Consider the following 57,671-nt stretch of genomic DNA (forward strand, 5'->3'; position numbering starts at 1 on the left):
CCCAGCCGCCGTGCCTGCTCCAGCAGGGCTTCACGCAGGGGGCCCTCGCCCAGGATCACCAGCCGCACCGCACGCCGTTCGTGCACCCGGGCGAAGGCCTCCAGCAGCGTGGCAAAGTCCTTCTGCGGTGTCAGACGACCGGCCCCGACAATGACCGGCGGTCCGTCACCGGCGAACCAGGGATGATCCACCGGCGCCTTCACGCGCTCGGGGATGTCCGGGGTTACGGTCGGGTTGTAGATCACCTCGATCCGTTCGGGATCCACGTCAAAATGCTCGACCAGGTCATCCCGGACGCCTTCGGAGATCGCGATGACCCGGTCGGCATGCCGGTACAGCCAGCGCGCCGAACGGCGCTTAAATGGGCGGCGCAACGTCTGGCTCGGAGTATTGGTCACCTTCACGAACACCGGCGACGGCACCCACCCCAGCATGCGCCCCAGCACCGCCACCTTGGCCGAATGGTCCTTGGCGGTCAGCACGGCCCCGGGCGGATCCTGCCGCAGCAGACGCCGCAGCTTGAACAGGCTGTCGAATTTACCCCTGCTCTGAAGATCCACTACCTCCACGGCCGCCGGGAGTTCCTCCGGGTAGGGCACCTGTCCGCCGCGGGTCAGCACAAGCCGGGGCCGGATGCCCAGTTGCAGGAACTCCCGACTCAGGATCAGCATCTTGCGCTCGATCCCGCCCCAGGCCTTGAAGGGTGCAAAAATCACCAATTGCGAGTTCAATGCTGTCGCCCCCGTTAACCGGCCGGAATGAAGGCGCGCACGCACCATACTCGATCTCGTGTACACATATGATACATCCTGCGAAATTCCACACCCGGCTTAACCGTGTCAGGCTCAAGTGAGCCGCTCACCTGGTCGGCCCTGCTCGGTTTGTGGTGTAATAAGACCGATATTCTCGCCAAACACCGGGGGCCCCGCCGGATGATCGTTTGCCACCGGCACCGCTTCGTCTTCATCAAGACCCGCAAAACCGCCGGCAGCAGCATCGAGATCGCGCTCTCCCGCCTGTGCGGCCCCGGAGACATCGTCACGCGCCTGAGCTCGGAGCGGGGCGAAGAAAGACTCCGACAGGAAGAGGGCGGCTATGGCCCCACCGGTGACCGGAAGCCCGTTCGTGCACACCGCGGGTTCCGGGAGTGGCGCCGGCTGCTGACGCAGGGACAACGCGCACGCTGGAGGCAGCACACTACTGCACGAACTCTTCGCGCGCTGCTTCCTCGCCATGTATGGGACAGCTATCTCAAGGTCACGGTCGAGCGTAACCCATGGGACCGTGCCCTGTCGCGGTACTGGTGGATGAAGGGCCGACGCGAAGAACAGGGGCAGACGGATTTCCCCAGCGTGTCCGAGTACCTGGTCTGGATGGAGAAAAACAAGCCTCAGTGGATCTCCAACTGGGCACACTACGCCATCGACGATGACCTCCTCGTCGACCGGGTTCTTCTTTACGAACGGCTCGAGTCGGATCTGGCGGAACTCGCGCAAACGCTCCGGGTCGACGCGACGCAATTACAACTACCTGAACAAAAAGCCAAAGGCGGATTCCGGAAGGACACGCGCTCATACCGGGATGTACTCGGCCAATCAGACAGGACCCTGATCGAACGGGTCTGCGAACCCGAGATCCGAGCCTTCGGATATCAATTTTAAGCGCCGCGATGATCATGATGGAATCAACCGCTGAGCCCGGCACCGAGGGCAAACAAGGCCTCGGGCCACTCAGGCACTGGGCCATTGGCTCGGCATACGGCTTCGCCTTCTTCGGGTCCATCAGCATATCGCTGGGCCAGCTGTTCCAGGCAATCATGCTGGTGCTGGCCATCATTATCGTCATCCAGCACTGGGCGGCTCTGCGCAGTTCCCCGATGCTTTGGGTAACGGTGGGGTTCATCCTCTACGTCATAGGGCGGGGGGCAGCAGCGGCGCTTTTAGAACGCCCCGACATGGCTGCCGAACAATGGGAGGGAACCGGTGACTGGGTCCGAACCGGGCCACTCCCCATCCTGCTGGTGGGCCTGATGCTGGCAGCGAGCGGCAACTGGATCCGTCATTCGCTCGGGGTCGTGGTCACCTGGGCGCTGGGCTTCCTGCTGATGCTGGCCAGCGGCTTTTCCTTATCGGAGCTGCATGCCGCCATTTTCGAAGGACATCGCTACATGGAGGGTGTCAACCCCTGGATCGATGGCCTCAAACTCGCGACCCTGGTTCTAGCGGCTCTCGCCCTGGCACCCGCCCTGCTGGGGCAGACACGGGGGTGGGGACTGGTATGGCGCATCACCCTCTGGGTCTGCGCAACGACCGTGGCGTTGGTCGGCATCGTCGTCTTTCAGGCCCGGACCATCTGGCTTGCCGGTCTGGTCGGTCTCGTATTCCTGGTGCCGGCCATGCTCTGGTTCGGCCGCCGGGAACTCTCGGCGAAACATTCTCGCACGGTCGGCGTCACCATTCTGCTCGGCCTAATGACGGCGGCAGGGGTACTCGCCGCATCATGGGACAATATTCAGGACCGGTGGGCCGCGGGCGACCAGGGTGAATTTCTCCGGGCTATGATCACCACGCCACCGAGCAACTGGATCGAAGAGCTGCCCTCGGACGGGCAGGCCATCCGGGCCGCTTATCTAGTGACAGGGTTCGGATATCTCATGGAACGCCCGATGATGGGATACGGGCCAGCTGATCCGCGATATCTCCGATTCGAGGACCCTGATCTTCCCGAGGTCCTTGAAGGCCGACAGGGGCATTTCCATAACGGCCACCTTGAGATAATGCTCCGGTTTGGAAGCATCGGATATGCATTCATCATCATGACAATCCTGCTCTCCATCAATGAAATACGGATTCAGCTGAGACGAAACCATGCAGCGCGCTTCCTCGCACTTGCGGCAGCTGCGTTCCTGATAACGTTCCTCGTCGCATCACTGGCCAGTGCAAACCTCAACCGTTTCCGGGTGGAACACCTGTATGCGATCATGCTCGGGGTAATGTGGGCCGCCGCATTCGCCCGAAAACTCGGATGGGACCACATCCGGCCAACTGTTCCCCCCACTCGATCCAACGAACCGAGCTAACCGTGCGGATTGTCGTCTTTTCCTACAACCGGGGCCGTTACCTCCACAATTGCCTCGACTCGCTGTTTCGGCATGCACCCCATTATCCCGTTACGGTGATGGATGACGGCAGCACCGACCCCGCAGTGGACATCGCACTGGAAGCGTTTGGCGAGAGGATCCGAGTCATAAGGAACGACCGCGCAAGCACTGCATATCTGGGCGGTCTCTACGCCAACATGCAACAGGCCCTGGATGATCGCGACAGTGACGACCTGGCCCTGTTCATCCAGGACGACCAGCAGATCGTGCGGGATCTGGACGATCGGGACGAGCAACACTGGAAGCGCTTTTTCGCAGTCCATCCGGAAGCCGTGGAACTCGCCACCACGTTCCTCAAGGCCAACCGGCGCCCCGGTTCGCTCAACTTCCACATCGACCCGGAAGTGCCAGTTTATTTCCGCGATGACTCAGTCAGCCGCCGCGCCCACTTTGCTGCCACCGGATTGTTTCACACCGCTCGCCTGCGTGAAGTCAACTGGGGCTTCATGCCCACCGAAGGCGAAAACAACCAGCAGGCTCGCGAACTCGGCGTCAGAATGGGGTTTACACCGTATCCATTCATGATGTGGCTCCCCAATGCCGAGAGTTCAAAATTCCGGCGCAAGAGCCTCCTTCACCGCTTCGCCGAATGGTATCGGGAAGTCGGATTCTATCCGTACGAACCCATGACCCCGTCCGAAGTGAAGTGGCTTTACGAACGCGACCTGAGCAGATTGCCGCTTGCCCAGGAGGTGCTCCGGCCGACCGGCATGAAGGAAGACCAACAATGGCTCTTCGAAGATGCGACGAAATCCATTCGCTTCATTCATCGACGTCTGAAACGCAAGAAAAAGAAGGAGGCCGCTCGCGCAAGGAACAAGGGCCGCAGCCATGAAGAGCGCTCCGGTGAATGAGCTCCTCATCCACGTCGGGATACCAGGGACTGAATCACATCCAACTGCGGACAAAACGCATGGACTGCCGATGGAGCTGCATAGGAAACAGAAATACCGGGAGCGGCTAACCGAATTCCCGATTCTGGTTTTGTGGGCACGAGTAAACGAAACGGTTCATGGCGGCAATACAAGGTTGCCCCAATCGCTTGAGACCGATCTTTCCGAGACGGGCTATTGACATGCTGATCTCTCATGAATACAAGTTTATCTTCATCAAGACCGGAAAGGTCGGCGGGACATCGGTGGAAATGGCCCTTTCAAGGTTCATGGGCCCCGAAGACATCATCACTCCACTTACCTGGGGTGATGAGAAGGAACGCTACCAACGCGGCTATCCTACAGCACAGAACTTCGAACAGGCATTGCGCACCCTGACGCCCCGACAATGGCCACGCTGGCTTCGTTCATCTGTCGGCACTCGATCAGGCAACCCGGAAAAGGCCCTGCGAGCGACAACCCGCGCCCCCAAGCGCTACTGGGATCACATGCCCGCCAGGGCGATACGTGAGCGCGTGGGCGAAGAAATCTGGAACTCGTACTACAAATTTTCCATTGAAAGAAACCCTTGGGATAAAATGGTGTCTCGGTACTTCTGGGATCCCAAGAAGCGGAAGACGGGGCTTTCATTCCGGGACTTCATTCTGTCCGGGAACGGACTGAAGAGCAATTTCGACTGCTACACCGTCAACGGCATCCTTGGCGTAGATCGATTGATCCGCTATGACCGGCTGAACGAAGAGCTGGGCGACGTGTCCCGTGAGCTTGGACTACCGGAGGATGTAGGTGAAACTCTGCGGGGCCTTTCTGCCAAGGGGGGGTATCGCAAAGCCCGGGATGTGGTAAGCCTTTATGATGACGAGACGCGAAGGATTGTCGAGGTCTTCTTCGCAAGGGAGATCCAGTTGCTGGGTTTCGAGTTCGAGGAGTGCCCGTGACGAAAAGCAAGATTTTTGTGATCTCCCTGCACCGCACGATGACTCGCAGCACGGACATCCTTCTGTCCAGCCTGGGGTACACCACACTCCATTTCCCCAAATTCTTCAATGGCGAGAATCTGATGGAGGCAGTACGTGGGCTGGAGGATAACCCTGAACGGGTACTACAACGGCTGACCCCACTCATTGAGTCGCGTGACGCCTTCAGCGACGTCCCGTTTCCAGGCCTTTACCCGCAGCTCGCCGAGCGCTGGCCAGATAGTCGCTTCATACTTGTCCATCGCGACCCTGACCACTGGGAACGTAGCGCCCGCGGACATATGAAGGACCGGAAACTGTCACCCTACAACCGGATTCAGTACCGTCTCTACGTGGATGCAAACATCCAGCGATTGCCTGAGATTCCGAAGGGAAGGCTTGCAGAAATCCACGAACAACACACGCATCAGGTACGGGAGTATTTTGAGAAACATCTGGGCGAGGCAGATCGGCTCTGTACTGTGGACATCGCAGACGGCAACGCCGGGGAACAAATCTGCGCATTTCTGGGACACGATCCGATACCCCTCCCCCGGCTTTCGGGACGCCCGTCCCCCGAGGATATGAAGACAAGCCGCGAGTGGGTGGAGGCTTGCCCATACAAATCTGATGCCCGGTATTTCCTGGCTACCAACCTCCTGAATGTCGGAAGGGTTGGGGAAGCCCGGGAGCATCTGCGCTGCGCGATCCAGCACGAGCCGGACCAGCCGAAACCCTATGCCATGTTGTCCGAGATTCTTGAACGGGATAACGACCGCGAAGCCGAGGTGATGGCTCATCACGCTGTCCGGTGCGGGCTGATACGCCCGAGGCTCTGCTCCCGCGCAGCCCGTGGGCGAGCGCGAGCGGGCCACTGGAAAGAGGCTTTTTCGCTCTGGATGACCGGTCTCACCCATCGCGTGCGACGCCACTGAAACGTCGTGTGTCTCTCAAGAGAGCTTCGGTGACGAGTGCCAACGGAACATGGACCCTCATCCTGCCATTCCCCGGCTGGAATACCAGTGATCCTCATGGACAATCCACGACAGGTCGACGAGCCCGCACTTGAACACTGGCGCTCCCATCCGCGGAGGCGACAGTGCCGTATCCTGTCCGACCCCGGAATGCTCCGGGAGTGCAATAACGACCTGTTCGACCCCGAGTCATTGCGGGCACGAGGTCAGTGGACCGGCAGCAGCAGCGGTCGGCGTGCGACCCACTTCCTGCGTCACGAGGGGCGCGACTGGGTCCTGCGCCATTACTGGCGGGGCGGACTGATGGCCCGGGTTGCCACGGATACCTACCTGTGGACCGGGCTGGAACGCAGCCGTCCTGTGCGCGAGTGGCGCCTGATGGCGCGACTGCACGAACTGGGGCTGCCGGTCCCGCGTCCGGGGGCCGCACGGGTCTGCCGCCACGGGCCGGTGTATCGTGGCGATCTGCTGAGCGAACGCATCCCGGACAGCCACCCGCTGGACGAATGGATCGGGGACGGAAAGGACACGCCCGAACTGTGGGATGCGGTCGGGCGCGTGATCGCCCGGTTCCACGCCCATGGCGCCTGGCATGCGGATCTCAACGCCCGCAACATCCTGATCCAGGGCAACGGGCAGGTCTGGCTGATCGACTGGGACCGGGGCCGGATCGGCTACTATCGGGGGCTTCAGGACAACCTGTCGCGTCTGCGGCGTTCGCTGGACAAATGGCCGGCGACCCGCGAACGCGGCGCCCTCGGATGGCCGCACCTGCTTCAGGCCTACAACGAGGAACGGAAACCGGCATGACAACCCCGCGGCTGGCCGTACTCGTTTCCTACACCGGGGATGGCGGCGTCGAAAAGATGATGAACCATCTGCTGCGCGGGTTCGTGGATGCCGGCGTGCAGGTGGATCTGCTGCTGCTGAAGGCCCGCGGCGGCCATGTGGAAGGCATTCCGGCAGAGGTCAATGTGATCCGGCTGGATGCGCGCACCTCCCTGCTGGCACTGCCCGCGGTCACCCGCTACGTGCGTCGCCAGCGCCCCGACGCGTTGCTGGCAGCCAAGGATCGCGCCGGCCGCGTGGCCCTGCGCGCGCGCCGGCTGGCACGGGTCCCGACGCGGATCGTTCTGCGGATGGGGATGCACCTCAGCGGCTCGCTGGCCGACAAGACCGCCCTGCAGCGATGGCTGCGTTACCGCCCCGTCCGGCGACTGTACCCGCTGGCGGATGCCATCGTTGCCGTGGCGCCGCCGGTGGCCGACGACCTCGCCCGCATCGGGGGCATCCCGTCGGAGCGTTTCCGCGTGATCGCCAACCCGGTGATCTCGCCATCCCTGAGTGCCAGGGCCGAAGAAGCCGCGGAGCATCCGTGGCTGGAAGCGGCCACACGGAGCGAAACACCGGTGATCCTGGCGGTAGGCCGACTGCGACCGCAAAAGGATTTCGCTACCCTCCTGCGGGCCTTCGCGCTGCTGCATGCCCGGCGACCCTGCCGGCTCATCATCCTGGGGGAAGGACCGGAGCGGGACCGCCTGCAGGGCCTGACGCGCGAACTGGGCATCGCCGACCATGTGGATCTGGCGGGCTTCCGCTCCAATCCGTATCCGCTGATGCGCGCTGCCAGCCTGTTCGTGCTGTCATCCCGCTTCGAGGGATCGCCCAATGTCCTGGTCGAAGCCATGGCGCTCGGGACACCGGTGGTGGCCACCGACTGCCCGAGCGGTCCGCGCGACATCCTCGCCGGGGGCCGCCTCGGCCCGCTCGTCCCGATGGGCGATACCTCCGCGCTGGCCGAAGGGATGGCCCGCGGGCTGGAGGCACCCATCGAACCGGGGCTGCTGCAACAGGCCGTCGCCAACTACACCGTCGAAACGAGCGCCCGCGCCTATCTGGAGGCGCTGGGCATCGCGCCAACGACCAATCCGGAAACACACACCCCATGAAACCGCCCGTCCTCGTCGACCTGCCCACCCGGGAACTCCGGCGCTACCTCGCCAAGCGCGATCCGGCATCCAAGGCCCGGTTTTTCCTGGACGGGCTGTTCCTGCCCCGCCGCGTGCGTCGCGGGCAGTGGCACCGGCGGACCGAACCCTTCGACCTGCACCCGATCTACGCCCTGCTGGAACATCTACTGGACGAAGAACGCAGCCGCTCCGAACACATCGAGGCGCTGCATCGCTACTATCGGGCCCGTGGAAAAACCGAGGACCAGGCCGAAGAGAAGATCGCGCGCTCACTGGACAAGTACCTCGAGCGGTACCGTGGCCTCGCCCGCAACATGGCGGAGAACGGATACGTCGCCGGTCTGGGCAAGGACGAGATCGGCGTGGCCATCGGCCCGGAGGGCGAATTCATCAAGGTGGCGAACGGCAACCATCGGCTGGCGGTGGCCCGTCTGGCCGGGGTATCGCAGGTCGTCGGAGAGATCCAGTTCGTGCACCGCGACTGGCTGCGCCGCCAGTCCTCGCGGCGGGACGCCGACGAGGCCGTACTCCATGCCCTGCGCTCACTGAACGCGCGGCGCAACCCCGCGGACTCCTGAAGCGCCCGCGGTTACAATACCGCGACCGTTCGCAGCCGAACCCCGATTTATGCTGATTTCCTATCGCAAGAATTTCCTGTTCGTGCACATCGCCAAGACGGGCGGGACCAGCATCCGGGCGGCGCTGCGGCCGTATCGCTGGGGCGGCTGGTACAGCATTCCGCTGTGGGCGGCCAGCCAGGTCAGTCAGCTGACCCGGCCGCGGCACAAGCTGGGGCTGAAGTTTCCGCGGCACGCGAAGGCGATCGCGGCGAAGGAGATGCTGCCGGAGCCGGTCTACCGCGAGCTGTTCAAGTGCGCGATCGTGCGCAATCCCTGGGATCTGCAGGTGAGCTCCTGGCACCACATCCAGCGGGAGAAGCCCCAAGTACTGGAGGGCACAAGCACCTTCGGCGATTTCCTGCGGCTGAAATTCGACCCCGAACGGCCGTACGACTACATGCTGGACACCTCGGCGGAGCTGCAGCACGAATACATCGTGGATCTGCAGGGGCGGGTGATCGTGGATTTCATCGGCCGCTACGAGAACCTGCACGAGGATTTCGCCACGATCTGTCAGCGCATCGGGATCCCGACGCCCGAGCTTCCGCATCTGCGCCGCGCCAGCGGACGCGACGACTACCGCAGCTACTACGACGACACCCTGGCGGAGATGGTGGCGCAGCATTACCGCCGCGACCTGGACCTGCTGGGCTACGAATTCGATGGCCCCAACGCCGCAAACGGGTGACCGCCCGGAAATCGCCGGGCTCGGCCCCCTCGCGCTGGAGGACTGCCTCCACGAGTACCCGGGCAAGCGGCGGATCTTTCGCGCCCGGCTGGCGGACGGCCGTGTGGTGGTCGCCAAGTTCTATCTCGGGCGCATCGCGCAGTGGGCCGAATGGCGCCGTGGCACCCGCGGGGCACGCCGGCTGGAGGCGGCCGGCGTGCCGGCGCCGGCGCTGCACCACGCCGGCTACTGCCCGCAATACCGCGCGTGGCTGCTGGTTCTGGATCTGGTCGAGGCGGATACCCCCTGGCCACCGCCCGGCGGCGACCCCGGCCACGAGGCCCATGCCCGGCTGCTGGCCACCCTGGCCGAACACCACCGCGCCGGCGTCGTGCAGAACGATCTCAACTGGCTGAACTTCATCCCCCGCGACGGAAAGCTGTACGCGATCGACGGGGACCGGGTACGCCAGCGTGGAGCCGCCCTCGGACGGCGAGCCGCCCTGCGCCACCTGCAGCGGCTGTACGCGTCCAAGACCCGCGTGCCCGAGGCGCGCATCCGCGAGGGCTTCCGGCTCTACCACGAGCTGCGCGGCTGGGACCCGAGCGAGGCCGAACTGGAACGTTTCCTGCGGGCACTGCGCCACGCCCGCGTCCGCCACGCCCGCCGGGTGGCGCACCGCGCGGCACGGGGCTGGAAACACTATCCGCGCTTTCGCAACGACGACCTCGGGATCATCCACGACCGGCGCAGCCTCACGCGCGAGCAGGCCGGCGAGATCGCCCGGCAGCTGTACGCGACCGGCGAACTGCCCGAGACCCCGGCGAACAACGAGCTGCGGGCCCGGCGGATTGATGCACCCTGGCAGACCCTGCCCGCCCTGCTGCGACCGGCCCTCACCCGCCGGGCCGCACGTCGGGTCTGGAGCCATGCGCTCACCCTCCGGCGGCTGGGGTTGGCGGTGCCGCGGCCGGTGGCGGTGGTCGCCGCGGATTGCGGCATGATCTGGCTGGTCCAGGAGGCGATCCCGGACATGCACCCGCTGACGGACGGCGGCCCTCCGCCCGGTCCGGAAGCAGCCGAGACGCTGTGGGCGGGTCTGCGGGACTACGGGATCCGGTTCCGCGGGCGGGACCCGCGCATGCTGGGCAGCGACGGCCATGCGTTGTGGATCCTCGATCCGCTGCCGCTGGCCTTTGCCCGGCCGGGGGCGCGCGGTCTTCTGCGCGCCGCGCCGCGCGACCGGGAGTGGCTGCGGCAGGTCAGCGAGGCGCGCTGACCCGGCGCTGACGACGCGGGTGCGTCAGTCCAGACCCCAGCGACGCTCCTTGGCGTCGTTGGCCACGCGTCCGGGCCAGGCGATCACGTTCTGGATGCGCTGCATGTACGGTGGGATCACCTGCTTCCAGGCATCGTCCGGCCAGATCACGCTGCCCTCGGTCTTGCGAAAGACATCCGCCGAACCGATATTGTGATGCGCCATCTCCGCCCAGGAATCCAGCTGCGGGCGCTCGAACTCCAGCCCCAGGCGCTCCATCAGCTTCGGCAGCTGGTCCTCGGGGTCGTAGGCCAGCTTCTCGTAATTCACCACGATGTGCGGCTCGTTGCGCAGCAGGTAGTACAGCCGCAGCGAGCGATGGGAATAGGAGAAGGTGGGGATATAGTTCTGCTGCTTGCGCTTGCGCAGCGACTGCGCCCGCCCGCGCGGGTCGCGCAGCACGTGGATGGGCACCACGTCGATGTCGGGCGCGGCCATCAGCCGGCGCAGGCGCTGCACCGACTTGGAATTGTCGGTCACGAACGGCACCCCGCTGACCTCGGAGACCACCTCGAACAGCGTGCGGTTGTGCTCGTTGAAGCGCGCCGGGTCGCGCGCATGCACGTCCAGGGTCTCCAGATTGCAGCCCAGGCGCTCCTCCAGCCGGGCGTTGACCGCCGACCAGAACTCGCATGCCCGGAAGCTGGGCGCGCCGCAGGGGCAGGGATGCTTGCGTGCATAATGTGCCAGGCGCCGGACCCCGCCCAGCGCACGCACCTGGCTGTGCGCGTCCAGCAGGATGTCCAGCAGGGTCGAGCCGCTGCGGCCCATGCCCACGAGATAGAGTACTTTCATGTGTCGGTGTTGCCTCAGTAATGGCCCTGTCGGATACGCTCCATCACCGCGCTGGTCGAACAACCGTCGACGAAGTCCAGCACCTCGACCCGGCCGCCGGCCGCGGTGACAGCATCATAACCCGCGATGTCTTCCGGCCTGTAGTCGCCGCCCTTCACCAGCACGTCGGGCAGCACCTCGCCGATCAGCTCCGCAGGGGTGTCCTCGGCGAACGGCACTACCCAGTCCACCGCCGCCAGCCCGGCGAGTACGGCCATGCGGCCCTCCAGCGGGGTCACCGGTCGTCCGGGGCCCTTCAGGCGCTGCACCGAGGCGTCATCGTTGACCGCCACCACCAGCCGGTCGCCGCGAGCCCGGGCCTGCTCCAGATAAGCCACGTGCCCGGCATGCAGCAGGTCGAAACAGCCGTTGGTCATCACGATGCGCTCGCCGGCAGCCCGCGCGCGCTGCAGCGCGGCCATCAGCCCGGCACGGGACAGCACGCCGCGACCGGCGCCCTCCGGCTCGTGCCGCGCCACGCGCAGTTCGTCCGGCGAGACCGTCGCGGTGCCCAGCTTGCCGACCACGATCCCGGCGGCGAGGTTGGCCAGATGCATCGCATCCTCCAGCGTCTCGCCGGCCGCCACCGCGGCCGCCAGGGTCGCGATCACGGTGTCGCCGGCACCGGTCACGTCGAACACCTCGCGGGCGCGCGCCGGCTGATGCACCGGCGGCCGGTCGGGACGGAACAGGGTCATGCCCTCCGCCCCGCGCGTGACCAGCAACGCCTCGATACCATGCTCGCGGAGCAGACCGGTGGCCGCGCGCTCCAGCGCCGCCGTGTCCGGACAGGGACCGGCCACGGCCTCCAGTTCCGCGAGATTGGGCGTGACCAGACTGGCGCCGCGGTAGGCGGAGAAATCGGTGCCCTTGGGGTCCACCAGCACCGGGCGGCCGGCGGCCCGCGCCGCGCGGATCAGCGGCTGCGGGTCGCGCAGCGCGCCCTTGGCGTAATCGGACAGCACCACCACCTGGCAGTCGCTCAGCAACGGTTCGAAATCCGCCATCAGGTCACCGGCCGTGGCGCCGGGGAAACCGTCCTCGAAATCCAGCCGGATCAGCTGCTGATGACGACTGATGACCCGCAGCTTGGTGATGGTCGCGGCCCCCGACCGGCGCCGGAAGTGGCAGCGAACGCCCGCCTCCTCCAGCAATGCGGACAGATCGGACGCGGCCGTGTCGTCCCCGGTCACCCCCACCAGGTCGGGACGACCGCCCAGCGCGGCCAGGTTCAGGGCGACGTTACCGGCCCCGCCCGGACGCTGCTCGATGTCGCGCACGTGCACCACAGGCACCGGCGCCTCCGGCGAGATGCGGTCGGTCGCGCCGTGCCAGTAGCGATCCAGCATCAGATCGCCGGCGACCAGCACGCGGGCCTGATCCAGGGGGGGCAGGGTCATGGTCGTACCTGCGCCCGGGTCCGGGATCGTGCCGGGCCCGGGCGGGGGGATCAGTCGGCGGCGTCTTCGAGGATGTAGATCGTGCCGCAATAGGGACACTGGTAGCGCCCGTCCTCGGTCTCGTCGATCGGGATGAACACCCGCGGATGGGAAGCCCACAGGGCCGTGCCGGGCGTCGGGCAGTGCAGCGGGAGATCCCGCTGGGTCACGCGTACCGTCGTCTCGGCATTGGCGGTCGTGTACTGGTCCTGATGGCTGGCGGTATCGGGATTCACCATGGTTCGGGTCTCGCTCCGGGTCGGGGTCGCGCCGTTCAGACGTAGGTCAGCCAGTCCTGATGCCGCGAGTCACGGCCGTGGACCACGTCGAAATAGCGCGACTGCAGCAGTTCGGTGATGGGGCCGCGGCTGCCGGTACCGATCGGCCGGTCGTCCACCTCGCGGATCGGGGTGACCTCGGCGGCGGTCCCGGTGAAGAAGGCCTCGTCGGCGATGTAAACCTCGTCGCGGGTGATGCGTTTCTCCACCACGCGGAAGCCCTCCTCGGCCGCCAGTTCGATCACGGTGCGGCGGGTAATGCCGTCCAGCGCCGAAGTCAGGTCCGGCGTGTAGATCACGCCGCCGCTGATGATGAAGATGTTCTCGCCGCTGCCCTCGGCCACGTAGCCCTCCGTGTCCAGCAGCATGGCCTCGTCATATCCGCAGCGGGTGGCCTCCTGCAGGGCCATCATCGAGTTCATGTAATTGCCGTTGGCCTTGGCCTTGCACATGGTCACGTTCACGTGGTGCCGACTGAACGACGAGGTACGGATGCGGATGCCGTTCTCGATGCCGTCGTCGCCGAGGTAGCTGCCCCAGCTCCAGGCCGCCACCATCACGTGCACCTCGAGATTGTCGGCGCGCAGGCCCATGCCTTCGGAACCGAAGAAGGCCATCGGCCGAAGATAGGCGCTCTCGAGATTGTTCTCGGTGATCGCCGCCTGTTGTGCACGGTTCAGACGCTCGGCGGTGAACGGCAGGGTCATGCCGAGGATCTTGGCGGAGTTGAACAGGCGCCGCGTGTGATCCTCGAGACGAAAGATGGCCGGCCCGTGATCGGTGGGATAGGCCCGGACACCCTCGAACACCCCCATCCCGTAGTGCAGGGTGTGGGTCAGAACATGGGTCTTCGCATCCCGCCAGGGCACCATCTCGCCATCCAGCCAGATCACCCCGTCCCGGTCGGCCATCGACATCGCTTGCGTCCTCGGTTTCGTGTTGTTCCGTCGGGTCAGCCGCGGGAAGCAGCATCAACATCGGCATCGCCGAATACGCTCTCCCAGGCACGCATCACCCGCGCGCGCACCGCCTCCAGCTCCGCATCCGGCTGTTCCACGCGGGCGTCGCGCCCGGCAAGGGTCAAACGGTGGATGCGGTTGCGCAGATCGCGGTAGGCATCGGCCAGTTCGCTGCTGAACCCGGCGTCGATCACGCCACTGGCGCCCAGGGCCTCCAGGGTGCGGATCTTGTCCGGGTATTCGCACACTGCCGGATACTCGTGCGCGGCAACCAGAACCCAGTATTGAACCATGAATTCGATATCGGTGATACCGCCACGGTCGCGCTTGAGGTGGAAGCCATCGCCCGGTTTCGACGCGTGCTCGGTCAACATGCGCTGGCGCATCTCCACCACCTCGCGGCGCAGGGCATCGGCATCGCGCGGACGGGTCAGAACCTCCCGGCGCAGGGCGGCGAAGTCCTCGCCGAGCAACCGATCTCCGGCCACGAAGCGCGCCCGCACCAGTGCCTGGTGTTCCCAGGTCCAGGCCGACTCGTCCTGGTAGCGACGGAACGCCTCCAGCCCGGAAACCAGCAAACCGGCCGTACCCGAGGGGCGCAGCCGCGTGTCTACTTCGTACAGCCGCCCGGAGGCGGTGAACGCCCCCAGCAGATGCACCACCCGCTGGGCGACCCGGGCAAAGAACTCGCTGTTGTCGATCACCTTCGGCCCGGCGGTGCGCGCACTGGCGCTGTCATCGCTGTCGTGCAGGAACACCACATCGAGATCCGAACCGTAGCCCAGCTCGAAGCCACCCAGCTTGCCGTAGCCGATGACCGCGAAACGCGCCGGACGGCAGGCGCTGGCATCCTCGCCGCACTGCGGCGCGCCGAAACGCTGCACCATGTGCTCCCAGGCCAGGTGCAGCACCTGTTCCAGCAGCACCTCCGCCAGCCAGGTCAGATGATCCGAGACCTTCATCAGCGGCAGGAACCCGGTAATGTCGGCCGCCGCCACGCGCAGGGTCTGCACCTGCTTGAACTGGCGCAGACGATCCAGCATCTGCTCGTGATCCTGCCCCGGGAAGCGGGCCAGTTCGTCCTCCAGTTCCGCCTGCAGGCCCTCGCGGTCCGGCGGAGCGTACAGCGCGCGCGGATCCAGCAGTTCGTCCAGCAGCAGGGGATGATGGGTCAGCTGGTCGCTGATCCACGGACTCGCGCCCACCAGGCGCACCAGCTGGGACAGCGCCAGCGGGTTTTCCACCAACAGCGACAGATACACCGAGCGCCGCGCGATGGTGCGAATCAGCTGCAGCGCCCGCGGCAGGACATCGTCGGGCGCGTCCTGCTCGGCGATGGCCCCCAGCAGCAACGGCATCAGCCGGTCGAGACGCTGACGCCCGGTGGTGCTCATCGCCCGCACCCCGGGGCTTTCGCGCAGATCATTGATGCCGGCGAAGGCCGACCCGGGATCGTTGAAGCCGAGTCCGGCCAGCGCCTCACGGGCCTCGTCCTCGTTCAGCGTGCCCATCCACAGCCGCTGGATCTGCTGTTCGCGATCGGCCTCCGGCGAGTCCTCCATGCTTTCTTCGCCGGCCCGCTGCGGGGCAACGAAGACCTGATCGAAATGGGCATGGACCCGGTGCTGTTCGCGTACCAGCGCGGCCTCGAAACTGCCCTCGTCCTCGAACCCCATGGCCAGCGCCAGGCGCGCGCGGTCATCGCCCTCGCGCGGCAGACGATGGGTCTGCTGGTCGTTGAGCATCTGCAGGCGGTTCTCCACCCGCCGCAGGAAACGATAACCGCGCTCCAGCTGTTCCACCACGTAATCGGGCAGCAGCTCGCGCTCCCCGAGCACCGCCAGCACGCCCAGCAGGTCGCGCCGCTGCAGGGCCTGATCGCGTCCCCCGCGGATCAACTGGAAGGCCTGGCCGATGAACTCGATCTCGCGGATCCCGCCCTCGCCGTGCTTGACGTCCTCGAACCGCCCCTTGCGCGCGGACTCGTCGTTGATCATCTGCTTGAGCTGGCGCAGGTTGGCCAGCGAGCCGTAATCCAGGTAGCGGCGATAGATGAACGGCCGCAGCCGACGCATCAGGCGTGCCCCGGCCTCGGCGTCGCCGGCGATCACCCGCGCCTTGATCAGCGCGTAGCGTTCCCACTCGCGGCCGTGGGCCTGGTAGTAGTCCTCCATCGCGTCGAAATGCATCACCAGCGGCCCGCTGTCGCCGAACGGCCGCAGGCGCATGTCCACGCGATAACAGAAGCCGTCCGCGGTCACCTCGGACAGCGCGGCGATCAGCGCCCGGCCGAGGCGCTGGAAATAGGTCGGGTTGTCCAGCGGCTTCGCGCCATCGGTCTCGCCGTTGTCCTCGAAGGCGAAGATCAGATCGATGTCCGAGGAGAAATTGAGCTCGCCCCCACCCAGCTTGCCCAGCCCCAGCACCACCAGCGACTGCGGCGCACCGTCCTCGGCGCTGCGTGGCTGGCCGTGGCGCGCGCGGTAACGCACATCCAGCCATTCCAGCGCCGCGCCGATCAGGCCGTCCGCCAGGCGGCTGAGGTCGTGCATGACCTCTTCCAGATCCGCCGCGCCGGCCAGGTCGCGCCAGCCAATCCGCAGCAGCTCGCGGTGGCGCGTCTCGCGCAGAGCCCGGCGCAGGCCCTCCTCGTCCTCCGCGGCGTCCACCCGGGCCTGCAGGGCCGCATGAAAGTCCGCGTCGGTGCAGGCCGGCATGCGGCCCTCGGCATCCAGCGCCTCCAGCAGGTAGGCCGGATGGCGCCGCACCGTCTGCGCCAGGTAGTGGCTGAAGGCCAGCGGCCGGTGCTCGGCGGGGGGCGAGTCCGGCACTGCGCCTTCCGCGGGTTCCAACTCCTCCCACAGGCACCGGATCTCGTCCTCCAGCGCGGCGGGCAGCGGGGCGGGGGTCTGCGGCAGTGGCTTGTCCATGGGTCTCAGATTAGGGAAACACCGATCGATGTGCACGTCCGGGGCGGGCCGCCGCGACAAACAATCCGGATGATGGGACTTGACCACGGAAGATAATACAAATAACAATCGTTCTCGCTTTTATGGCGAATCAACTACAAAAACCAACCGTCTGAGGACCAACGGCCATGCAGACCCGCCCCCTGAACTGGATCATCGGTGCCGCCGCCACGGTGGCCGTCACTCTGCCGCTTGCCGGCTGTGGCCCCGACGCCGATAACGGCGCCGCGGGCGCCGGAGAGGTCAACCTCTATTCCGCACGCCAGGAACAGCTCATCCAGCCGTTGCTGGAAGACTTCACCGACGAGACCGGGATCGAGGTCAATCTGGTGACCGGGGGTGCCGACGCTCTGCTCCAGCGGCTGCGGCAGGAAGGCCGCAATTCGCCCGCCGACGTGTTCATCACCACGGACGCCGGACGTCTGCACCAGGCTCACGCGGCCGGGGTTCTCCAGGGCATCGAGAGCACGACCCTCGAGAACAACGTCCCCGAGCGCTACCGCGACCCGGATGGCGAGTGGTTCGGCCTGTCCATGCGCGCCCGGCCCATCATGTACCACACCGACCGGGTCGACCCGTCCGAGCTGTCGACCTACGAGGCCCTGACCGACGAGCAGTGGGAAGGCCGGATCTGCATCCGTTCTTCCGACAATGTCTACAACCAGTCGCTGGTCGCCTCCATGATCGCCAGCGAGGGCGAAGATGCCGCCCAGCAATGGGTGGAAGGCATCGTGGCCAACATGGCCCGGCGCCCGCAGGGTGGTGACCGCGACCAGATCCGCGCGGTGGCCGACGGCGTGTGCGACATCGCCATCGCCAACACCTACTACCTCGGCATGATGCTGGAAGGCGAAGGGCGTGATCGCGAAGTGGCCGAACAGATCGGGGTCTTCTGGCCCAATCAGGACGACCGCGGCACCCACGTGAACATCTCCGGCGCCGGGGTCACCGCCCACGCGCCCAACCAGGAGAACGCAGTGCGGCTGATCGAGTACCTGACATCGGAATCCGCTCAGGAGTGGTATGCCGAAGCCAACCAGGAATACCCGATCCGTGACGATGTTCCGACCAGCGACATCCTCGCCGGCTTTGGCGATTTCGTCTCCGACGACATCGAGCTGTACATCCTGGGCGAGAACAACGCCGAGGCCGTGCGCATCATGGACCGCGGCGGCTGGCGCTGATCCCGCCTGAGCCGGAGCCCCGGGCAACGCCCCGGCCACCCCGTGGTCGGGGCGCTTGCGTGTGGACCCCCGGAGCACAGCAGTGGCCGTACTCCCCGCAGACTACGGGGGCACCCATGGAATTCGAAACAAGAACCTTTACTATTTGCACTCCATGACCCAAGCCACCACCAGCACCGGGGCCCGCATGCCCGCCTTTCGCCGCCCGCGGCTGCCGCTCAGCCCGTGGTCGCTGGTGGCGGTGGTCACCGCGCTGGTCCTCGCCCTGCCGGTGCTGGTGATTTTCGGACACGTGTTCATCCCCGCCGGGGAAGTCTGGGAACACCTGCGCCAGACGGTGCTGGCCGACTACGTCACCAACTCCCTGGTACTCCTGGTCGGGGTGGGGATCGGCGTACTGCTGATCGGCGTGCCGGTGGCCTGGCTGATCAGCATGTGCGAGTTCCCGGGCCGCTCGGTCTTCCAGTGGGCCCTGATGCTGCCGCTGGCCATGCCGGCCTACATCATCGCCTACACCTACACCGGCATGCTCGACTTTTCCGGGCCGGTGCAGGGGCTGATCCGCGAGCTCACGGGGCTGGGCTACGGTGAGTACTGGTTCCCCGAGATCCGCTCGCTGGGCGGCGCCATGGTCATGCTGCTGCTGGTGCTCTACCCCTACGTCTACCTGCTCAGCCGGGCGGCCTTCCTGGAACAGTCGGTCTGCGTGCTGGAGGTCTCGCGCACTCTGGGCGCCGGCCCCTGGGAGGGCTTTCGGCGGGTCGCCCTGCCCCTGGCCCGTCCGGCGATCATCGCCGGGCTGACCCTGGCACTGATGGAGGTACTGGCCGACTACGGCACCGTGGCCTATTTCGGCGTCAGCACGTTCACCACGGGCATCTTCCGCACCTGGTACGGGCTCGGCGACCCGGCCGCAGCCGCCCAGCTGGCGGCCGTGCTGCTGAGCTTCGTGTTCGTGCTGATCCTGCTGGAGCGCTGGTCGCGCGCAAAGGCCCGCTTCCACCACACCAGTCGCCGCTATTCCACGCTGCCGCGCTACCGCCTGCGCGGCTGGAAGGCCTCCGGCGCCTTCCTCGCCTGCCTGCTGCCGGTTCTGTTCGGCTTCCTGATCCCCACGGTGCAGCTGGCCATCTGGGCGTTCCAGACCACCGACCAGTGGATGAATCCGCGTTTCGCCGGACTGGTGTTCAACACCTTCTGGCTGGCCATCGCCGCCGCGATCATCGCGGTCGCGCTGGCCCTCGTGCTCGCCTACGCCCAGCGCATGGAGGGGGGGCGGATCACCCACGTGGCGGTCCGCATCGCCGGCATGGGCTACGCGGTACCGGGCACCGTGATCGCGATCGGCATCATGATCCCGTTCGCGGCCTTCGACAACGCGCTGGACAGTTTCATGCGCGACACCTTCGGCGTCAGCACCGGGCTGCTGCTGTCCGGCACGGTGTTCGCGCTGCTGTTCGCCTACGCCGTGCGCTTCCTCGCGGTGTCGCTGCAGACCGTCGAGGCCGGCCTGGGCAAGATCCAGCCGAGCATGGACGACGCCGCGCGTTCGCTCGGGCTGCACCCGGTCAAGACCCTGTGGCGGGTCCATATGCCGATCATGCGCGGCACGCTGCTGACCGCCCTGCTGCTGGTGTTCGTCGACGTCCTCAAGGAACTGCCGGCGACGCTGATCCTGCGTCCGTTCGACTTCAACACCCTGGCGGTGCGGGCCTTCGAGCTGGCCGGGGACGAGCGCCTGCGGGAGTCCTCCAGCGCGGCGCTCGCCATCGTGCTGGTCGGGCTGGTTCCGGTTATCCTCCTGTCGACGACCATCGGGCGCTCGCGCCCCGGCCAGGGCGCGCCGGCAGACGAACCTGCCGAGGACCCCGGCCGCCGGCCACGTTCGCGAGCACTGGCAGCGCCCGCCGGCGCCACCATGAATCCGTCCGCCGACGAAGCACAGGACCGCTGATGCAGGTACCCCATACACCGCTTCTGGATCTCGACCACATCGACATCGGCTACGACGGACAGCCCGTCGTCCACGACGCGTCACTGCAGCTTCCCGAAGGCCAGATCGGCTGCCTCCTCGGGCCCTCGGGCTGCGGCAAGACGACCCTGCTGCGCGCGATCGCCGGCTTCGAGCCGGTGATGCGCGGTGAGGTCCGCATGAACGGTCGAACGATGAGCGACCCCGGTTTCACCGTGCCTCCGGAAAAGCGCGGCGTGGGCATGGTGTTCCAGGATTTCGCCCTGTTCCCGCATCTGACGGTAGGCGACAACCTGCGCTTCGGCATCCGCCACTGGAGCCGCGCGAAGCAGGACGAACGGGTGCGACAGCTCCTGCGGCTGGTCGGCCTGATCGGCTATGAACCAGGCTATCCACACGCGCTGTCGGGGGGGCAGCAACAGCGCGTCGCCCTGGCCCGTGCCCTGGCACCACGCCCGGGCCTGCTGCTTCTGGACGAACCCTTTTCCAGCATGGACGTCGAGCTGCGCGGCGAACTGGCGCGCGAGGTGCGCGAGATCCTGCGCGCGGAGAACACCACGGCGATCCTGGTAACCCACGATCAGAACGAAGCGTTCGCCTTCGCCGACCGCATCGCCGTCATCCACGAGGGGCGCATCGCCCAGCTGGACAGCGCCTACAACCTCTATCACCGGCCGGCCAACCGCTTCGTCGCGGATTTCATCGGCGAAGGCACCCTGATCCCCGGCATGGTGGAACCCGGCAATCAGGTCGACACTGCCCTGGGCCACCTGCAGGGCCCGCTGTCGGAGGCACTGCCCCCGGGGACCGCGGTGGACGTGCTGGTACGTCCGGACGACATCGCCATCGACAACGAGCACGGGGAGGTCCGCACCGAGGTGCTGGACAAGGCCTTCCGCGGCGCGGATTTCCTCTACACCCTGCGCCTGCCCGATGGCCTCAGCGTACAGTGCATGGCACCGTCGCACGACAACTTCGTGATCGGGGAGCATGTCCGCCTGCGCCTGGATTTCTCCCATCTGGTGGTATTCTCGCGGGAAAGCGGCGTCGACTGCCCGAGCGGCTGACCCTCGCAGGAAACGAGCGAGCGCGGAACCCGCAGCCCGTGTCGGGACTCGGAAGAGAGATCCTCAGGCCTGTCGACACCCATTCGGCCCTTGCCCCGTGATCGCGTGACCCGCCATCGATGACTTCCATCCCCGTTCCCGCCCGGTTGTGCCGTCCCTGCCTCGCGGCCCTGCTCGCGCTGCAGCTCCTGCTGGCCGCACCGGCGGCGGGGGACGAACGCCCTCGCCTGGCGCTGGATGGTGGCACCGCCGAACAGCGCGACAACATCGAGGCGACCCTCAACATCGCGCGCCAGCGCTGCGAGCTGCCCGAATTCCGCGAAAGCCGGGTGCTGCGCGACAGCGAACAGCGCGCCCGGGAGGCCCTGCGCGCCATCGGTTACTACCATCCGGAGCTGGAACTGTCGCTGGACCGAGATGCCGGCCCCTGCTGGACCCTGAACCTGGACTTCGACCCCGGCCCGCCGACCACGGTGGAGTGGCTGGACCTGCAGGTGACCGGCGAGGGGCGCATGGACCCGGCGTTCGAAGCCATCCTGATGCAGACACAGATCGCCACCGGCGACGTGCTGCGCCATGACCGCTACGAGGCCCTGCGTTCGCGCCTCACCCGGGTGGCCGCCGAACGCGGTTATTTCGATGCCGAGCTCACCATGCGCCGCCTGGAGGTGGACACCGAAGAGCGTACCGCTTCCATCCGCCTGCACATGGATACCGGCCCGCGCTACCAGCTGGGCGAGATCCGCATCGAGCAGGACATCCTGCGCGGGCGTTTCATGCAGCGTCTGCTGCCGTTCGAACCCGGGGAGCCCTATGCCTCGGCGCGGATCATCGAACTGCAGCGCAATCTCAACAACAGCGGCTATTTCGAATCGGTGCGCGTGCGCCCGCTGCGTGACGAGGCCGAGGAGCGCCGCGTACCGGTGATGGTCGAACTGGAACCGCGCAACCGCCTGGCCTTCGAGGCCGGCATCGGCTATTCCACCGACATCGGCCCGCGCACCCGCTTCGGCATGGAAAACCGCTATGCCAACCGCCGCGGTCACCGCTATACCGGCGAGGTGGAGGCCTCGCCCGTGCGTTCCGGCGTGGCCTTCAACTACGAGATCCCGCTGCGCGATCCGCTGCGCGAACGCCTGAACCTGTTCACCTCCTGGCGCACCGAGGACACCGGCACCCAGCAGTTCGACCGCTTCCAGCTGGGCACCAGCCGCGTACTGCAGCGCGACTCCGGCTGGCAGACCACCGAGATGGTGCGCTACGAGTACGAGGACTACACCGTCGGCGACCAGACCGACACCTCCCGACTGCTGATCCCCTCCTACCGCGTCAGCCGGACCGAGGCCGACGACCCGATGACCCCGCGCCGGGGCTACCGTCTGGAGGGCACGGTCCAGGGGGCCGCGGAGGAACTCGTCTCCACCACCAGCTTCGCCCAGGTGCGCGGCAACGCCCGCTACATCCGCGGTCTGGGACCGGGACGCGCGCTGCTGCGCGCCGATGCCGGCTATACCGAGGTCGATTCGGTACGCGAGCTGCCCAGTTCCCTGCGTTTCTACGCCGGCGGCGACGGCTCCATCCGCGGCTACGGCTACCAGCGGCTGGGGCCGAAGAACGAGGACGGCGACGTGATCGGCGGGCGGCACCGGCTGGTAGGCAGCGCCGAATACGAGATCCCGGTGTTCGGGGACTGGAGCGCCGCGGTCTTCGTGGACGCCGGCAACGCCTTCGACGATTTCTCCGACTTCGACACGGTCTACGGCGCGGGTGTTGGCGTACGCTGGCGCTCGCCGGTCGGTCCGATCCGTCTGGATATCGCCCACGGACCGGACTCCGACGATGACTTCCGCATCCACTTCTCCATGGGGCCAGATCTGTGAAGCGCTGGCTGCGCATCGGGGTCCGCGGCCTGGGGGTGCTGCTGGTCCTGCTTGCGGGGCTGGTGGCCGCCGTGGTCACCCTGCTGGCCACCGAATCCGGCACCCGCTGGCTGGCCGAACAGGGCGAACGCCATGCCCCGGTGGATCTCGCCATCACGGAGGTGGAAGGCACGCTGTTCCGCGGCCTGTCCGTGCGCGGACTGACCCTGGATCTGCCCGAGGGCCCGAACATCACGGTGGACGAGGCCCGCGCGGCCCTGGACATCGCCGGGCTGCTGGCCCTGGATGTGCGAATGGCCGAGCTGGGCGCGCGCGGCCTGCGCGTGGATCTGCCGGAGGCACCGGACGAGGTGCCCGAGCCCGAGGAGATGGAAGATCCGCCGGCCTTCGAGCTGCCCGAGCGCATCGCCATCCCGCTGCTGGGCCTCCATGTCGACCGCCTGTGGCTGACCGATCTGCGCGTGACCCGGACCGGCGAGGATCTGTTCGCCCTCACGCACCTGGAGGCCCGCGCCAGCGCCCGCGATACGCAACTGCACCTGCATCATCTGGACGTGGCCCTGCCGGATCCGGACCTGCGGCTGCACCTGCACGCCCGACTGCAGGCCGACGGCGAATTCCCGCTGGAGGCCGGCGGACGCTGGCGGCTGGGGCTGCCCGAGGCGGCCGGCGAATGGCTGGAACGCGAGGACGTCGCCGGGGTGCTGGAGCTGGAAGGTGATCTACTGCGCAGCCTGCGCCTGAACCACCGGGTGGAGGCCGGCCCGTCAATGGAGACCCGCGCCACCCTGCACGACCCGTTCGACGCCCCCGCGCTGGAGCTGGAACACGCCTGGGAGGCGTTCGCGCTGGCGCTGCAACCCGACACCCGGCTGACGCTGCACGCCGGACGACTGCAGGCGGATGCCACCCCGGACGACTGGGATCTGGCACTGGCCACCGGTGCACGGCTGGACCCGTGGCCCGCGCTGGACCTGCAGCTGGTGGCCCACGGCGACCTGGAGTCCGCACGCGTGGAGACCCTGGATCTGCGCTCCGCGGCGGGGAACCTCGCCATCAGCGGCGAGGCGGGCTTCGCCGATGACCTCACCTGGGACCTCGGACTGGATCTGGACGATCTCGACCTCGCGGCGCTGGAGTCGGCACTGGACGACATGCCGGAGCTGGATGCCGGAATCCGGCGCCTGAGCGCGACCAGCCGGGGACGCCTGCCACTGGCGGCTGAGAATCCGCTGGCCGCGCTGGAGGCCGCCGTCACCCTCACCGAACTGGAGGGCCATTTCGAAGACCAGCCGCTGACCGGAGAACTCGACCTGCAGCTGGCCGAAGGCCGGGCCCGCTTCGAACAGGGCCAGTTCCGCCTGGGCGATGCCCGCCTGAGCCTGCAGGGGCACCTGGACGGGCTGCAGGCGGCGGCCGATGATCCCGAGACCCGCTGGCCGTTCGCCCTGGACCTCGACCTCGAGGGAGTGGATGCGGCGCAGTTCCGGCCCGATGCCGATGCCCGGCTGGACCGCCTGCGGCTTGCCCTGACCGGCGCCCTGGCACCGGCCGAGGCCGATTTCGATGCCGGCCTGGCGCTGACCGCGCTGGAGGCGAGCGCACAGGGGGTCGGGGTGCGCGGCGACGGCCGCGTGGAGCTGGATGCCCAGCGCGCCCGCATCCGTGAGCTCAACCTGCGCAGCGACCCCGGAGCGCACCTGGGCCTGAGCGGCGAGGTGGGCTACGGCGCCGGCCTGGACTGGGACCTCGACCTGCGCGCGCGCGAGCTCGATCCCGGCCTGGCCGCCCCCGATTTCCCCGGGCGCGTCGCACTGGACCTGCACACCGCGGGCCGGCTGGACCCGGAAGACGGACCGACGGTGGAGGCCCGCATCCGCCGGCTCGACGGCCATCTGCGCGAGCAGCCGGTGTCCGGGAGCGGCGAACTGCGCCTGGAAGACGAGATCCTCGACATCCGCGAGCTCGTACTCGGGCTGGGGGACAACCGGGCCCGGATCGCGGGGCGCGTGGCCGACACCCTGGACCTGGACCTCGCGCTGCAGGCACCCGGGCTGGACGCCCTGATGCCGGGACTGGGTGGCGAACTCGAGCTGGATGCCCGCCTGCATGGCGAACGCGAGGCCCCGCGGATCACCGCCCGCGGCCGCGGCGCGCAACTGCGTTACGAGGACTTCGCCCTGGAACGGCTGGAACTGGAGGCGAACACCGGGCTCGCGGAGACCGCCCCGGCCGAGATCGACCTGAACCTGCACGGGGTCACCGGCGCGGAGCAGACCCTGATCGAACGCCTGCGGCTGAGCGCCGATGGCACCGCCGGCGAGCATCGGGCGCGGCTGGATCTGGAGGCCGCCGAATTCGGCCAGCTGGAGCTGGCCGTGGATGGCGGTCTGGACACCGAAGCGCTGCACTGGAGGGGTCGCATCCAGCAGCTCGCGCTCGACCAGCCGCTCGCCGGCCGCTGGTCACTGGCGAGGCCGGTGGCGGTGGAAGGCGGTCCCGAGTCGGCGCGCCTGGAACGGCTGTGCCTGCAACGCGACGGCGGCGAGATCTGCGCCGAAGGCCGCCTGGATCCCTCCGGGGAGGCGAGCTTCGCCGCCCGCCTGGGAGCCATCGACCTGGCCTGGCTGCAACCGCTGCTGCCGCCGGAGCTGGCTCTGCAGGGCACCGTGGATGCGCAGGCCGACGGGCGTCTGGATGCCGACGGCCGGCTGGATGCGGATCTCGCGGTCACCCCGAGCGATGGCGTTTTGCAGGTACGCGACGGAGACGACCTTCTGCAGGAGATCCCGTGGCGGGACACCCGGCTGACGGCCCGGGTGCGCGACCGGGACGTGGATGCCGAGCTTCGCCTGGACTTCCTCGACAACGGCATGGCCCGGGCCGATATCGCCCTGCGCGAGGAAGACGGGGTGACGGGCATTCAGGGCGACCTGGAGGCGCGGCTGGAGGATCTTGCCTGGCTCGCGGCCACCAGCCCGGAGATCGAGAACCTGCGTGGCGCGTTCGAGCTGGCGCTGGAGCTGGACGGTCCGCTGGAGGACCCGCTGGTGGAGGGCGGCCTGCGCTTCCACGACGGCGGGGTCGCGATCCCCGAGGCGGGCATCGACGTGGCGATCCCGGAGCTGCGCGCCGATGTCCTGTCCGCGCGCGAGATGACCATCAGCGGGGCACTGGAGTCCGGCGAGGGCCGGATCGACCTCGACGGCCGCGCCGATCTCGGCGAGGACGGCCCGCAGGTCCTGCTGCGGGTCGACGGGAAAGACTTCCTGGCGGTCAACCGCGCCGATGCGGAGGCCCTGATCGATCCGGCCCTGCGCATCCGCTTCCGCCCGGACGAGGGCCTGGCGATCCGTGGCGGTATCAGCGTGCCGTGGGCGCGCCTGCGCCCGCCCGACCTGCCGCCGGGCGCGGTGCGGGTATCGGGCGACCAGGTCATCGTCGGTGAGGAAGAGGAGCGTACGGCGGCGTTTCCCATCGATATCCGCGTGCGCCTGCATCTGGGCGATGACGTACGCTTCGACGGCTTCGGCCTGACGGCCCGCTTTGCCGGCGAAGTGGATGTGGAACAGGTCACCGGACGCCCGACGCAGATGTTCGGCGAGATCCGCATCCCCGAAGGCGAATACACCTCCTACGGCCAGGACCTGCAGATCGACCGCGGCATCCTGCTGTTCCAGGGGCCGCCGGAGGCGCCCGATCTCGACCTGCGCGCAGTACGCCGGGTGCCCGAATACAACGTGACCGTGGGCCTGGAGATCGGTGGCACCCCGGAGGCCCTGCGCAGCCGGATCTTTTCCGAGCCGCCGATGGACGAGACCGAGGCCCTGTCCTACCTGCTGACCGGCCGACCGCTGTCCGGGGCGTCGGAATCCGACGGCAACATGCTGGCCGCGGCCGCCGCCGGCTGGGGACTGGAACAGGGGGCGATGATCACCCAGCGCATCGGCTCGGAACTGGGCCTGGACGAGGTGGAGCTGGACACCGATGCCGGCCTCGACCAGAGCGCGCTGACCCTGGGGCTGTACCTGTCGCCACGACTGCTGCTGCGCTACACGGTCGGGCTGTTCGACAACACCTCGCGGGTGCTGCTGCGCTACGAACTCACCCGCTCGCTGAGCGTGGAGACTTCCTCGGGCAGCGCGGGCCAGACGATCGACCTGATCTACCGCCACGAGCGCTGACCTCGCTCCGGCCCGGATCTGCGGGTCACGCACCTGTTACCCCGGGATATCCCGTGCGATACTTGCGGGAGTTGCCCCGACACACCGGAGGGCCCCTTGCCGGATTCCACCGAACCGCCGCTTTTCCGCGAAGAGGATCCGCCCGCCGCCGCCACCGAAGAACGCGCCTGGCGGGTGCTGATCATCGACGACGAGCCCGAGGTACACCGCGCGACCCGGTTCGCCCTGGGCGACGTCCGTTTTCAGGGACGCCCGCTCGAGTTCCTCAGCGCCTACTCCGCCGCCGAAGGGCGGCGCGTGCTCCAGCAGCAGGACGACATCGCGCTGGTGTTCCTCGACGTGGTGATGGAAGACGACCACGCCGGGCTGGAACTGGTGCGCAGCATCCGCGAGGAGATCGGCAACCGCGACGTGCGCATCGTGCTGCGCACCGGCTACCCGGGGCTGGCACCCGAATACCAGGTCATCGCGGACTACGACATCAACGACTACCGGGTCAAGACCGAGCTCAGCGCGGAGCGGCTGTACGCGACCACGCTGGCGGCCCTGCGCGCCTACCGTGACCTGATGATGGTGCACCGCAGCGAGGAAGGCCTGCGCTTCATCGTCGATACCGTGCCGCTGCTGCTGCGCGACCGTGAACGGCGCCGCTTTGCCGAAAACATGCTGCAGCAGCTGGCCCGCGCGCTGGATGTCGCGCCGCATGGCGCGGTGGTCGAAGGCACCGACCCCCCGCGGCTGCTGGCGGTCGCCGGCATCGACGCCGCCCCGGGCGAGGCCCTGGACAGCCAGGGGTCGGGCATGCCCGTGTCGGCGATCCGCCGCTGCCTGGAACGCGGCATGGGCGATGACGGCAACGGCGATCTGTTCGTGCACATCGGCTCGGGTGAACACGAAGCCACGGCGGTCATCTGGCTGCATGTGGGGCGGCCACTGGAATCGGTCGAGCGCCAGCTGCTGCAGGTCTTCGGCATGAATCTCGGGGTGGCGCTGGACAACCTGTCGCTGTACGAGCGCACCCGTCAGCTGGCCTACTTCGACACCCTGACCGGGCTGGGCAACCGCGCACTGTTCGCCCAGCAGCTGGATGCCATGATCCAGCGCAGCACCACACCGGCGGAACCGCCGAACCTGCAGATCGCGATGGTGAACATCGTGCGCTTTCGCGAGTTCAACTCGGTGCTGGGTCGCGCCGCAGGGGATCGCCTGCTGGTGGCCCTGGGGCAGCGGCTGGTCGAGCATTTCCCCGAGGCCCGGGCAGCTGCGCGCATCAGCGGCGACACCTTCGCGCTCCTGCTGCCGGCCGACACCCCGCCGGAACGCCTGTTCCAGGCCACTGCCGACCCTTTCGATATCGTGGACACACCGCTGCGCCTGGAGATCAGTGCCGGGTTCACGCGCTACCCGGAGGACGGCACCGACGCCGAGACCCTGCTGCGCAACGCCGACGTGGCCCTGGGCCTGGCACGGCGCGACCACCCGGGCGAAATCGCGGCCTATTCGCGTGCCATCGACGAGGGGCTGGCGCGTCGCCTGAACCTGCTCCAGGACCTGCGGGGCGCGGTGGAACGCGACGAGCTCATGCCGTGGTTCCAGCCCCAGATCGACCTGGCCACCGGCGAGACCGTGGGTGCGGAGGTCCTGCTGCGCTGGCGTCGCCAGGGCGAACTGGTGTCACCTGCGGAGTTCATCCCGATCGCCGAATCCTCCGGCCTGATCCGGCCGATCGGGGAACGGGTGCTGGAACTCGCGCTGCAATACCAGCGTGCGCTGGCCCGTCGCTACGACCGCCCTTGCCGGCTGAGCGTCAACCTGTCCGCGATGCAGCTGGCGGACGAGGGATTCCCCGCCCGCCTGCGCCAGTTGCTGCGCCGCCACGAGCCGCTGGAGGCCCCGCTGGAAATGGAGATCACCGAAACCGTGCTGATGGAAGACGTGGACTCCAGCATGGCCAGCCTGGACGCCCTGCGCGAGCTGGGCCTCGAGCTGGCGATCGACGACTTCGGCACCGGCTACTCGTCCCTGGCCTATCTGCGGCGTGTGCACCCCGACCGCCTGAAGATCGACCGCGCCTTCATCACCCCGCTGGACACCAGCGAGGACGCGCGCAGCATCACCCGTGCGATCATCGAGCTGGGGCATCATCTGGGCATGCGGGTGATCGCCGAAGGGGTGGAGACCCCGGCGCAGCGCGACCTGCTGCTGAGCATGGGTTGCGACGAGGGGCAGGGCTTTCTGTGGGCCCCTGCCCTGCCGGCCGACGAATTCAGTTCGTGGCAGGCCCGCCCCGCCGGGGGAGACGCAGGATGAAGCGGGCGCCCTGACCCGGCTCGCTCTCCACACGTACGCTGCCGCCCAGGCGCCCGGTCACCTGGTTCCAGACGATGTGCAGCCCGAGCCCGCTGCCCCCCTGAGAGCGACGGGTCGTGAAGAAGGGCTCGAACACCCGGGCACACGTCGCGGCATCCATGCCCCGCCCCTCGTCGGCGCACTCGATTTCCACCCGGTCGTCGTCCAGCACCCGGCCACGCAGCCACACCCGGCACCCCTCGGGACAGGCATGCTCCTCGACGTTGATCAGCAGGTTGGTCAGGATCTGCGACAGGGAGCCCGGCCACGAATCAAGGATCACGCCTTCCGGAATCGCGTTCTCCACCTCGACCCCGGACCGTGACAGGCGCGGCGACAGCCCGTGCAGCACCTCGTCGACAAAACCGCGCAGCTCGAATTCGCGCCGTTCGTCGCGCTGGCGGTCCACCGCCACCTGCTTGAAATCGCGCACCAGACCGGCGGCGCGTTCGAGGTTCCAGGCCACGATGTCGTGGCCTTCACGCGCGCGTTCCAGCAGCCGCTCCAGATCGGAACGGGTCATCTCGCCCGTCGAGTAGCGCCGCTGCAACGTGTCCAGATCCGACTTGAGCTGCGAATCCGTGGTCATCGCCACGCCCAGCGGGGTGTTGATCTCGTGTGCCACGCCGGCCACCAGGGAACCCAGTGCCGCCATCTTCTCCGACTCGACCAGCTGCGCCTGGGCGGCCTCCAGATCGGCATAGGCCCGGCGCAGGCGGCGATTGAAATACAGCACGATGGCGAGGATCACCAGGGCGACCCCGGCGACCAGGGCGGCCAGCCGCAGGGCCCGCCCCCAGTCGATGTCCTCCTCGATGGTGATCGTGGTCCAGCGCTGCTGGATCGCCGCCGCCTCGGCCGGGGTCACGCTGTCCAGGCCCCGGTCGAGGATCTCGCGCAGGCGGTCCTCGCCGGGCTGCACCGCGAGGCGCAGGCGCTCGTCCGCGCCATCGACGGTGGAAGCGACCTCCAGCAATCCAGCGTAGCGCGCCCTGACCGGCCCCGCCACCACCAGCAGGTTGTCCAGCGCGACCTCGGCATCGCCATCGGCCACCGCCCGCAGCACCGCATCGGTGGAGGGGCGCTCGACAATCTCCGCGTCCGGCTGCTCACGCCGCAGATCGGCCAGCATCCCCGAATCGGCCAGCACCGCGACCCTCCGACCGGCCAGATCGGACAGCGACCCGACGGACGGGCCGTCCACCGTGGCCACCAGCGCCAGCGGGATCTCCAGATAAGGCCGGGTGAAGTCCATGAACTCATCACGTTCCGGGGTCCGCTGCACGCTGGTCAGCAGATCGACCTCGCCGTCCCGGAACAGGCGCACGGCCTCGCTCCAGGAGTCCACCGGTACATGCTCGAAGACCAGCCCGGTGCGTTCCGCCACGTGCCGGAGGAAGTCCGCGCTGATCCCCCGATGCTGGCCCTCGGGGCCGAGGTCGTCGAACGGCGGCCAGTCCGGGGTGGCGGCGTAGCGGATTGCGCCGTGCTCGCCCAGCCAGGCGCGCTCCTCGTCGGTCAGCTCGACCAGCCGTCCGGTGCCCCAGGCCGTCACCGCGTCCGCCATCCACGGACGCCGCAGCTCGGCGTGGGTGGTCTTGTCCATCGCCTCCAGTTCCCGGTCGAGGGTATCCCGCAGCGCCGCATCCTCCGGCCCGGTCACGAAACGCAGGGAGCCGGTGGCAAAGGGCAGTGGCCCGCGCACCTGCAGGTTGGCGAGGCCATGGCGTTCTGCGACCCAGGCCATCACCAGCAGGCTGCCGGCCCATGCCTCCGCCTCGCCAGTCGCCACGGCCTGCAGCGCGTCCTCTGCATCGGCGAAGCGCTGCAGGTCGATCTGCGGATAGGCGTCGGGGATCAGCTGATCCAGGGCGTGACCGCGCTCGACCGCGAGGCTGCGGCCCGCGAGGTCCTCCAGACGACGCAGGTCTTCGGAGTCCCGCCGAGTGACCAGAACCACGGGATTGTCGACATAGCTTTCGGTGTAGTTCAGCGCGTCGCCGCGACCCTCGACCCGCGCGAAGGAACCCGCGACGTCCGCGTCTCCGACCTCCACCGCCTCCAGAACCGCGTCCCAGTCCCGGAACACGACTGTCTCCAGCTCACGACCCTGGCGCTCGGCGATCAGGCGCAGGTAATCCGCGGTCAGCCCGGACCACTCGCCCCGATGGTCGAGATACTCGAACGGGGGCCAGCCCGTCTCCGCCACGGCCACCCGCCACGGCTCGTCCGCAGCGTGCGCGGGGACAACCGACAGCAGCAACCCGACCAGCAGCCAGGCGAGCGCGAAGAAGGCCGCGACCGACCGGAAGCAGGTGGTACGGCGCGAATTCGGACCCCGGCGGAATGCGCTTGGCATGACCCTCCCTGTCGCGGCAGTGGACAACACGCGCTCGGCGGTCATCCCGATTTCCCGGGAGCGTACACAAAAAAACCCCCGACCGCGAAAGCGGCCGGGGGTCCGGCACTCCGGTCCGGAACGGGGTCGATCAGTCGACCCGGCGCTCCACGTCGGAGGTCACTTCCACGCGACGGTTGGCCTCGCGGCCTTCGCGGGTGTCGTTGTCCGCGGCGGGACGGTCTTCGCCATGCCCCATGGACTCGATGTCGCTCTCGCGGATGCCCTCGGAAGCGAGGAAGTCCGCCACGCTCTGCGCGCGACGCTCGGACAGGCCCTGGTTGTAGTCCGCCGGACCGATCGTGCAGGTGTGGCCCTCGACCAGCACGGAGGTATAGGAGGCACCCTCGGCGGTCAGGTCGGCCACGAGGTCACGCAGCTCGGCACGGCCTTCGGAACGCAGCTCGGCGCTGTCGAATTCGAACAGCACTTCGGCGCTCAGGGTCGTGGTTTCGAATTCCGGCTCGGGGCTCGGGGCCGGAGCGGGTTCCGGATCCGGCTCGGGCGCTTCGGCGGTTTCTTCGATGTAGCCGGCGCACTGCGAATGGCGCACGTACTCGGGCGCCCAGCTCGAGGTCCGCACGCACTCGCCGGAACCGTCGATGACCACGGCACCGGAGGAGTCGGTGACATTGGCGGCGGGGTTGGAGTGGCTGCCCGCCACGGCCTGGCCGGCCGCGCCGAACATGAGCGAGGCCACCGAGGCGGCCAGCAGGTTCTTGACAAGCTTCTGGTTCATTCTTTGCCTCCTTGGAGAAACGATGACGACGGATTGCGGGAATTCAGGAAGCGACGCCTGCACACCGATCCCGGCCCTATCCGGACGGAAGGACGGCTCACGGCCCGGACCCTCCACATCGCCTTGATAGTGGCACACCATTCACGGTTTTGCACGCAATCAAACGTGGATTCTGTCTCGATGTCACAACGCTGTGCCATACATGAGACATTTTGACGTCGATTCCATCAAAAAGACCCCGCCGAAGCGGGGTCCCGGGGGCTGGCCGGTGAGGCCGGGCCGGCATTACATCATGCCGCCCATGCCTCCCATGCCGCCCATGCCGCCCATGGCGCCCATGTCGTCACCGCCGCCACCGCCGGCGTTGTCGTCGCTCTTCGGCAGATCGGCCACCATCGCCTCGGTGGTGATGATCAGGGCCGCGACCGATGCCGCGTTCTGCAGCGCCGAACGGGTCACCTTGGTCGGATCCAGGATGCCCATCTCGATCATGTCGCCGAAGTCGCCGGTTGCGGCGTTGTAGCCGTAGTTGCCCTCGCCTTCCAGCACCTGGTTGAGGACCACGGACGGCTCGTCACCGGTGTTGTAGACGATCTGGCGCAGCGGCTCTTCCATCGCGCGGCGGGCGATGTTGATGCCGGCGTTCTGCTCCTCGTTGTCGGTCTTGAGGTCGCGGATGGCGTTGCAGGCCCGCAGCAGCGCGGTACCACCGCCGGGCACCACGCCTTCCTCGACCGCCGCACGCGTGGCGTGCAGGGCGTCCTCGACGCGCGCCTTCTTCTCCTTCATCTCGACCTCGGTGGCCGCGCCGACCTTGATCACCGCAACACCGCCGGCCAGCTTGGCCACGCGTTCCTGCAGCTTTTCCTTGTCGTAGTCGGAGGTGGCTTCCTCGATCTGCTTGCGGATCTGGCTGACACGACCCTGGATGTCGTCGTTGTTGCCCATGCCGTCGATGATGGTGGTGTTTTCCTTGGACACCTGCACCTTCTTGGCACGGCCCAGATCTTCCACCGTGGCCTTCTCCAGCGACAGGCCGACCTCTTCGGAGATCACCTGGCCGCCAGTCAGCACGGCGATGTCCTGCAGCATGGCTTTGCGGCGGTCACCGAAGCCCGGGGCCTTCACCGCGGCGACCTTGACGATGCCGCGCATGGAGTTGACCACCAGCGTGGCCAGCGCCTCGCCTTCGATGTCCTCGGCGATGATCAGCAGCGGCTTGCTGTTCTGGGCCACGCCCTCCAGCACCGGCAGCAGTTCACGGATGTTGGACACCTTCTTGTCCACCAGCAGGATGTAGGCATCCTCCAGCTCGGCGCTCATGCTCTGCTGGTTGTTGACGAAGTACGGCGAGAGGTAGCCGCGATCGAACTGCATGCCTTCGACCACGTCCAGCTCGTTCTCCAGCGAGGAGCCTTCCTCGACCGTGATCACGCCTTCCTTGCCAACCTTGTCCATCGCGTCGGCGATGATCTCGCCCACGGCGGTATCCGAGTTGGCGGAGATGGAGCCCACCTGGGCCACGGCCTTGTGCTCGGTGCACGGCTTGGACAGGTTCTTCAGCTCTTCGGTGGCGGAGGTCACGGCCTTCTCGATGCCGCGCTTGAGGTCCATCGGGTTCATGCCGGCGGTCACGGCCTTCATGCCTTCGTGCACGATGGACTGGGCCAGCACGGTCGCGGTGGTGGTGCCGTCACCGGCGCTGTCGGAGGTCTGCGAGGAGACTTCCTTGACCAGCTGGGCGCCCATGTTCTCGAACTTGTCTTCCAGCTCGATTTCCTTGGCCACGGACACGCCGTCCTTGGTCACGGTCGGGGCGCCAAAGGCCTTGTCGAGCACCACGTTGCGGCCCTTGGGACCGAGGGTGACCTTCACGGCGTTGGCGAGGGTGTTCACACCCTTGGCCATGCGGGTACGGGCATCGTTGCCAAAGCGGACTTCTTTTGCACTCATGTCGGATTCTGCTCCTGAAATTGAATAAAACTACGTGACGCGAATGCGGGCTCAGCCCTCGATGACGGCCATGATGTCGTCTTCGCGCATCACCAGGACTTCTTCGCCGTCGACCTTGACCTCGGTGCCGGAGTACTTGCCGAACAGCACCTTGTCGCCGGCCTTGATGTCCAGCGCGCGCTTCTCGCCGTTGTCCAGGATCTTGCCGTTGCCCACGGCCACGACTTCACCGCGGATCGGCTTTTCGGCCGCCGAATCCGGGATCACGATGCCGCCGGGCGTGGTGCGTTCTTCTTCCATGCGCTTCACAATCACGCGATCGTGCAAAGGCCGCAGATTCATGGTGGAAACTCCTTTCTGTCTGTTCATAACAGGGGTCTGAGGGAACCGGATGGATGCCCTGTTAGCAGCCACCCGCAACGAGTGCTAATCATAGGGGCGAACGAACACGAGTCAAGAGCACGGAAACGCGTCCGGAAAGGGGTCAGCGACGCCGATCGTCGTCGCCGGAATCGTGATCGAGCACGTCGCGGCCGCCGGCCTCGTCATCGTGCCGGCGGAACTCGCCCTCGATCGGGCCGCCGGCGTCATGGCCGGATCCCTGGAACGGGCCGGTCCGGGCGCGCACCAGACCGCGGCGCAGGATGCCCGCGGCAATCAACCGGCGCAGTGGTGGCACCAGCAGTACGGCCCCGGCCGCATCGGAGAAGAATCCCGGGACCAGCAGGAGCACCGCGGCCGCCATCAGCAGCCAGCCCTCCAGCAGACCGCGCGCGGGGACCTCGCCGCGCGCCAGGCTCTGCTGCAGCCGCCGCCAGTGGTAGAAGCCCTGCACCCGGAACAGCACGATCCCGCCGGCCGCGGTCGCCACGACCAGCGCCACCGTGGCGAGCGCACCGACGGCATCCCCGACCCAGGCGAACCCGAAGATCTCGAGCAGGATGAAACCGAGAAAGACCAGAAGCGGTAACAGGGGATTGCGCATCGCGAGGAGGATTCGACAAAGAGGCGATCATTGGAGCACGTCACGGGTACGGGTGTCGATTCGGCCGGGTTCCCTTGCCGTGACCCCGGAATTTCGCGACCCTCCCCTGCGTCTCAATGACAGAAGACGCCCACCGGAGGAAGGAGGCCACATGAAACGCAGCCCGCTGTACCAACGAGTGATTCCGGTCCTGCTGCTGACCCTCGCGTTCATGCTGGCCGGAACGGCCGTCGCCCAGGAAGACCCGCGTGATCCGGAAGAACACTTCTTCCAGCCGACGTTCGGCGATTTCCAGGAAGAGCTCGATCTTGCTCGCGAGGAAGGCAAGAAGGGCATCCTGATCTTCTTCGAGATGGATGCCTGTCCTTTCTGTCACCGCATGAAGAACCAGGTGCTCAATCAGCCGCAGGTGCAGGACTACTACCGCGAGCACTTCGCCATCTTCACCGTGGACATCGAAGGCGACGTCGAGATCACCAACTTCGACGGCGAGACCCGGCGGATGGCCGATTTCGCCACGCGCGACTTCCGCGTGCGCGCCACGCCGGTCTTTCAGTTCTTCGACCTGGACGGCGAACCGATCCACCGCTTTACCGGGGCCACCCGCGATGCGGACGAATTCCTGACCCTGGGGCGCTTTGTCGCCGAGGGACACCACGAAGAAACCAACTTCAATCGCTTCCGCCGCGAGCAGCGCGGCCGCTGAACGCAAAGGAGCGGACATGACTCCTCGTCTCCCTGTCCGGGGGCGCCGTGCCGGCGCCCTCCTGACGGCGTGCCTCGTGCTGGCCGTCGGCACGGCCGGCCCCGCGGCGGCCGAGGTGGTGCCGGACATCGAGCCACTGCCCCAGCCCCTGCGTCTGCAGCATGCCATCGAGGCGGTGAATGCGATGCACCCTCGCGTGCAGCAGGCCCGCGCCCGACGCGAAGCGGCCGAAGCGGAGCTGGAAGCCACGCGCGCCGACCGTGACCTGCGCGTGGACGCGCGGCTGGAAGCCCGCTGGATCGAGCCCAACGACAACATCGCCGACGACCGCAACAACGACTCGCGTGCGACTCTGGTCGCGCGCAAGCTGCTGAGCGACTTCGGCCACTCCCGGGCGCGCGAGGAGGCCGGGGCCAGCGCGGTGGAAGCCGCACGCCAGGAGGAATGGCTGGCGTTCGCCCGGCACCGCCTGGAGGTCCTGGAGCGCTACTTCGACGTGGTCCTCGCCGATCTGGCCTTCGCCCGCGACACCGAAGCCATGGCCGCCGCATTCGTGACCCTCGAACGCATGCAGGAGCGCAACGAGCTGGGCCAGGTCTCCGACATCGACCTGTTCGAGGCGGAAGCGGAATACCAGGAACACTTCACCCAGCGGCAACGCTCGCTGTACCGCCAGCAGCGCAGTCGCGCGGAGCTGGCCGAGGCCCTGCATCACCGCGGACGCCCGCCGGCCAACGTCCTGGGTCCGCCGCTGCCGCTGGACCTGCCCGAGCTTCCGGAGCTGCGCAGCCTGCTGGCGGACCTGGAGTCCGGCAGCCCGGCCCTGGCCGCCGAGCGCCAGCGGGTCGAGGCCGCCACCGGCCGCGTGCAGGCGGCCCGCAGTGAAAGCCGCCCCCGACTGTATGCCGAGGCCGAGACCGGCTACTGGAACAAGGAGTTCGGCGGAGACCGCAACCCCTTCGCCGCCGCGCTGGTACTGGAGGTCCCGCTGTTCGAGGGGCGCCGCGGCGATGCCCGCGTCGGCCGCGCGGTGGCCCAGCGCCGGGAAGCCGAGGCCGAACGCGACCACGCCATGATCCGGGCCCGCAACCGGGTACGCGAACTCGTGCACGAAATCCGGACCCTGGAGGTACAGCGGGACGAGGCGCTGGCACGCATGGACTACCGCGACCTCTACATCAGCCGCGCGCGCTATCTCTATCAGATGGAAGACGAGGCCGATCTCGGCGACTCCATGGTCCAGCAGAGCGCAGCCGCGCATTTCAATGCCCGCACCGAATTCGAGCTGGCCCTCGCCTACGAACGCCTTGCCCTGCTGACCGGCCGCGAAGACCTGAGTCCGTTCGCCGCCGACGCCACCGCCTTTGGAGGGACCCCATGAACACCCGTATTCACCGAATCCCGCACACCACCCGGCGGGCGATCGGCGCGAGCCTCGCGCTGTTGTTGCTGAGCCCGGCCGCGGGCGCCCAGACCGTGGACGCGGAGCTCGCCTGGAGCGAGCAGTTCCGGATCACCGCACCCGTCGCGGGTCAGGTCCGGGAGATCGGGGTCCGGCCCGGCGACCGGGTGATGGAAGATGACACCCTGTTCCGCATCGACGATCGCCGGGCCCGTGCGGAACTGTCCGCGGCGCAGGCCGAGGTCGAACGCCTGGAGCTGGAAGCCTCGGAAACCGAACGCGAACTGCGCAAGGCCCGCGACCTGTACGACCAGACCCTGATCGCCGAGCGCGAACTGGAACTGGCCCGAATCGACCACACCGCGGCCGAATCGCGCCTGACGGAGGCCCGCGCCCGGGTCCGCCAGGCCCGCGCGGACGTGCACGACACCGAGATCGCCGCGCCCGGAGAGGGCCGCGTGCTGCGCCTGGACGTCACCCGCAACGAATACGTGAACCCCGCGCTGGTTCCGCCGGTTCTCGCGGTGATCGGACGCGACGATCCGATGCATGCACGCGGCCGCGTGGACGCGGATACCGCCGCACGCCTGGAACCCGGGCACCCGGTTACGGTCATCCTGAACGACACCCGCGTCGACGGCCGGGTGGTGCACGTGGACTGGGAGCGCAGCGGCGAAGAGGACGACCCCGCCTATCGTCTGCGCGTCGAGTTCACGCCCCCGGATGGCCTCGCCCCGCGGGCGGACCAGGCGGCACGGATCGAACTCGGCCTGGAATGAGCATCCGGACTGAACCAGGAGGACGCACATCACCATGAGCGAATCCGACCCCGCACCGGCCTGGCTGGTCATCACCACGCTGGACGATGCCGACGCCGCCGAACGCCTGGCCGGCCACCTGGTCGAGGCCGGCCGCGCCGCCTGCGTGCACATGCTCCCGCCCGGCCGCTCGATCTATCAGTGGCAGGGCCGCATCGAGGTCGACAGCGAAGTCACCCTGCTGATCAAGACCTCGCGCGAGGCCTGGCCCGAACTTCGGGCCACCCTGCACGATCAACATCCGTACGACACGCCCGAGATCATCGCCCTGCCGATCGAGGACGGACTGCCCGACTACCTGAACTGGATCCACGAATGCACCCGATGAACCTCCGTTACTGGCTTGCCGCCCTGTTCACCGCGCTGTTGCTGCTGCCCGGAGTGGCCGCGGCACAGTTCGGCATGGACGACGACCTGCTCGACCCGGACGACGCCTTCGCGATCAGTGCCGAGGCGGTGGATGAATCCACCATCCGCCTGACCTGGGACATCGCGGACGAGTACTACATGTACCGCGAGCAGTTCGAATTCGAACCGGAAAGCCCCGGCCTGGAACTGGGCGATCCGGCGATCCCGGACGGCGAGATCAAGGAAGACGAGTTCTTCGGGCGGGTCGAGACCTATCGCGGCGAAGTCAGCATCGAGCTGCCGGTACTGGCCGCCGAAAACGAGACCATCGAGCTGACCGCACGCTCGCAGGGCTGCGCGGATGCCGGCATCTGTTACCCGCCGCACTTCCAGACCGTATCCATCACCCTGCCGGGCCTGCCGGGTGACGCCGAGGCCGAGGCCGACACCACGGCGGCCGAGGAAGGCGCACTGGACGAGCTCGGCCAGATGTCCGGCGACCTCGCCGGGGACGAGGACCTGCTCGACCCCGAGGATGCGTTCGCCGCCTCCGCCGAGGCGATCAGCCAGAACGCCGTGGTGCTGCGCTTCGACATCGCCGACGGCTACTATCTCTACCGCGATCAGCTGGACGTGCGCGTCGCCGAAGGTGAAGGCATCGAGCTGGGCAACATCAGCCCGCCGGACGGCGAACTGCACGAAGACGAGTTCTTCGGCGAGACCCGCATCTTCCGCGACGAAGTGGAGATCCTGGTGCCGGTGCAGCGCGATGCCGACGACGTCGCCGACATCGTGCTGGCGGTGGACTACCAGGGCTGTGCGGACGCGGGTATCTGCTACCCGCCGCTGACTCAGGAAGTCGCGGTCAGCTTTGCCGCCGATCTGGCCGCGGAGGCCGACACGGCCGCCCTGCCGGACGAAGGCGAGCCCGCGCCGGAGGACGACGACGCCGTCGCCCCTCCGGCCTCGGAACAGGACCGCATCGCGGCGCAGCTGGCCGACGGGCGCGTGTGGCTGGTGGCCCTGGCGTTCTTCGGCTTCGGCCTGCTGCTGACCTTCACGCCCTGCGTGTTCCCGATGATCCCGATCCTGTCCAACATCATCCTCGGGCAGAAGGAGATGAACACCCGCAAGGCGTTCTTCATCTCACTGGTGTTCGTGCTCGCGATGGCGCTCACCTATACCGTGGCCGGGGTGCTGGCGGGCATGGCCGGGGCCAACCTGCAGGCCGCGTTCCAGAATCCGTGGATCATCGGCACCTTCGTCGCCATCTTCATCGCTCTGGCGATGTCGATGTTCGGCTTCTACGACCTGCAGATGCCCGCGGGCGTGCAGAGCAAGCTGTCGAACATCAGCAATCGCCAGGAGGGCGGCACCCTGTTCGGCGCCGGTGTCATGGGCTTCCTCTCGGCCCTGATCGTCGGGCCGTGCGTCACCGCGCCGCTGCTGGGGGCCCTGCTCTACATCAGCCAGACCGGCGACGCCGTGCTGGGCGGGATCGCCCTGTTCTCCCTGAGCATGGGCATGGGCGCCCCCCTGCTGGCGATCGGCACCTCGGCCGGACGCCTGCTGCCGAAGGCCGGCCCGTGGATGGATACCATCAAGGCGGTGTTCGGCGTGGGCCTGCTGGCCATGGGCATCTGGCTGCTGGAACGGGTCATCCCGGGCGAAGTGGCGATGTTCCTGTGGGCCACCCTGTTCATCGTGGTCGCGGTGTACATGGGGGCGCTGCAGAGCCTGCCCGAAGGCAAGTCCGGCTGGCACACCCTGTGGAAGGGGCTCGGCCTGGTGATCCTGATCTACGGCATCCTGCTGATGCTGGGGGCGGCCACCGGCGGCAAGGACATGACCCGCCCGCTGGCCACCCTCAGCCAGCCCGCCGTCACCACCGCGGACGGCGGACCGACGGAGATGGAGTTCACCTACATCGACAGCCTGGAGGACCTGGAACGCGAGGTGGACGAGGCTGCCTCGCGCGGCGAACCGGTGTTCCTCGACTTCTACGCCGACTGGTGCGTGGACTGCGTGCGTCTGGACCGCACCACCTTCCAGGACCCGGAGGTCATCCGCGCCACCGCGGATGTCCATCTGCTGAAGGCCGACGTCACCGACAACACCTCGGAGCACCGCGAACTGATGCAGCACTTCGAGCTGTTCGGCCCGCCCGCGATGGTGTTCTACGACCGCGACGGCGAACCGCTGCCGCAGTTTCGCCGTGTCGGATACCTCAACGCCGAGGCCTTCCTCGAGCACCTGGACAACGCCCTGGGGGTGCGCCCGTGAACGGGAACCGCTGGTGGCTGGCACTGGCCATCGGGCTGTGCGCCCCGGCCCTGACCGCCTGCCTGGATAACGACCGGTCCGGCGACACCGCGACCGGCGGCGACCCGGATGTCGATGCCGCCGACGTCGCGGGGCCGGAGGACACCCCGACCGGCGAGTCGCGCATCGACTTCACCCTGCCGGACCTGGAGGGCGAGGAGCAGGCCTTCAACCAGTGGGACGACGACCTGGTGGTACTCAACTTCTGGGCCACCTGGTGTCCGCCCTGCAAGAAGGAAATGCCGCTCTTTCAGGAAACCTGGGAAGAATACCGGGACGAGGACTTCAACATCGTCGCGGTCGCGGTGGACGAACAGTCGGCCACCGAGCAGTTCGTCGCCACCTACGGCATCGAATTCCCGATCCTGATCGGGCAGGACGAGGCCATGGAGGTCCAGGCCGAGTACGGCAACCGGATCGGGGCCCTGCCCTACACCGTGGTCATCGATCGTGACGGGACCGTGCGCGAGACCCACCGCGGCGAGGTTACCGAAGACGACCTGAACGGCTGGCTCGAGCAGTACCTCTGACCCCGCGCGGGCACGCTCCGGCGCACGGCAAAGATGCTGGACACCCCGCGCTCCCTGCGGCAGAATCGCGGCCATGGATTCGCCGGCATGTTCCGGCGCGTTCGCCCCCATTCACGTCCGGATCGCCGCCGATTCCCGTCATGGCCACCATCCTGCTGCTCAACGGCCCCAACCTGAACCTGCTCGGACAGCGGGAGCCGGAGCGCTATGGCCATGCCACGCTGGCGGACATCGAGGCGGATCTGGAGAACCGGGCGCACGAGGCGGGGATCCGCCTGAACTGCTTTCAGAGCAATCACGAGGGCGCCCTGATCGACCGCATCCACGCGGCGCCGGGCGAGGACGTGCGCCGTATCCTGATCAACCCGGGCGGGCTGACCCACACCAGCGTCAGCCTGCGTGACGCCCTGCTGGGGGTCGCGATCCCGTTCTACGAGATCCACATCAGCAACGTCCATGCCCGCGAGGCGTTCCGGCAGACATCGCTGCTGGCCGACGTCGCCGCCGCCACCCTGGCCGGTTTCGGCCCGCGGGGCTACCGGCTGGCGCTGGACGCGGCGATTGCAGCCATCAAGGAGTCATAGGCACCCATGGATATCCGCAAGGTCAAGAAACTGATCGACCTGCTCGAGGAGAGCGGGATCCACGAAATCGAGATCAACGAGGGCGAGGAGTCGGTGCGCATCACCCGCTCGCCCGGGGGCGTACCCCAGGCACAGCCCGCACCGATGCCGGCCGCCGCGCCGCCGCCCGCACCGCCCGCTCCCGCGGCCGCGGCCGAGGAAGCAGCGGCGGAAGAACCCGCGGAACTCGAGGGCCACCGCGTGACCGCGCCCATGGTCGGCACCTTCTACCGCGCCCCCAGCCCCGGCGCCACGCCGTTCGTCGAAGTCGGACAGCAGGTGGAGGTGGGCGACACCCTGTGCATCATCGAGGCGATGAAGATGCTCAACCCGCTGGAAGCGGACCAGGCCGGCACCGTCCGCCAGATCCTGGTGGAGAATGGCAATCCGGTGGAATACGGCCAGCCGCTGTTCATCATCGCGTGAGCCTTCACCGTCTTCGCCGAACACAGGTCCGAGCATGTTTGAAAAAATCCTGATCGCCAATCGCGGCGAAATCGCCCTGCGGGTCCTGCGCGCCTGCCGCGAGATGGGCATCGCCACCGTAGCCGTACACTCCGACGCCGACCGCGACCTCAAGCACGTGCGCCTGGCCGACGAGTCGGTCTGCATCGGCCCCGCCCCCTCGAACGAGAGCTATCTCAACATCCCGGCACTGATCGCCGCGGCCGAGGTGACCGACGCCGGCGCCCTCCATCCGGGCTACGGCTTCCTGTCGGAAAATGCCGATTTCGCCGAACGGGTCGAATCCAGCGGCTTCGCCTTCATCGGCCCGCGGGCCGAGACCATCCGCCTGATGGGGGACAAGGTCTCCGCCAAGCAGTCCATGCTCTCGGCCGGCGTTCCCTGTGTGCCCGGTTCCGGGGGAGCTCTGAGCGAGGAGCCCGAGGCCAACCTTCAGCTGGCCCGGGAGATCGGCTACCCGGTCATCGTGAAGGCCGCCGCCGGCGGCGGTGGCCGCGGGATGCGCGTGGTGCATACCGAGGGTGCGCTGCTCAACGCGATCTCCCTGACCCGCAACGAGGCCCGTCAGGGCTTCGGTGACGACACCCTGTACATGGAGAAATTCCTCGAGCGCCCGCGCCACGTGGAGTTCCAGATCCTCGCGGACACCCACGGCAACGCGGTGTGCCTGGGCGAGCGCGACTGCTCCATGCAGCGCCGCCACCAGAAGGTGATCGAGGAGGCCCCGGCCCCGGAGATCACCGACACCCAGCGCCGCGACATGAGCGAACGCCTGATCCGCGCCTGCCAGGAGATCGGCTATCGCGGCGCCGGGACCTTCGAGTTCCTGTACGAGGACGGGCAGTTCTTCTTCATCGAGATGAACACCCGGCTGCAGGTCGAGCACACGGTGACCGAGGAGGTCACCGGCATCGACCTGGTGCGCGAACAGATCCGCATCGCCGCCGGAGAACCGCTGGGCATTACTCAGGACGACGTCACCATCCACGGCCATGCGATCGAGTGCCGCATCAACGCCGAGGACCCCGCAACCTTCGTCCCGAGCCCCGGCACCATCCAGCAGTATCACGCGCCGGGCGGCCCCGGGATCCGCATGGACACGCATATCTACAACGGCTACGCGGTCCCGCCGCATTACGACTCCATGGTCGGCAAGCTGATTGCCCACGGCACCACGCGCGACATCGCCATCGCGCGCATGCGCGGCGCCCTCGGCGAAATCATCGTCGACGGCATCCGCACCAACATCAGCCTGCACTCCGATCTGATGAACGACGCCAACTTCCAGCGGGGTGCCACCGACATCCACTACCTGGAAAAGAAGCTGAAGACACACTGAGGGCCGCATGAGTCTTGCCGAACTGGAATGCCGGGCCGAACCCGGCGATGCCGAGGCCCTGGAAGAGCTGCTGTTCGAGCTGGGTGCAGTCAGCGTAGAGCTGTTCGATGCGGCCGACGAACCCCTGTTCGAGCCACCACCGGGCACCCACCCGCTGTGGTCGGACATCCGCCTGAAGGCCGTGTTTTCCGACCGCACCGCGGCGGAGCTGGCCTCGGCCTCGATGCTCCAGCGCGACCCCGCCCCGTCCGAGCTGCAGGTCACCGACATTACCGACCAGGACTGGGTACGCGCGGGCCTGGACGGGCTGGAGGCCATCCACTGCGGCGGGCCGCTGTGGATCGTGCCTTCGTGGGAGGAACAGCCGGACGTCGAGGACGGGGTTTTCGTGCACCTCGACCCCGGCCTGGCCTTCGGCACCGGCAACCACCCGACCACCGCCATGTGCCTGACCGCGCTGGCGGAGGATCCGCCGCGTGACCTCGAGGTTCTGGACTACGGCTGCGGCTCCGGGATCCTCGCGATCGCCGCGCTCAAGCTGGGGGCGCGCCACGCCCTCGGGATCGACAACGATCCCCAGGCGGTCCAGGCCACCGAATCCAACGCGGCCGCCAACGGCATCGGCGGCGACCGTCTGCAGGCCGGGCTCACCGATCACCCGCTGCCCGAGGGCGGCTCCGATCTGGTGCTGGCCAACATCCTCACCCGCCCGCTGATCGAACTGGCCCCGGAGCTCACCGCGGCCACGCGCCCGGGCGGGCGCATCCTGATGGCCGGACTGCTGGATCGTCAGGCGGAAGAGGTCATGGAGGCCTATGCCCATGCATTCGACATCGGTGTCCGCGATTCCCGCGATGGCTGGGCCCTGCTGGACGGTCGCCGCCGCACGTAACCGGCCGGCGAAGTATTCGCTCGCCGCTCGCCGGCACAACGGGCGGTCCGGATAATGCTCGCCCGCTGCCCGCATTGCAGCGTTGCCCACGTCGTGACCCGCCCTCCGGGGAACGAGAGCCACGGACACGTGCGTTGCGAAGCCTGCGGCCGGGCGTTCGCATTCTTCCCGGCGCTGGAGATCGCACCGGCCGGAGAGCCGGTCAGCGGGCCCGGAGTGCAGCCCGTCCGGAGGCTGCACGAATACCCCCGCACGCCGACCGACTCCGACTCCGACTCCGACTGCGCGGACGCGGCCCCGACCACGGCATCACGGGCCAGCGGCAACCCGGACGCCCCGACCAGGCTCTTCGCATCGACCCCGGAGTGGAACCCATCCCCGGAACCCGAGCCGGAACACCCCGCGCCCGCCGATTCGCCCGAGCGGGCTCACGCGTCAGCACCCGCCGCACCGGCCCCATCGCTCCGCACAAGATCCCGGCGCTCGCGTGCCCGCAGCCGGGGCGCAATGCTGGCCGGGCTGCTCCTGCTGGGCCTGATCTTCCAGTTACTGACTTTCCCGCCCCGCGCCATCACGCAAGAGCCCGCGCTGGAGACCCTGCGGAGCTCGCTCTGCGATCGCCTGCGCTGCCCCGAACGCGCCCATCGCGCGCCCGGGTCCGTTCGCGTCTCCAGCCCATCCCTGCACCCGGCCGGCGCCGGCAGCGGCCGCTGGCTCATCTTCGAGCTCTACAACCACGAATCACGCGCTCAGGCCTGGCCGCTGCTGGATATCGCCCTGTCGGACACTCTGGGCCGCACCCATGCCCGCGAGCGCATCCACCCGCGGGTCTATGCCCCGGACGGTGATACCCCCACGCAAATGGCTGCCCACCGACCCTGGCCCGTTGCCCTGCGCATACGCACCGAGCACCCGCGCCTGAGCGGGGTCCACGTCCGGCCCCGCTGACGCGGATTCCTGCGCCGGGCGTCCGGGCTGCTAAACTGACGGCATGCAGCTCGGCCCCCACCATTTCTCGGACCCGCCGGTCTTCCTCGCGCCCATGGCCGGGGTCAGCGACCGGCCTTTCCGCCTGCTCGCACGACGCCTGGGGGCCAGCGCGGCGGTCTCGGAGATGGTCACCTCGCAGCAGAAGCTGTGGGACAGTGCCAAGAGCCGCCACCGTCTGGACCACGCCGCGGAGCCCGCACCGCGCATCGTCCAGCTGCTGGGCAACGAGCCCGCTGCCGTGGCCGATGCCGCCCGCGAGAATGTCGCCCGCGGTGCCGACATCATCGATCTCAACCTGGGGTGCCCGGCCAAGAAGGTCTGCAGCCGCGCCGCCGGCTCGGCCCTGATGGGCGATACCGGGCTGGTCCGCGAACTACTGCAGGCCCTGACGGAAAACACCGGCGTACCGGTCACCCTGAAGATGCGTCTGGGCCTGGACACCGAGCGCATGAACGCGGAAACCATTGCCGGGATCGCCGCAGATGCCGGGATTGCGATGCTCACGGTCCATGGGCGCACCCGCGCGGCGGGCTACCGCGGTGCGGCCGATTACGACGCGATCGCCCGGGTGGTGGCCGCCACCGCCCTGCCGGTGCTGGCCAATGGCGATATCCGCGGCATGGAGGATGCCCGACGGGCCCTCGCCCGCACCGGCGCCACCGGGGTCATGATCGGACGCGGCGCCCAGGGACGCCCGTGGCTGCCGGGACGGATCCGCGCCGCACTGGCCGGTGAGCCCCTCCCGGCCGAACCCGGACCGGCGGAAATCGCGGCGCTGATGCGCGAGCACGTCGCCGCACTGCACCGGCAATATGGTCCGCATCAGGGCGTACGTATCGCCCGCAAGCACCTCGGCTGGTATCTTGAGCAGCTGGGGAGAGGCGAGGCAGCCACCCGCGCACTGCGGGCCGAGCTGTTCGCCCTGGAGGACGCCGGCGAACAGCTCCGGCGCCTCGAGGCAATCATTCCATCAGGCGATTCGCCTGCGGACGATTCTGGCAGGGCTGCATGAGCACGAACGGGTATTCCGCACGTCGCAAGGAGGGCAACGGACAGGCGTGGCCAGGGAGCGATCCGGCCGGCGAGGTGGAATCGGAAAGCGTGCTTGCGCAATCCGTACGCCAGGCCATGGAAGAATACTTCGACACCCTCGACGGCCAGTCCAGCCACGACCTCTACGCCCTGGTGATGGAGGAGGTCGAACGTCCGCTGCTGGCCAGCGTTCTGGAGCGCTGCGGCTACAACCAGAGTCGCACGGCGGCCGTGCTGGGCCTCAACCGCGCAACCCTGCGCAAGAAACTGCGCAGCCACGGGCTGCTGGAAAGCTAACTCCCGTCAGCTCCAGCCGAGGCGTTCGCGCAGGGTGGCGTGCAGCTCGGGGGTGCCCGCCGCCAGCACCGTGCCGGTGTCCAGGTCCAGCTCGCCGCCGGCGAGATCGGTGAATGTCCCGCCCGCTTCACGCACGATCACCGCCAGTGCCGCGATGTCGAGGATGTTCACGTCCGACTCCACGATGCAGTCGATGCTGCCGCTGGCCAGGAGATGATAGTGATAGAAGTCGCCGTAGCCGCGGACGCGGTTGACCTCGGCGACGATCCCGCCCAGCGCGTTCCAGCAGTCGCCGCGTGCCGCCAGCGAGCGCAGGTTGCCGGTGGAAAGGGTCGCGCGGTCCACCGCGGTGATGCCCTTCTCCACACCGATGCGCTCGCCGTTGAGGAACGCCCCCTGCCCCTTCTCGGCCCAGGCGCGCTCGCCGAACTGCGGCCCGTTCGACAGCCCCAGGACCAGCTCGCCCTTGTACATCAGCGCGATCTGGGTGGAGAAGAACGGGTACCGCCGGACGAAGCTCTTGGTGCCGTCGATCGGGTCGATCAGCCACACATAATCGGAATCCATGTCCGACTGCCCGGTCTCCTCGCCGTAGAAGCCGTGATCCGGGAAACGTTCGCGGATGACGGAGCGGATCGCCTCTTCGCTCTCCACGTCGGCACGAGTGACCGGCGTGTCATCGGCCTTGGTTTCAACGTCCACGCCGTGTTCGTAGTAGTGACGGATCACCTTCTCGGCGGCGTCGGCCGCAGCCTGCGCGGCTTCCAGGAACGGGCTTGCCTGCATGTTCTCGGTCCTCGGGGAAAAGCCGCTATCGTAGCAGGAGCGGCACGACGCGACGAACCCGCCATGATTGCGGGCGGTTGTGGCCGGACGGGGCAGCCCCGATAATGCCGCCGATTCATCCGAGGAGCCCGGCATGTCCAAGAAACTGCCCGACGTGAGCAATATCGAACGCCTCGAACTGTTTGGCGAGGACTACAACCCCACCGCCACCATCGAGAACCAGGAGGGCCAGAAGCTCTCCCTGCAGGTGTACTACCAGCTGGCGCTGGATTTCGGCGGGATCGGCCCCAAGGCGGCCAATTCCGGTCTGCTGATGTACGGCAGCCATGCCGACGACGCCCGCGCCAACCCGGGCAGGCACCCCAACATCGACCGTCTGATCGACATCCTCGAGAACGACTACTACCTGTCGGTGAAGGCGGTCCCCAGGCGCAAGCGCAACGCCGGCTGACTCAGTCCGCCACGACCCGGTTGGTGAACGCCAGCCGCCAGCCCCGCCCCGGCTGACGGTGGATACGCGTGAGGCTGGCGTAGTCGCAGTCGAGCTGGAACAGGTGGCCGTCCGGCACGGCCATCACGCCGCCGACCAGCGCGCGGATCACGCCGGCGTGGACCACCAGCAGCACGTGTTCGTCGGACCGGCCGGGCCCTTCCACGCTCTCGGCAAAGGCCGCCGCAACCCGCTGACGAAACGCATCCAGCATCTCCGCCCCCTCCGGCCGGTTGTGCTCGGGGTCGGCGTAAAAGGCGCGGTATTCCTCCGGGCGCTCCGCCTGCAGCTGGGCGCGGGTGCGCCCCTCCCAGGCACCGAAGCCGATCTCGCGCAGATCATGCACCGCGGCCAACGGCAGATCGCGTTCGTGCGCCAGATGCTCGGCGAAGGCCCGGCAGCGGACCAGCGGCGAGGTCAAAATCCGCTGCCACCCGGTCTCGGTGGCCGCGGCGCGCTGCATCTGCCACCAGCCGGTCTCGCTCAGGGGATCGTCGCAGCCGTGGCCGCGAAACCGCTGGCCGCCGGCCGGCTCTCCGTGTCGCATCAGGTCCACGATCATGTTGCTTGCTCCAGCAGGGCGTACAGGTGCGTCCAGTCGAAATACGGACCCGGATCCGTCTTGCGTTCCGGGGCGATGTCGCAGTGCCCGGCCAGGGCATCCGGGGCGATCGCCGGATAGCGGCCGCGCAGCCAGCGGACCAGGGTCGCCAGCTCACGGTACTGCACCGCGGTGAACGGGGTATCGTCATCGCCTTCCAGCTCGATCCCGATCGAAAAGTCGTTGCAGCGCTCGCGCCCGCGCCACGCCGAGACCCCGGCGTGCCAGGCGCGCCGGGCAAACGGGACAAACTGGACGGCACGACCCTCGCGGTCGATGAATACATGCGCCGACACGCGCAGGCCATGGATTTCGGCGAAATACGGATGCGCCGCCGGGTCGAGGCGGTTATGGAACAGTGCCTCCACGTGCGGGCCGCCGAATTCCCCCGGCGGCAGACTGATCGCGTGCACCACGATCAGCTCAGGCTGCACCCCGGCCGGGCGCGCATCCTGATTCGGACTTTCGCTGGGCCGCGCCAGCGGCCACCAGTCCTTCGCCACGGGCACGTCCGCCGCGCTCATGGTGCTTCCTCCGGCGGCAGACGCAGGCGCGCCTGCAGGGCTTGGCGCAGCAGCGGCACGCGCGGCGGGGTCTGCAGCGGCCCGTGGTATTCCCCGTCCACGAACACGAACAGCGCCGGCAGGTGGAAGACCTCGAATTCGCGCACCAGTGCGGTGTCGACCTCCGCGTCCACGCAGAACAGCGCCGGAGCATCACCCTCCACCTGCCAGCGCCGCAGGGCGTCGCCCATCGCGTGACAGGCGCTGCATCCTCGCCGGGTGAAGAGGACCACGGCCGCACCCGGCACCTCCTGCAGACGGTGATGGAAACCTCCTGCGTCCAGGGCCGGCAGGTCCCCGGAAGCACCCGGCTTGTCGGCACTGGACGATTGCGACACGCTGCCTCCACGACACGCCCGCGGGGAAACTCGCCGCGGGGCTTTATGATCAATGACGCGTGGGGTAGTTTACGCGCCCGCGTCCCGAGGAAGCGACCCGCCGGTGTCCGAACAGCTCAATCCCCAGCAACACGCCGCCGTCACCACCACCGACCGTCCGCTGCTGGTCCTTGCCGGCGCGGGCTCGGGCAAGACCCGCGTGATCACCGAGAAGATCGCGCACCTGGTGGAAAAGCGCGGCCTGGACGCGCGCCAGATCGTCGCGATCACCTTCACCAACAAGGCCGCGCGCGAGATGCGCGAGCGGGTGCAGGGACGCCTGTCGCGGGAACAGAGCCGCGGGCTGGGCGTGTCCACCTTCCACACCTTCGGCCTGCAGTTCCTGCGCCGCGAACTGGCGGCCACCGGCCTGCGCCCGGGCTTCTCCATCCTCGACCCCGGCGACTGCCGCCAGCTGCTGCGCGAGATCACTCACCGCGACGACACCGCAGCCGAGGTGGATGACCTGATCGGCCACATCAGCCGCTGGAAGAACGACCTGCTGACCCCCGACGAGGCGCTGGCCGAGGCCAGCCAGGCGGGCGACGAAGCCCCCGGGGCCCTGCTCGCGGCCAATCTCTACCCGCGCTACGAACAGGCCCTGCGCGCCTACAACGCGGTGGATTTCGACGACCTGATCAAGCGCCCGGTGGACTGCCTGCGCGAGGACCCCGATCTGCGCAACCGCTGGCAGGACCGCATCCGCCATCTGCTGGTGGACGAATACCAGGACACCAACTCCGCGCAGTACCAGCTGGTGCGCCTGCTGGTCGGGGTCAGCGACGGCCTGACCGTAGTCGGCGACGACGACCAGTCGATCTACGCCTGGCGCGGCGCGCGCCCGGAGAACCTCGCACGCCTGCAGCAGGACTTTCCGCGCCTGGAAGTGGTCAAGCTGGAGCAGAACTACCGCTCCACCAACCGCATCCTGGCCACCGCCAACGCGCTGATCGCCAACAACCCGCACGTATTCGAAAAGCGCCTGTGGAGCGCCCTCGGCGAAGGCGAGAAGGTCGAGGTGATCGACTGCGCGGACTCCGATGCCGAGGCCGCGCGGGTGGTCTCCGAGCTGATGCGCCGGCGCTTCCGCCTGAACGCCGGCTGGGGCGATTTCGCGATCCTCTACCGCAGCAACCACCAGTCGCGGGTATTCGAGAAGCTGCTGCGCGAGCAGGGCATCCCCTACCGCCTGAGCGGCGGTCAGTCGTTCTTCGAGAAGGCCGAGATCAAGGATCTGGTGGCCTACCTGCGCCTGCTCGCGAACCCGGACGACAACACCGCCTTTCTGCGCGTGGTCAACGTACCGCGCCGCGAGATCGGACCGGCCACCCTGGAAAAGCTCGGCCAGTACGCCAACCAGCGCGGGGTCTCGCTGCTGCAGGCCGCGCGCGGGGCGGGCCTGGCCGAATACATGGACGAGCGTGCCCGGGCGCGTCTGGAACGCTTCGTCGACTGGGTCGACGGCTTCCGCGCACGTGCGGCCGAGGAGGCCCCGGATGCCCTGCTGCGCGCGCTGGTCGAGGACATCGACTACGAATCCTGGCTGCTGGACAACAGCGCCAACCCGCGCGCCGCCACCCGGCGCATGGAACAGGTGCGCGAATTCATCGACTGGGTCGCGCGCCTGGCCGGCTCGCGCACACCCGAGGCCGAGTACGGCGACGAAACCGCCGACGACGAGAGCGGCATGGAGCTGGCCGACATCGTGAACCGCATCAGCCTGATGGACATCCTCGACCGCAACCGCGATGCCCAGGACGACACCGAGGCGGTGCAGCTGCTGACCCTGCACACCGCCAAGGGCCTGGAGTTCCCGCACGTGTGCCTGGTCGGCTTCGAGGAGGAGCTGCTGCCGCACCGCGTGAGCCTGGAGGACGACGCCATCGAAGAGGAGCGCCGCCTGGCCTACGTCGGGCTGACCCGCGCGCAGCAGACCCTGCTGATCACCTACGCGCGCAGCCGCAAGCGCTACGGCGAGACCCTCGACTGCGAACCCTCGCGCTTTCTCGACGAGCTGCCCGAAGAACACCTCGACTGGCCCGACGCGAAGCCGCCGGACCCGGAGACCCAGCAGCTCACCGCGCGCGCCCACCTCGCCGGGCTCAAGGCCATGCTGGAGAAGTGATCAGTCCTTCTTCAGCAACTTGAGGCCGACCCGGGTGATGCGCGCGCCGTCCATCTCCCGCACCACCAGGCGCGTGGGCCCGAGGTCCACATAGTCGCCCACCACCGGCTCGGTCTGCAGTTCGGCGCGCAGAAAGGCCTCCAGGGTCTCGGCCTGACGTTCGGACGGTACCGGCGCGCCGTAGGTCATGCCCACGGCCCCCAGCAGGGCATCGCCGTTGAGGGCAAACTCCCCGAACACGCTGCGCTCGGTCAGGCGTTCCGGCACCTCTTCCTGCGGCACGAACAGGCGGTCCAGGTCCGGCAGATCGGCCGGCGCGACCATGATGTAGAGATGGTCGCCGGCCTGCAGGTCCAGCAGTTCCAGGGTCTCCAGCAGCTGGCCTTCCCGCAGATGCGCGACCACGCGGGCCGAACCGGGCAGACGGAAACCGGACCAGGCCTCGCGCACCACCGGGGTGGTCTCCGCCAGCCGGTAGCCCACCAGCTCCATCTCCTGCTGCCCCGGGATATCCAGCTCGGTGCGCTGGACCCGGGCGGTGGTCGGCGGCAGCTCCAGACCCAGCCAGCGCGCCGAGGAGGCCACGGTCCAGCCCTGCACCATCAGCGAGATCAGCACCACGAAGAACACCACGTGGAAGAAGTATTCCGCCAGTTCCAGCCCCGCCAGCAGCGGGAACAGCGCGAGGATGATGGGCACCGCCCCGCGCAGTCCGACCCAGGCGATGAACAGCTGCTCGCGCCACGGGAAGCGGAACGGGTACAGGCACAGCGCGACCGCCAGCGGGCGGGCCAGCAGGATCAGCACCAGCGCCACCAGGCCCGCATCCAGCGCCACCGGGGGCAGCTCCGAGGGCGTGACGATCATCCCCAGCATCAGGAACATGCCGATCTGCGCCAGGGCCGCGATGCCATCATGGAAACGCTTGATGTTCTGCGAGGCCTCCAGCGGCCGATTGCCCAGCAGCAGCCCGGCGAGATATACCGCGAGGAAGCCCGATCCGCCCACCATGCCGGTCAGGCCGAAGATCGCCAGCGCCCCGGCCAGCGCGAACAGCGGGTAGAACCCGGCCGACATCGGCACGCGGTTGATCAGCGCCAGCAGCGCGAGTCCGCCCCCGACCCCCAGCAGGGCCCCCAGCCCCATCTGCTGCACGAACTCGACCAGCACCACCACCCCGAAGTCGGGCTGGTCCATCAGGATCAGCTCGATCAGCACGATGGTCAGGAAGATCGCCATCGGGTCGTTGGAGCCCGACTCGATCTCCAGGGTCGCCCCCACGCGGCTCTTGAGCTCCAGCCCGCGCGAGCGCAGCAGGGAAAACACCGCCGCCGCGTCGGTGGAGCCGACGATCGCCCCCAGCAGCAGCCCCTCCAGCCACGACAGCCCCAGCCACCACACCGCGAACAGCCCCGTCAGGCCGGAGGTGATCAGCACGCCCACGGTGGCCAGCCCCACCGCCGGTTTCAGTCCGATACGGAAATTGCGCGCCGGCGTGCGCATCCCGCCATCGAACAGGATGATGGCCAGGGCCGCGGAGCCGATCAGATGGGCCAGGGTGATATTCTCGAACGACACGCCGCCGGGGCCCTCCGGGCCCAGCAGCATGCCGATGCCGAGGAACACCAGCAGCAGCGGCACGCCCAGCCGCGAGGTCACCACGCTGGACAGGATGCTGCCGAGCAGGACCACGGCGACGAGAAAGATGATCTGACTGGAGAAATCCATGGCGCCATCATACCGGACTGCCACGCCCGTCCGTGGGCGAGCACGGCCGCCGGCAATGTTCGTAGCGGCCACGATCGCCGCAGTGCTCGCCGGCTCGCCGGCGGCGGCCGACCGTGGTGGCGTGGACGCCCTGCATTTCGAATTCGAGAACGACCTGTTCGGCGGCGAGGACCGCTACTACACCAACGGGGTACGGATCGGCTGGACGCGCAGCGAGGGCCAGGTGCCATCCTGGCTGAAGACCGTCGCCGATCGGATACCGCTGTTCGTCGCACGCGAGGAGCGCGGCCGGCTGAAGTCGGCCATCCATCTGGGCCAGAATATGTACACCCCGGAGGATATCGAACGCCGCATCCCGGACCCGAACGATCGCCCGTATGCCGGCTGGCTCTACCTCAACTTCAGTCTGGCCGAGGAATTCGGCGACCGACTCGATCGCCTGCAAGTCACCACCGGGGTCGTGGGTCCGGCGTCGCTGGCCGACCACACCCAGCGCGAGGTGCACAGCTGGTCTTCGGCCCCGGAACCGCGCGGCTGGGAGCACCAGATCGGCAACGAGGCCACCCTGATGGTGCGGTACGAACGCCAGCTGCGCAGCCAGTCGCACCGGGACGGACGCGGCTGGGACTGGGACCTCACCCCGCACTGGGGAGCGACTGTCGGCAGTCCGTTCACCTTCGTCAACGCCGGTGCGATCCTGCGCGCCGGGCGCAATCTGCCGCGCGACTACGGCCCGCCACGGATCAATCCGGCCCTCTCCGGGTCACATACGTTCCAGGGGATCCGGCCCCGCGGGGGATATCTGTTTGCGGGCGTGGACACCCGCCTGATGGCCTACGACCTGTTCCTCGACGGGCCGCTGTTCCGCGACGGACCCTCCGTGGACAAGCACCCGGTGGTGGGCGAATTCACGGCGGGCGTGGTGTTCCACTGGCACGGGGTGCGCCTGGGCTATACCCATGTCTGGCGCTCGCGCGAATTCAGCGGCCAGGCCACCGGCGCCGCGGAATTCGGCTCGCTGCACGCCACCTGGCAGTTCTGAACCGCCCCCGCCCCGGCGTTGTTACGATCGAGGCGTCGCCCCTTCCGGAGAACCCGCGTGCGCAAGATTTCCCGAACCTTCCTCACCGGCCTGGCCGCGATCCTGCCGGCGATGGTCACGCTGGCCCTGCTGTGGTGGCTGGGCAGCACCGCGGAACAGGTCCTGGGCGGCATGCTGCAGGCCGTCCTGCCGGATCTGCTGTACGTACCGGGCATGGGGATCGCCGCCGGTGTCGGGCTGGTGTTCGCGGCAGGCGTGCTGCTGCAGGCCTACCTGGTGCGCTGGCTGTTCAACTGGCTGGAGGGCCTGATGCAGCGGATCCCGGTGGTCAAGACCATCCACGGCACGGTGCGCGACGTCACCCGCCTGGTCTCCGGCGACATCCACCAGCAGTTCGGCCAGGCAGTGCTGGTCACGCTGCCGGAACTGGAAGCGCGGGTCATCGGCTTCGTCACGCGCGAGGACTTCGAAGGGCTGCCGGACTCCCTGGGCGGGGCGGAGACCCTCGCGGTGTACCTGCCGATGAGCTACCAGATCGGCGGCTACACGCTGATGCTGCCGCGCGACCGGGTGGAACCGCTGGAGCTGTCGCTGGAGGACGCGATGCGCTATGCCCTGACCGCCGGGGTCTCCGCGCGCAAGGACGACCCCGGGGCATGAACCGAGGCGTCAACCGGGCAGTACAGCGCGGCGGCCCGCGTCAGCCGTCCTCCAGCGGGGAGATGTCGCGCACCGCGCCGAACGCGGCCGAAGTGGTCATCAGGGCATAGGCGCGCAGGGCCTGAGTCACCGGCCGATTGCGCGACTCGGGCTTCCAGGCCTTCGCCCCGCGGGCCTCCATCGCCTCGCGCCGCGCCGCCAGGGTGGCGTCGTCCACGTCGATGCGGATCTCGCGCGCGGGGATATCGATCACGATGGTGTCGCCCTCCTCGATCAGGCCGATCGCCCCGCCCTGCGCCGCCTCCGGCGAGACATGGCCGATGGACAGCCCGGAGGTGCCACCGGAGAACCGCCCGTCGGTGATCAGCGCGCAGTCCTTGCCCAGCCCCTTCGACTTCAGATACGAGGTGGGATAGAGCATCTCCTGCATGCCGGGACCGCCCTTCGGACCCTCATAGCGGATGATCACCACGTCGCCCGCCCGGATACGGTCAGCGAGGATGGCCTCGACCGCGGCGTCCTGGCTCTCGAACACCCGCGCCGGGCCGGAGAAGGTCAGGATGCTCTCGTCGACGCCGGCGGTCTTCACGATGCAGCCGTCCGGTGCCATGTTGCCGTAGAGCACGGCCAGGCCGCCGTCCTGCGAGTAGGCATGCTCGATATCGCGGATGCAGCCGTTGGCGCGGTCGAGGTCGAGGCTGTCCCAGGCGCGATCCTGGCTGAACGCGGTCTGGGTGGGCACCCCGCCCGGCGCTGCGCTGTACAGGCGCTCGGACTCGGCGGCATGACGCATCACGTCCCACTGCTCCAGGGCGGCGCCCAGGGTCGGGGCATGCACGGTCGGGATGTCGCGGTGGATCAGCCCGCCACGGTCCAGTTCGGCGAGGATGCCGACCACGCCGCCGGCGCGGTGCACGTCCTCCATGTGGTACTGCTGCGTCGCCGGGGCCACCTTGCACAGGTTGGGCACGTGGCGCGACAGGCGGTCGATGTCAGCCATGGTGAAGTCGACCTCGCCCTCGCGCGCGGCCGCCAGCAGGTGCAGCACGGTGTTGGTGGAGCCGCCCATGGCGATGTCCAGGCTCATCGCGTTCTCGAACGCCTCGAAAGTCGCGATGGAACGCGGCAGGGCCGAGGCGTCGTCCTGCTCGTAGTAGCGCCTGGCCAGGTCGACCACGCGCCGCCCGGCCTCCTCGAACAGGGCCTGGCGCGCGGCATGCGTGGCCAGCAGCGAACCGTTGCCCGGCAGCGACAGCCCCAGGGCCTCGGTCAGGCAGTTCATCGAGTTGGCGGTGAACATGCCGGAGCAGGAGCCACAGGTCGGGCAGGCGGAACGCTCGACGGCCTCTACCTCCTCGTCGCTGGCGCTGGAGTCGGCGGCCTTGACCATCGCATCCACCAGATCGAGGTGGATCACGTTGTCCTGCCCGGGCGCCTGCACCTTGCCGGCCTCCATCGGCCCGCCGGAGACGAACACCACCGGGATGTTCAGGCGCATCGCCGCCAGCAGCATCCCCGGGGTGATCTTGTCGCAGTTGGAGATGCACACCAGCGCGTCGGCGCAGTGGGCGTTGACCATGTACTCCACCGAGTCGGCGATGATCTCGCGCGAGGGCAGGGAATAGAGCATGCCGCCGTGGCCCATCGCGATGCCGTCGTCCACCGCGATGGTGTTGAATTCCTTGGCCACGCCACCGGCCTGTTCGATCTCGCGCGCAACCAGCTGGCCCATGTCCTTCAGATGCACGTGTCCCGGCACGAACTGGGTGAAAGAGTTGGCGACGGCG

At 68.0% G+C, this 57,671-nt stretch carries 50 protein-coding genes (2 of these 50 only partly in view); 33 read left to right on the plus strand and 17 right to left on the minus strand.

Annotated features, from left to right (window positions below; translation table 11 throughout):
- Nucleotides 1-719 carry the 5' portion of a glycosyltransferase gene (locus tag D893_RS05300; protein WP_110619291.1) on the minus strand. 382 nt of this gene lie to the left of the window's left edge, so only the first 719 of its 1,101 coding nucleotides appear in the window; its start codon is at nucleotides 717-719; its stop codon lies off the left edge, out of view.
- Between the two features lie 213 nt (nucleotides 720-932).
- On the opposite strand from D893_RS05300, the gene D893_RS05305 reads away from it, so the two are divergent.
- The 10 genes from D893_RS05305 to D893_RS05350 all read left to right on the plus strand — a co-directional run bounded on the left by D893_RS05305 (nucleotide 933) and on the right by D893_RS05350 (nucleotide 10,519).
- The gene (locus D893_RS05305; protein WP_110619292.1) at nucleotides 933-1,661 is read left to right on the plus strand and encodes a sulfotransferase family 2 domain-containing protein; all 729 of its coding nucleotides are present in this window, start codon (nucleotides 933-935) and stop codon (nucleotides 1,659-1,661) included.
- Nucleotides 1,662-1,675: 14 nt separating this feature from the next.
- Nucleotides 1,676-3,079, plus strand: coding sequence for an O-antigen ligase family protein (locus D893_RS05310; protein WP_246863879.1), 1,404 nt, complete (start codon nucleotides 1,676-1,678; stop codon nucleotides 3,077-3,079).
- The gene (locus tag D893_RS05315) at nucleotides 3,025-4,014 is read left to right on the plus strand and encodes a glycosyltransferase family A protein (protein ID WP_246863880.1); all 990 of its coding nucleotides are present in this window, start codon (nucleotides 3,025-3,027) and stop codon (nucleotides 4,012-4,014) included. The genes D893_RS05310 and D893_RS05315 overlap by 55 nt, the downstream gene beginning before the upstream one ends.
- 221 nt (nucleotides 4,015-4,235) lie before the next feature.
- Nucleotides 4,236-4,991, plus strand: a complete 756-nt coding sequence (locus D893_RS13895) for a sulfotransferase family 2 domain-containing protein (RefSeq protein ID WP_244269183.1) — start codon at nucleotides 4,236-4,238, stop codon at nucleotides 4,989-4,991.
- Nucleotides 4,988-5,944: a sulfotransferase gene (locus D893_RS13740; RefSeq protein WP_146220541.1), complete on the plus strand. Its 957-nt coding sequence runs from the start codon at nucleotides 4,988-4,990 to the stop codon at nucleotides 5,942-5,944. Before D893_RS13895 ends, D893_RS13740 begins: the two co-directional genes overlap by 4 nt.
- Before the next feature lie 87 nt (nucleotides 5,945-6,031).
- Nucleotides 6,032-6,793: a 3-deoxy-D-manno-octulosonic acid kinase gene (locus tag D893_RS05330; protein WP_279625490.1), complete on the plus strand. Its 762-nt coding sequence runs from the start codon at nucleotides 6,032-6,034 to the stop codon at nucleotides 6,791-6,793.
- Nucleotides 6,790-7,932 carry a glycosyltransferase gene (locus tag D893_RS05335; protein WP_018947468.1) on the plus strand — a complete coding sequence of 381 codons (1,143 nt, stop codon included), beginning with the start codon at nucleotides 6,790-6,792 and terminating at the stop codon, nucleotides 7,930-7,932. The genes D893_RS05330 and D893_RS05335 overlap by 4 nt, the downstream gene beginning before the upstream one ends.
- On the plus strand, nucleotides 7,929-8,531 hold the full coding sequence (locus tag D893_RS05340) for a hypothetical protein (protein WP_018947469.1): 603 nt from the start codon (nucleotides 7,929-7,931) through the stop codon (nucleotides 8,529-8,531). The genes D893_RS05335 and D893_RS05340 overlap by 4 nt, the downstream gene beginning before the upstream one ends.
- A gap of 49 nt (nucleotides 8,532-8,580) precedes the next feature.
- On the plus strand, nucleotides 8,581-9,261 hold the full coding sequence (locus D893_RS05345; protein WP_110619295.1) for a sulfotransferase family 2 domain-containing protein: 681 nt from the start codon (nucleotides 8,581-8,583) through the stop codon (nucleotides 9,259-9,261).
- A complete protein-coding gene (locus D893_RS05350; protein ID WP_110619296.1) occupies nucleotides 9,236-10,519 on the plus strand; it encodes a hypothetical protein in 1,284 nt (427 codons plus the stop codon). The genes D893_RS05345 and D893_RS05350 overlap by 26 nt, the downstream gene beginning before the upstream one ends.
- A gap of 24 nt (nucleotides 10,520-10,543) precedes the next feature.
- On the opposite strand, the gene D893_RS05355 is transcribed toward D893_RS05350, so the two are convergent.
- The 5 genes from D893_RS05355 to glnE are packed head-to-tail and all read right to left on the minus strand — an operon-like array spanning nucleotide 10,544 to nucleotide 16,998.
- Nucleotides 10,544-11,353, minus strand: a complete 810-nt coding sequence (locus tag D893_RS05355; protein WP_110619297.1) for a sulfotransferase — start codon at nucleotides 11,351-11,353, stop codon at nucleotides 10,544-10,546.
- A 14-nt stretch (nucleotides 11,354-11,367) separates the two neighbouring features.
- Entirely contained in the window at nucleotides 11,368-12,792 is a 1,425-nt protein-coding gene (gene hldE, locus D893_RS05360) for a bifunctional D-glycero-beta-D-manno-heptose-7-phosphate kinase/D-glycero-beta-D-manno-heptose 1-phosphate adenylyltransferase HldE (protein WP_110619298.1), read from the minus strand.
- A 50-nt stretch (nucleotides 12,793-12,842) separates the two neighbouring features.
- The gene (locus D893_RS05365; RefSeq protein ID WP_018947474.1) at nucleotides 12,843-13,070 is read right to left on the minus strand and encodes a zinc-finger domain-containing protein; all 228 of its coding nucleotides are present in this window, start codon (nucleotides 13,068-13,070) and stop codon (nucleotides 12,843-12,845) included.
- A gap of 35 nt (nucleotides 13,071-13,105) precedes the next feature.
- Nucleotides 13,106-14,026, minus strand: coding sequence for a branched-chain amino acid transaminase (locus tag D893_RS05370; protein WP_018947475.1), 921 nt, complete (start codon nucleotides 14,024-14,026; stop codon nucleotides 13,106-13,108).
- Nucleotides 14,027-14,061: 35 nt separating this feature from the next.
- Entirely contained in the window at nucleotides 14,062-16,998 is a 2,937-nt protein-coding gene (glnE, locus tag D893_RS05375; protein WP_110619299.1) for a bifunctional [glutamate--ammonia ligase]-adenylyl-L-tyrosine phosphorylase/[glutamate--ammonia-ligase] adenylyltransferase, read from the minus strand.
- 167 nt (nucleotides 16,999-17,165) lie between these two features.
- On the opposite strand from glnE, the gene D893_RS05380 reads away from it, so the two are divergent.
- From D893_RS05380 to D893_RS05405, 6 genes are all read left to right on the plus strand, one after another.
- Nucleotides 17,166-18,221, plus strand: a complete 1,056-nt coding sequence (locus tag D893_RS05380; protein ID WP_110619300.1) for a Fe(3+) ABC transporter substrate-binding protein — start codon at nucleotides 17,166-17,168, stop codon at nucleotides 18,219-18,221.
- 154 nt (nucleotides 18,222-18,375) lie between these two features.
- Nucleotides 18,376-20,175, plus strand: a complete 1,800-nt coding sequence (locus D893_RS05385) for an iron ABC transporter permease (RefSeq protein WP_024328261.1) — start codon at nucleotides 18,376-18,378, stop codon at nucleotides 20,173-20,175.
- A complete protein-coding gene (locus D893_RS05390) occupies nucleotides 20,175-21,260 on the plus strand; it encodes an ABC transporter ATP-binding protein (protein WP_110619301.1) in 1,086 nt (361 codons plus the stop codon). The genes D893_RS05385 and D893_RS05390 overlap by 1 nt, the downstream gene beginning before the upstream one ends.
- 146 nt (nucleotides 21,261-21,406) lie before the next feature.
- Nucleotides 21,407-23,140: an autotransporter assembly complex family protein gene (locus D893_RS05395; protein WP_110619302.1), complete on the plus strand. Its 1,734-nt coding sequence runs from the start codon at nucleotides 21,407-21,409 to the stop codon at nucleotides 23,138-23,140.
- Nucleotides 23,137-27,324 carry a translocation/assembly module TamB domain-containing protein gene (locus D893_RS05400; protein ID WP_110619303.1) on the plus strand — a complete coding sequence of 1,396 codons (4,188 nt, stop codon included), beginning with the start codon at nucleotides 23,137-23,139 and terminating at the stop codon, nucleotides 27,322-27,324. The genes D893_RS05395 and D893_RS05400 overlap by 4 nt, the downstream gene beginning before the upstream one ends.
- Nucleotides 27,325-27,420: 96 nt before the next feature.
- A complete protein-coding gene (locus tag D893_RS05405) occupies nucleotides 27,421-29,634 on the plus strand; it encodes an EAL domain-containing protein (RefSeq protein WP_110619304.1) in 2,214 nt (737 codons plus the stop codon).
- Here the strand turns inward: D893_RS05405 and D893_RS05410 are convergent.
- From D893_RS05410 to D893_RS05430, 5 genes are all read right to left on the minus strand, one after another.
- Nucleotides 29,591-32,032, minus strand: a complete 2,442-nt coding sequence (locus tag D893_RS05410; protein WP_110619305.1) for a transporter substrate-binding domain-containing protein — start codon at nucleotides 32,030-32,032, stop codon at nucleotides 29,591-29,593. The two genes, D893_RS05405 and D893_RS05410, sit on opposite strands and share 44 nt — an antisense overlap.
- Nucleotides 32,033-32,162: 130 nt before the next feature.
- A complete protein-coding gene (locus tag D893_RS05415; RefSeq protein ID WP_110619306.1) occupies nucleotides 32,163-32,810 on the minus strand; it encodes an OmpA family protein in 648 nt (215 codons plus the stop codon).
- Between the two features lie 285 nt (nucleotides 32,811-33,095).
- Entirely contained in the window at nucleotides 33,096-34,763 is a 1,668-nt protein-coding gene (groL, locus tag D893_RS05420) for a chaperonin GroEL (protein ID WP_110619307.1), read from the minus strand.
- Between the two features lie 51 nt (nucleotides 34,764-34,814).
- Entirely contained in the window at nucleotides 34,815-35,105 is a 291-nt protein-coding gene (groES, locus tag D893_RS05425) for a co-chaperone GroES (protein WP_018947484.1), read from the minus strand.
- Nucleotides 35,106-35,247: 142 nt separating this feature from the next.
- Nucleotides 35,248-35,748 (minus strand): FxsA family protein, encoded by a 501-nt coding sequence (locus D893_RS05430; protein ID WP_110619308.1) that lies wholly within the window; start codon nucleotides 35,746-35,748, stop codon nucleotides 35,248-35,250.
- Nucleotides 35,749-35,899: 151 nt separating this feature from the next.
- Here D893_RS05430 and D893_RS05435 point away from each other — a divergent pair, with 151 nt between their 5' ends.
- The 13 genes from D893_RS05435 (at nucleotide 35,900) to D893_RS05495 (ending at nucleotide 47,512) form a co-directional block, all read left to right on the plus strand.
- Nucleotides 35,900-36,454: a thioredoxin family protein gene (locus tag D893_RS05435; protein ID WP_110619309.1), complete on the plus strand. Its 555-nt coding sequence runs from the start codon at nucleotides 35,900-35,902 to the stop codon at nucleotides 36,452-36,454.
- A 76-nt stretch (nucleotides 36,455-36,530) separates the two neighbouring features.
- Nucleotides 36,531-37,835 carry a TolC family protein gene (locus D893_RS05440; protein ID WP_110619310.1) on the plus strand — a complete coding sequence of 435 codons (1,305 nt, stop codon included), beginning with the start codon at nucleotides 36,531-36,533 and terminating at the stop codon, nucleotides 37,833-37,835.
- The gene (locus tag D893_RS05445; RefSeq protein ID WP_110619311.1) at nucleotides 37,832-38,635 is read left to right on the plus strand and encodes an efflux RND transporter periplasmic adaptor subunit; all 804 of its coding nucleotides are present in this window, start codon (nucleotides 37,832-37,834) and stop codon (nucleotides 38,633-38,635) included. The genes D893_RS05440 and D893_RS05445 overlap by 4 nt, the downstream gene beginning before the upstream one ends.
- Nucleotides 38,636-38,669: 34 nt before the next feature.
- Entirely contained in the window at nucleotides 38,670-39,002 is a 333-nt protein-coding gene (gene cutA, locus D893_RS05450; RefSeq protein ID WP_019589071.1) for a divalent-cation tolerance protein CutA, read from the plus strand.
- Nucleotides 38,990-41,305 carry a protein-disulfide reductase DsbD gene (locus tag D893_RS05455; protein WP_110619312.1) on the plus strand — a complete coding sequence of 772 codons (2,316 nt, stop codon included), beginning with the start codon at nucleotides 38,990-38,992 and terminating at the stop codon, nucleotides 41,303-41,305. The genes cutA and D893_RS05455 overlap by 13 nt, the downstream gene beginning before the upstream one ends.
- On the plus strand, nucleotides 41,302-41,874 hold the full coding sequence (locus D893_RS05460) for a TlpA disulfide reductase family protein (protein WP_018947491.1): 573 nt from the start codon (nucleotides 41,302-41,304) through the stop codon (nucleotides 41,872-41,874). Before D893_RS05455 ends, D893_RS05460 begins: the two co-directional genes overlap by 4 nt.
- A gap of 140 nt (nucleotides 41,875-42,014) precedes the next feature.
- The gene (aroQ, locus tag D893_RS05465; RefSeq protein WP_018869755.1) at nucleotides 42,015-42,458 is read left to right on the plus strand and encodes a type II 3-dehydroquinate dehydratase; all 444 of its coding nucleotides are present in this window, start codon (nucleotides 42,015-42,017) and stop codon (nucleotides 42,456-42,458) included.
- Nucleotides 42,459-42,464: 6 nt separating this feature from the next.
- The gene (gene accB, locus D893_RS05470; RefSeq protein WP_018947492.1) at nucleotides 42,465-42,923 is read left to right on the plus strand and encodes an acetyl-CoA carboxylase biotin carboxyl carrier protein; all 459 of its coding nucleotides are present in this window, start codon (nucleotides 42,465-42,467) and stop codon (nucleotides 42,921-42,923) included.
- Nucleotides 42,924-42,957: 34 nt separating this feature from the next.
- A complete protein-coding gene (gene accC, locus D893_RS05475) occupies nucleotides 42,958-44,301 on the plus strand; it encodes an acetyl-CoA carboxylase biotin carboxylase subunit (protein WP_024328274.1) in 1,344 nt (447 codons plus the stop codon).
- A 7-nt stretch (nucleotides 44,302-44,308) separates the two neighbouring features.
- The gene (gene prmA, locus D893_RS05480) at nucleotides 44,309-45,193 is read left to right on the plus strand and encodes a 50S ribosomal protein L11 methyltransferase (RefSeq protein WP_110619313.1); all 885 of its coding nucleotides are present in this window, start codon (nucleotides 44,309-44,311) and stop codon (nucleotides 45,191-45,193) included.
- Nucleotides 45,194-45,700: 507 nt separating this feature from the next.
- Nucleotides 45,701-46,141, plus strand: a complete 441-nt coding sequence (locus tag D893_RS13900; protein ID WP_246863881.1) for a DUF3426 domain-containing protein — start codon at nucleotides 45,701-45,703, stop codon at nucleotides 46,139-46,141.
- A 43-nt stretch (nucleotides 46,142-46,184) separates the two neighbouring features.
- The gene (gene dusB / locus D893_RS05490) at nucleotides 46,185-47,195 is read left to right on the plus strand and encodes a tRNA dihydrouridine synthase DusB (RefSeq protein WP_110619315.1); all 1,011 of its coding nucleotides are present in this window, start codon (nucleotides 46,185-46,187) and stop codon (nucleotides 47,193-47,195) included.
- Nucleotides 47,192-47,512, plus strand: coding sequence for a helix-turn-helix domain-containing protein (locus D893_RS05495; protein ID WP_110619316.1), 321 nt, complete (start codon nucleotides 47,192-47,194; stop codon nucleotides 47,510-47,512). Before dusB ends, D893_RS05495 begins: the two co-directional genes overlap by 4 nt.
- A gap of 6 nt (nucleotides 47,513-47,518) precedes the next feature.
- Here D893_RS05495 and D893_RS05500 read toward each other — a convergent pair whose 3' ends face one another.
- Nucleotides 47,519-48,298 (minus strand): inositol monophosphatase family protein, encoded by a 780-nt coding sequence (locus tag D893_RS05500; protein WP_110619317.1) that lies wholly within the window; start codon nucleotides 48,296-48,298, stop codon nucleotides 47,519-47,521.
- A 133-nt stretch (nucleotides 48,299-48,431) separates the two neighbouring features.
- On the opposite strand from D893_RS05500, the gene D893_RS05505 reads away from it, so the two are divergent.
- A complete protein-coding gene (locus D893_RS05505) occupies nucleotides 48,432-48,749 on the plus strand; it encodes a DUF2322 family protein (protein ID WP_018947499.1) in 318 nt (105 codons plus the stop codon).
- 1 nt (nucleotide 48,750) lies between these two features.
- Here the strand turns inward: D893_RS05505 and D893_RS05510 are convergent, their stop codons facing one another.
- From D893_RS05510 to D893_RS05520, 3 genes are read right to left on the minus strand one after another with little or no spacing between them, the layout of a single operon-like run.
- A complete protein-coding gene (locus D893_RS05510; protein WP_110619318.1) occupies nucleotides 48,751-49,350 on the minus strand; it encodes a histidine phosphatase family protein in 600 nt (199 codons plus the stop codon).
- A complete protein-coding gene (gene ampD / locus D893_RS05515; RefSeq protein ID WP_077244917.1) occupies nucleotides 49,347-49,913 on the minus strand; it encodes a 1,6-anhydro-N-acetylmuramyl-L-alanine amidase AmpD in 567 nt (188 codons plus the stop codon). Before ampD ends, D893_RS05510 begins: the two co-directional genes overlap by 4 nt.
- Nucleotides 49,910-50,245, minus strand: a complete 336-nt coding sequence (locus D893_RS05520) for a thioredoxin family protein (protein WP_210434081.1) — start codon at nucleotides 50,243-50,245, stop codon at nucleotides 49,910-49,912. The genes ampD and D893_RS05520 overlap by 4 nt, the downstream gene beginning before the upstream one ends.
- A 97-nt stretch (nucleotides 50,246-50,342) precedes the next feature.
- Here D893_RS05520 and D893_RS05525 point away from each other — a divergent pair, with 97 nt between their 5' ends.
- Entirely contained in the window at nucleotides 50,343-52,454 is a 2,112-nt protein-coding gene (locus D893_RS05525; protein WP_110619320.1) for a UvrD-helicase domain-containing protein, read from the plus strand.
- Here D893_RS05525 and D893_RS05530 read toward each other — a convergent pair whose 3' ends face one another.
- Nucleotides 52,455-54,182, minus strand: a complete 1,728-nt coding sequence (locus D893_RS05530; RefSeq protein ID WP_018947504.1) for a potassium/proton antiporter — start codon at nucleotides 54,180-54,182, stop codon at nucleotides 52,455-52,457. It abuts the gene before it with no gap.
- 55 nt (nucleotides 54,183-54,237) lie between these two features.
- On the opposite strand from D893_RS05530, the gene D893_RS05535 reads away from it, so the two are divergent.
- Nucleotides 54,238-55,224 carry a lipid A deacylase LpxR family protein gene (locus tag D893_RS05535; protein ID WP_210434077.1) on the plus strand — a complete coding sequence of 329 codons (987 nt, stop codon included), beginning with the start codon at nucleotides 54,238-54,240 and terminating at the stop codon, nucleotides 55,222-55,224.
- Nucleotides 55,225-55,281: 57 nt separating this feature from the next.
- Nucleotides 55,282-55,884, plus strand: coding sequence for a DUF502 domain-containing protein (locus D893_RS05540; RefSeq protein WP_110619322.1), 603 nt, complete (start codon nucleotides 55,282-55,284; stop codon nucleotides 55,882-55,884).
- A 40-nt stretch (nucleotides 55,885-55,924) separates the two neighbouring features.
- Here D893_RS05540 and ilvD read toward each other — a convergent pair whose 3' ends face one another.
- A protein-coding gene (ilvD, locus tag D893_RS05545) for a dihydroxy-acid dehydratase (protein WP_110619323.1) crosses the window boundary here: on the minus strand, nucleotides 55,925-57,671 show its 3' portion. 110 nt of this gene lie beyond the right edge of the window; the window shows 1,747 of its 1,857 coding nt (coding positions 111-1,857); its start codon lies beyond the right edge, outside the window — the gene reads right to left on this strand; the stop codon is at nucleotides 55,925-55,927.

The organism is Thioalkalivibrio sp. ALE21 (assembly GCF_003208255.1).
Taxonomy (GTDB): Bacteria; Pseudomonadota; Gammaproteobacteria; order Ectothiorhodospirales; family Ectothiorhodospiraceae; genus Thioalkalivibrio; species Thioalkalivibrio halophilus.

Coding starts and splice junctions, on each gene's coding strand:
- D893_RS13895 (WP_244269183.1), top strand. CDS start 4,236: ATGCTGATCTCTCATGAATACAAGTTTATCTTCATCAAGACCGGAAAG.
- D893_RS05430 (WP_110619308.1), bottom strand. CDS start 35,748: ATGCGCAATCCCCTGTTACCGCTTCTGGTCTTTCTCGGTTTCATCCTG.
- D893_RS05310 (WP_246863879.1), top strand. CDS start 1,676: ATGATGGAATCAACCGCTGAGCCCGGCACCGAGGGCAAACAAGGCCTC.
- D893_RS05390 (WP_110619301.1), top strand. CDS start 20,175: ATGCAGGTACCCCATACACCGCTTCTGGATCTCGACCACATCGACATC.
- ampD (WP_077244917.1), bottom strand. CDS start 49,913: ATGAGCGCGGCGGACGTGCCCGTGGCGAAGGACTGGTGGCCGCTGGCG.
- D893_RS05340 (WP_018947469.1), top strand. CDS start 7,929: ATGAAACCGCCCGTCCTCGTCGACCTGCCCACCCGGGAACTCCGGCGC.
- D893_RS05350 (WP_110619296.1), top strand. CDS start 9,236: ATGGCCCCAACGCCGCAAACGGGTGACCGCCCGGAAATCGCCGGGCTC.
- D893_RS13900 (WP_246863881.1), top strand. CDS start 45,701: ATGCTGGCCGGGCTGCTCCTGCTGGGCCTGATCTTCCAGTTACTGACT.
- D893_RS05380 (WP_110619300.1), top strand. CDS start 17,166: ATGCAGACCCGCCCCCTGAACTGGATCATCGGTGCCGCCGCCACGGTG.
- dusB (WP_110619315.1), top strand. CDS start 46,185: ATGCAGCTCGGCCCCCACCATTTCTCGGACCCGCCGGTCTTCCTCGCG.
- D893_RS05530 (WP_018947504.1), bottom strand. CDS start 54,182: ATGGATTTCTCCAGTCAGATCATCTTTCTCGTCGCCGTGGTCCTGCTC.
- D893_RS05315 (WP_246863880.1), top strand. CDS start 3,025: ATGGGACCACATCCGGCCAACTGTTCCCCCCACTCGATCCAACGAACC.
- D893_RS05410 (WP_110619305.1), bottom strand. CDS start 32,032: ATGCCAAGCGCATTCCGCCGGGGTCCGAATTCGCGCCGTACCACCTGC.
- groL (WP_110619307.1), bottom strand. CDS start 34,763: ATGAGTGCAAAAGAAGTCCGCTTTGGCAACGATGCCCGTACCCGCATG.
- D893_RS05355 (WP_110619297.1), bottom strand. CDS start 11,353: ATGAAAGTACTCTATCTCGTGGGCATGGGCCGCAGCGGCTCGACCCTG.
- D893_RS05535 (WP_210434077.1), top strand. CDS start 54,238: ATGTTCGTAGCGGCCACGATCGCCGCAGTGCTCGCCGGCTCGCCGGCG.
- D893_RS05345 (WP_110619295.1), top strand. CDS start 8,581: ATGCTGATTTCCTATCGCAAGAATTTCCTGTTCGTGCACATCGCCAAG.
- D893_RS05445 (WP_110619311.1), top strand. CDS start 37,832: ATGAACACCCGTATTCACCGAATCCCGCACACCACCCGGCGGGCGATC.
- D893_RS05495 (WP_110619316.1), top strand. CDS start 47,192: ATGAGCACGAACGGGTATTCCGCACGTCGCAAGGAGGGCAACGGACAG.
- D893_RS05525 (WP_110619320.1), top strand. CDS start 50,343: ATGACGCGTGGGGTAGTTTACGCGCCCGCGTCCCGAGGAAGCGACCCG.
- accC (WP_024328274.1), top strand. CDS start 42,958: ATGTTTGAAAAAATCCTGATCGCCAATCGCGGCGAAATCGCCCTGCGG.
- D893_RS05500 (WP_110619317.1), bottom strand. CDS start 48,298: ATGCAGGCAAGCCCGTTCCTGGAAGCCGCGCAGGCTGCGGCCGACGCC.
- groES (WP_018947484.1), bottom strand. CDS start 35,105: ATGAATCTGCGGCCTTTGCACGATCGCGTGATTGTGAAGCGCATGGAA.
- D893_RS05385 (WP_024328261.1), top strand. CDS start 18,376: ATGACCCAAGCCACCACCAGCACCGGGGCCCGCATGCCCGCCTTTCGC.
- hldE (WP_110619298.1), bottom strand. CDS start 12,792: ATGACCCTGCCCCCCCTGGATCAGGCCCGCGTGCTGGTCGCCGGCGAT.
- cutA (WP_019589071.1), top strand. CDS start 38,670: ATGAGCGAATCCGACCCCGCACCGGCCTGGCTGGTCATCACCACGCTG.
- D893_RS05510 (WP_110619318.1), bottom strand. CDS start 49,350: ATGATCGTGGACCTGATGCGACACGGAGAGCCGGCCGGCGGCCAGCGG.
- D893_RS05435 (WP_110619309.1), top strand. CDS start 35,900: ATGAAACGCAGCCCGCTGTACCAACGAGTGATTCCGGTCCTGCTGCTG.
- glnE (WP_110619299.1), bottom strand. CDS start 16,998: ATGGACAAGCCACTGCCGCAGACCCCCGCCCCGCTGCCCGCCGCGCTG.
- D893_RS05365 (WP_018947474.1), bottom strand. CDS start 13,070: ATGGTGAATCCCGATACCGCCAGCCATCAGGACCAGTACACGACCGCC.
- D893_RS05415 (WP_110619306.1), bottom strand. CDS start 32,810: ATGAACCAGAAGCTTGTCAAGAACCTGCTGGCCGCCTCGGTGGCCTCG.
- D893_RS05455 (WP_110619312.1), top strand. CDS start 38,990: ATGCACCCGATGAACCTCCGTTACTGGCTTGCCGCCCTGTTCACCGCG.
- prmA (WP_110619313.1), top strand. CDS start 44,309: ATGAGTCTTGCCGAACTGGAATGCCGGGCCGAACCCGGCGATGCCGAG.
- accB (WP_018947492.1), top strand. CDS start 42,465: ATGGATATCCGCAAGGTCAAGAAACTGATCGACCTGCTCGAGGAGAGC.
- D893_RS05305 (WP_110619292.1), top strand. CDS start 933: ATGATCGTTTGCCACCGGCACCGCTTCGTCTTCATCAAGACCCGCAAA.
- D893_RS05505 (WP_018947499.1), top strand. CDS start 48,432: ATGTCCAAGAAACTGCCCGACGTGAGCAATATCGAACGCCTCGAACTG.
- D893_RS05335 (WP_018947468.1), top strand. CDS start 6,790: ATGACAACCCCGCGGCTGGCCGTACTCGTTTCCTACACCGGGGATGGC.
- D893_RS05370 (WP_018947475.1), bottom strand. CDS start 14,026: ATGTCGATGGCCGACCGGGACGGGGTGATCTGGCTGGATGGCGAGATG.
- aroQ (WP_018869755.1), top strand. CDS start 42,015: ATGGCCACCATCCTGCTGCTCAACGGCCCCAACCTGAACCTGCTCGGA.